This is a genomic window from Sphingomonas astragali, assembly GCF_051400615.1.
Classification (GTDB): Bacteria; Pseudomonadota; Alphaproteobacteria; order Sphingomonadales; family Sphingomonadaceae; genus Sphingomonas.
Map to the genome: position 1 here is coordinate 732,950 of NZ_JBLFFH010000002.1, position 48,008 is coordinate 780,957.

50 protein-coding genes, 1 tRNA gene and 1 pseudogene (1 of these 52 cut by a window edge) are annotated in these 48,008 nt (G+C 67.1%); 26 read left to right on the forward strand and 26 right to left on the reverse strand.

What is annotated here, in order from left to right; all coding sequences use genetic code 11:
- From ACMGER_RS11805 to ACMGER_RS11815, 3 genes are all read right to left on the reverse strand, one after another.
- Positions 1-1,372, reverse strand: the 5' portion of a protein-coding gene (locus ACMGER_RS11805) for a S9 family peptidase (protein ID WP_436812334.1). It extends 860 nt beyond the left edge of the window; only the first 1,372 of its 2,232 coding nucleotides appear in the window; the start codon lies at positions 1,370-1,372; its stop codon lies beyond the left edge, outside the window.
- A gap of 42 nt (positions 1,373-1,414) precedes the next feature.
- The gene (locus ACMGER_RS11810) at positions 1,415-2,782 is read right to left on the reverse strand and encodes a DUF418 domain-containing protein (protein ID WP_436812335.1); all 1,368 of its coding nucleotides are present in this window, start codon (positions 2,780-2,782) and stop codon (positions 1,415-1,417) included.
- Positions 2,783-2,852: 70 nt separating this feature from the next.
- Positions 2,853-3,350 (reverse strand): CGNR zinc finger domain-containing protein, encoded by a 498-nt coding sequence (locus ACMGER_RS11815; protein ID WP_436812336.1) that lies wholly within the window; start codon positions 3,348-3,350, stop codon positions 2,853-2,855.
- Between the two features lie 138 nt (positions 3,351-3,488).
- On the opposite strand from ACMGER_RS11815, the gene ACMGER_RS11820 reads away from it, so the two are divergent.
- Positions 3,489-3,968, forward strand: a complete 480-nt coding sequence (locus tag ACMGER_RS11820; protein ID WP_436812337.1) for a lipocalin-like domain-containing protein — start codon at positions 3,489-3,491, stop codon at positions 3,966-3,968.
- A gap of 63 nt (positions 3,969-4,031) precedes the next feature.
- Here the strand turns inward: ACMGER_RS11820 and rplS are convergent, their stop codons facing one another.
- Both rplS and trmD read right to left on the reverse strand, forming a co-directional pair.
- The gene (rplS, locus tag ACMGER_RS11825) at positions 4,032-4,424 is read right to left on the reverse strand and encodes a 50S ribosomal protein L19 (RefSeq protein WP_233782924.1); all 393 of its coding nucleotides are present in this window, start codon (positions 4,422-4,424) and stop codon (positions 4,032-4,034) included.
- Positions 4,421-5,158 carry a tRNA (guanosine(37)-N1)-methyltransferase TrmD gene (gene trmD, locus ACMGER_RS11830; RefSeq protein WP_436812338.1) on the reverse strand — a complete coding sequence of 246 codons (738 nt, stop codon included), beginning with the start codon at positions 5,156-5,158 and terminating at the stop codon, positions 4,421-4,423. The genes rplS and trmD overlap by 4 nt, the downstream gene beginning before the upstream one ends.
- Before the next feature lie 45 nt (positions 5,159-5,203).
- On the opposite strand from trmD, the gene ACMGER_RS11835 reads away from it, so the two are divergent.
- The gene (locus ACMGER_RS11835) at positions 5,204-6,121 is read left to right on the forward strand and encodes an NAD(P)/FAD-dependent oxidoreductase (RefSeq protein ID WP_436812339.1); all 918 of its coding nucleotides are present in this window, start codon (positions 5,204-5,206) and stop codon (positions 6,119-6,121) included.
- Here ACMGER_RS11835 and ACMGER_RS11840 read toward each other — a convergent pair.
- The 4 genes from ACMGER_RS11840 to ffh all read right to left on the reverse strand — a co-directional run bounded on the left by ACMGER_RS11840 (position 6,118) and on the right by ffh (position 9,542).
- Positions 6,118-6,855, reverse strand: a complete 738-nt coding sequence (locus ACMGER_RS11840; RefSeq protein ID WP_436812340.1) for a metallophosphoesterase family protein — start codon at positions 6,853-6,855, stop codon at positions 6,118-6,120. The genes ACMGER_RS11835 and ACMGER_RS11840 overlap by 4 nt on opposite strands.
- Positions 6,852-7,328 carry a ribosome maturation factor RimM gene (gene rimM, locus ACMGER_RS11845; protein ID WP_436812341.1) on the reverse strand — a complete coding sequence of 159 codons (477 nt, stop codon included), beginning with the start codon at positions 7,326-7,328 and terminating at the stop codon, positions 6,852-6,854. Before rimM ends, ACMGER_RS11840 begins: the two co-directional genes overlap by 4 nt.
- A gap of 6 nt (positions 7,329-7,334) precedes the next feature.
- The gene (rpsP, locus tag ACMGER_RS11850) at positions 7,335-7,949 is read right to left on the reverse strand and encodes a 30S ribosomal protein S16 (protein WP_436812342.1); all 615 of its coding nucleotides are present in this window, start codon (positions 7,947-7,949) and stop codon (positions 7,335-7,337) included.
- Positions 7,950-8,057: 108 nt separating this feature from the next.
- Positions 8,058-9,542: a signal recognition particle protein gene (gene ffh, locus ACMGER_RS11855; protein WP_436812343.1), complete on the reverse strand. Its 1,485-nt coding sequence runs from the start codon at positions 9,540-9,542 to the stop codon at positions 8,058-8,060.
- A gap of 319 nt (positions 9,543-9,861) precedes the next feature.
- Here ffh and ACMGER_RS11860 point away from each other — a divergent pair, with 319 nt between their 5' ends.
- The gene (locus tag ACMGER_RS11860) at positions 9,862-11,481 is read left to right on the forward strand and encodes a putative bifunctional diguanylate cyclase/phosphodiesterase (protein ID WP_436812344.1); all 1,620 of its coding nucleotides are present in this window, start codon (positions 9,862-9,864) and stop codon (positions 11,479-11,481) included.
- Here ACMGER_RS11860 and ACMGER_RS11865 read toward each other — a convergent pair.
- Positions 11,456-12,031, reverse strand: a complete 576-nt coding sequence (locus tag ACMGER_RS11865) for a DUF924 family protein (RefSeq protein ID WP_436812345.1) — start codon at positions 12,029-12,031, stop codon at positions 11,456-11,458. The genes ACMGER_RS11860 and ACMGER_RS11865 overlap by 26 nt on opposite strands.
- Here ACMGER_RS11865 and ACMGER_RS11870 point away from each other — a divergent pair.
- Genes ACMGER_RS11870 through ACMGER_RS11880 form a run of 3 tightly spaced genes read left to right on the forward strand, consistent with a single transcriptional unit; the run spans position 12,030 to position 14,868 of the window.
- Positions 12,030-13,319: a MiaB/RimO family radical SAM methylthiotransferase gene (locus ACMGER_RS11870; protein WP_436812346.1), complete on the forward strand. Its 1,290-nt coding sequence runs from the start codon at positions 12,030-12,032 to the stop codon at positions 13,317-13,319. The genes ACMGER_RS11865 and ACMGER_RS11870 overlap by 2 nt on opposite strands.
- Positions 13,316-14,248, forward strand: coding sequence for a signal recognition particle-docking protein FtsY (gene ftsY / locus ACMGER_RS11875; protein WP_436812347.1), 933 nt, complete (start codon positions 13,316-13,318; stop codon positions 14,246-14,248). The genes ACMGER_RS11870 and ftsY overlap by 4 nt, the downstream gene beginning before the upstream one ends.
- Positions 14,249-14,250: 2 nt before the next feature.
- Entirely contained in the window at positions 14,251-14,868 is a 618-nt protein-coding gene (locus tag ACMGER_RS11880; protein ID WP_436812348.1) for a septation protein A, read from the forward strand.
- A gap of 116 nt (positions 14,869-14,984) precedes the next feature.
- Here the strand turns inward: ACMGER_RS11880 and ACMGER_RS11885 are convergent, their stop codons facing one another.
- Entirely contained in the window at positions 14,985-15,599 is a 615-nt protein-coding gene (locus ACMGER_RS11885) for a superoxide dismutase (protein ID WP_436812349.1), read from the reverse strand.
- An 84-nt stretch (positions 15,600-15,683) separates the two neighbouring features.
- Complete coding sequence (pspF, locus tag ACMGER_RS11890; RefSeq protein WP_436812870.1) at positions 15,684-16,712, reverse strand: phage shock protein operon transcriptional activator; 1,029 nt, start codon at positions 16,710-16,712, stop codon at positions 15,684-15,686.
- A 179-nt stretch (positions 16,713-16,891) separates the two neighbouring features.
- Between pspF and ACMGER_RS11895 the strand changes: the two genes are divergently transcribed.
- From ACMGER_RS11895 to ACMGER_RS11940, 10 genes are all read left to right on the forward strand, one after another.
- Positions 16,892-17,020, forward strand: coding sequence for a hypothetical protein (locus tag ACMGER_RS11895; RefSeq protein WP_436812350.1), 129 nt, complete (start codon positions 16,892-16,894; stop codon positions 17,018-17,020).
- An 80-nt stretch (positions 17,021-17,100) separates the two neighbouring features.
- The gene (gene pspA, locus ACMGER_RS11900; protein ID WP_436812351.1) at positions 17,101-17,772 is read left to right on the forward strand and encodes a phage shock protein PspA; all 672 of its coding nucleotides are present in this window, start codon (positions 17,101-17,103) and stop codon (positions 17,770-17,772) included.
- Between the two features lie 4 nt (positions 17,773-17,776).
- Positions 17,777-18,052, forward strand: a complete 276-nt coding sequence (gene pspB, locus ACMGER_RS11905; RefSeq protein WP_436812352.1) for an envelope stress response membrane protein PspB — start codon at positions 17,777-17,779, stop codon at positions 18,050-18,052.
- 1 nt (position 18,053) lies between these two features.
- On the forward strand, positions 18,054-18,434 hold the full coding sequence (pspC, locus tag ACMGER_RS11910; RefSeq protein ID WP_436812353.1) for an envelope stress response membrane protein PspC: 381 nt from the start codon (positions 18,054-18,056) through the stop codon (positions 18,432-18,434).
- Between the two features lie 40 nt (positions 18,435-18,474).
- Entirely contained in the window at positions 18,475-18,765 is a 291-nt protein-coding gene (locus tag ACMGER_RS11915; RefSeq protein WP_436812354.1) for a hypothetical protein, read from the forward strand.
- 11 nt (positions 18,766-18,776) lie between these two features.
- Positions 18,777-19,103, forward strand: coding sequence for a hypothetical protein (locus ACMGER_RS11920; RefSeq protein WP_436812355.1), 327 nt, complete (start codon positions 18,777-18,779; stop codon positions 19,101-19,103).
- Positions 19,104-19,174: 71 nt separating this feature from the next.
- Entirely contained in the window at positions 19,175-19,372 is a 198-nt protein-coding gene (locus ACMGER_RS11925; RefSeq protein ID WP_436812871.1) for a hypothetical protein, read from the forward strand.
- Positions 19,373-19,626: 254 nt separating this feature from the next.
- A complete protein-coding gene (locus tag ACMGER_RS11930) occupies positions 19,627-19,902 on the forward strand; it encodes a hypothetical protein (RefSeq protein ID WP_436812356.1) in 276 nt (91 codons plus the stop codon).
- A gap of 14 nt (positions 19,903-19,916) precedes the next feature.
- The gene (locus ACMGER_RS11935; protein ID WP_436812872.1) at positions 19,917-20,156 is read left to right on the forward strand and encodes a hypothetical protein; all 240 of its coding nucleotides are present in this window, start codon (positions 19,917-19,919) and stop codon (positions 20,154-20,156) included.
- 138 nt (positions 20,157-20,294) lie between these two features.
- A complete protein-coding gene (locus ACMGER_RS11940; protein ID WP_436812357.1) occupies positions 20,295-20,702 on the forward strand; it encodes a SufE family protein in 408 nt (135 codons plus the stop codon).
- Here ACMGER_RS11940 and ACMGER_RS11945 read toward each other — a convergent pair.
- Genes ACMGER_RS11945 through mutL form a run of 3 tightly spaced genes read right to left on the reverse strand, consistent with a single transcriptional unit; the run spans position 20,690 to position 23,391 of the window.
- Positions 20,690-21,013: a (2Fe-2S) ferredoxin domain-containing protein gene (locus tag ACMGER_RS11945; protein WP_436812358.1), complete on the reverse strand. Its 324-nt coding sequence runs from the start codon at positions 21,011-21,013 to the stop codon at positions 20,690-20,692. The genes ACMGER_RS11940 and ACMGER_RS11945 overlap by 13 nt on opposite strands.
- Positions 20,998-21,534, reverse strand: coding sequence for a J domain-containing protein (locus ACMGER_RS11950; protein WP_436812359.1), 537 nt, complete (start codon positions 21,532-21,534; stop codon positions 20,998-21,000). Before ACMGER_RS11950 ends, ACMGER_RS11945 begins: the two co-directional genes overlap by 16 nt.
- Before the next feature lie 48 nt (positions 21,535-21,582).
- Positions 21,583-23,391, reverse strand: coding sequence for a DNA mismatch repair endonuclease MutL (gene mutL / locus ACMGER_RS11955; protein ID WP_436812360.1), 1,809 nt, complete (start codon positions 23,389-23,391; stop codon positions 21,583-21,585).
- A 146-nt stretch (positions 23,392-23,537) separates the two neighbouring features.
- On the opposite strand from mutL, the gene ACMGER_RS11960 reads away from it, so the two are divergent.
- From ACMGER_RS11960 to phnF, 7 genes are all read left to right on the forward strand, one after another.
- Complete coding sequence (locus ACMGER_RS11960; protein WP_436812361.1) at positions 23,538-24,584, forward strand: rod shape-determining protein; 1,047 nt, start codon at positions 23,538-23,540, stop codon at positions 24,582-24,584.
- 23 nt (positions 24,585-24,607) lie between these two features.
- Positions 24,608-25,519 carry a rod shape-determining protein MreC gene (gene mreC / locus ACMGER_RS11965; RefSeq protein WP_436812362.1) on the forward strand — a complete coding sequence of 304 codons (912 nt, stop codon included), beginning with the start codon at positions 24,608-24,610 and terminating at the stop codon, positions 25,517-25,519.
- On the forward strand, positions 25,516-26,034 hold the full coding sequence (locus tag ACMGER_RS11970; RefSeq protein WP_436812363.1) for a rod shape-determining protein MreD: 519 nt from the start codon (positions 25,516-25,518) through the stop codon (positions 26,032-26,034). Before mreC ends, ACMGER_RS11970 begins: the two co-directional genes overlap by 4 nt.
- Positions 26,031-28,082 (forward strand): penicillin-binding protein 2, encoded by a 2,052-nt coding sequence (gene mrdA / locus ACMGER_RS11975; RefSeq protein WP_436812364.1) that lies wholly within the window; start codon positions 26,031-26,033, stop codon positions 28,080-28,082. The genes ACMGER_RS11970 and mrdA overlap by 4 nt, the downstream gene beginning before the upstream one ends.
- Positions 28,079-29,197, forward strand: coding sequence for a rod shape-determining protein RodA (gene rodA, locus ACMGER_RS11980; protein ID WP_436812365.1), 1,119 nt, complete (start codon positions 28,079-28,081; stop codon positions 29,195-29,197). The genes mrdA and rodA overlap by 4 nt, the downstream gene beginning before the upstream one ends.
- Before the next feature lie 101 nt (positions 29,198-29,298).
- Positions 29,299-29,374: transfer RNA gene (locus ACMGER_RS11985), tRNA-Lys, on the forward strand.
- 156 nt (positions 29,375-29,530) lie between these two features.
- Positions 29,531-30,241: a phosphonate metabolism transcriptional regulator PhnF gene (phnF, locus tag ACMGER_RS11990; protein WP_436812366.1), complete on the forward strand. Its 711-nt coding sequence runs from the start codon at positions 29,531-29,533 to the stop codon at positions 30,239-30,241.
- Between the two features lie 16 nt (positions 30,242-30,257).
- Here phnF and rraA read toward each other — a convergent pair whose 3' ends face one another.
- A complete protein-coding gene (gene rraA, locus ACMGER_RS11995) occupies positions 30,258-30,752 on the reverse strand; it encodes a ribonuclease E activity regulator RraA (RefSeq protein ID WP_436812367.1) in 495 nt (164 codons plus the stop codon).
- Complete coding sequence (locus tag ACMGER_RS12000; RefSeq protein ID WP_436812368.1) at positions 30,752-31,690, reverse strand: TauD/TfdA dioxygenase family protein; 939 nt, start codon at positions 31,688-31,690, stop codon at positions 30,752-30,754. Before ACMGER_RS12000 ends, rraA begins: the two co-directional genes overlap by 1 nt.
- Before the next feature lie 176 nt (positions 31,691-31,866).
- On the opposite strand from ACMGER_RS12000, the gene ACMGER_RS12005 reads away from it, so the two are divergent.
- Positions 31,867-34,131 carry a TonB-dependent receptor gene (locus ACMGER_RS12005; protein ID WP_436812369.1) on the forward strand — a complete coding sequence of 755 codons (2,265 nt, stop codon included), beginning with the start codon at positions 31,867-31,869 and terminating at the stop codon, positions 34,129-34,131.
- Between the two features lie 50 nt (positions 34,132-34,181).
- Positions 34,182-35,531, forward strand: coding sequence for a spinster family MFS transporter (locus ACMGER_RS12010; RefSeq protein WP_436812370.1), 1,350 nt, complete (start codon positions 34,182-34,184; stop codon positions 35,529-35,531).
- Between the two features lie 41 nt (positions 35,532-35,572).
- On the opposite strand, the gene ACMGER_RS12015 is transcribed toward ACMGER_RS12010, so the two are convergent.
- A complete protein-coding gene (locus ACMGER_RS12015; protein ID WP_436812371.1) occupies positions 35,573-36,445 on the reverse strand; it encodes a phosphonopyruvate hydrolase in 873 nt (290 codons plus the stop codon).
- A gap of 181 nt (positions 36,446-36,626) precedes the next feature.
- Between ACMGER_RS12015 and ACMGER_RS12020 the strand changes: the two genes are divergently transcribed.
- Positions 36,627-37,538 carry a 2-hydroxy-3-oxopropionate reductase gene (locus ACMGER_RS12020; RefSeq protein ID WP_436812372.1) on the forward strand — a complete coding sequence of 304 codons (912 nt, stop codon included), beginning with the start codon at positions 36,627-36,629 and terminating at the stop codon, positions 37,536-37,538.
- A 19-nt stretch (positions 37,539-37,557) separates the two neighbouring features.
- Here ACMGER_RS12020 and ACMGER_RS12025 read toward each other — a convergent pair whose 3' ends face one another.
- The 8 genes and pseudogenes from ACMGER_RS12025 to ACMGER_RS12060 all read right to left on the reverse strand — a co-directional run.
- A complete protein-coding gene (locus ACMGER_RS12025; protein ID WP_436812373.1) occupies positions 37,558-37,803 on the reverse strand; it encodes a hypothetical protein in 246 nt (81 codons plus the stop codon).
- Between the two features lie 431 nt (positions 37,804-38,234).
- On the reverse strand, positions 38,235-39,596 hold the full coding sequence (locus ACMGER_RS12030; RefSeq protein ID WP_436812374.1) for a heavy metal sensor histidine kinase: 1,362 nt from the start codon (positions 39,594-39,596) through the stop codon (positions 38,235-38,237).
- Positions 39,593-40,279 (reverse strand): heavy metal response regulator transcription factor, encoded by a 687-nt coding sequence (locus tag ACMGER_RS12035; RefSeq protein WP_436812375.1) that lies wholly within the window; start codon positions 40,277-40,279, stop codon positions 39,593-39,595. Before ACMGER_RS12035 ends, ACMGER_RS12030 begins: the two co-directional genes overlap by 4 nt.
- Positions 40,276-41,688, reverse strand: coding sequence for an efflux transporter outer membrane subunit (locus ACMGER_RS12040; protein ID WP_436812376.1), 1,413 nt, complete (start codon positions 41,686-41,688; stop codon positions 40,276-40,278). The genes ACMGER_RS12035 and ACMGER_RS12040 overlap by 4 nt, the downstream gene beginning before the upstream one ends.
- Positions 41,685-44,846 carry an efflux RND transporter permease subunit gene (locus ACMGER_RS12045; RefSeq protein ID WP_436812377.1) on the reverse strand — a complete coding sequence of 1,054 codons (3,162 nt, stop codon included), beginning with the start codon at positions 44,844-44,846 and terminating at the stop codon, positions 41,685-41,687. The genes ACMGER_RS12040 and ACMGER_RS12045 overlap by 4 nt, the downstream gene beginning before the upstream one ends.
- The gene (locus ACMGER_RS12050) at positions 44,843-46,009 is read right to left on the reverse strand and encodes an efflux RND transporter periplasmic adaptor subunit (RefSeq protein WP_436812378.1); all 1,167 of its coding nucleotides are present in this window, start codon (positions 46,007-46,009) and stop codon (positions 44,843-44,845) included. The genes ACMGER_RS12045 and ACMGER_RS12050 overlap by 4 nt, the downstream gene beginning before the upstream one ends.
- Positions 46,010-46,420: 411 nt before the next feature.
- Positions 46,421-46,546, reverse strand: a pseudogene (locus ACMGER_RS12055) (IS110 family transposase); the annotation flags it as partial.
- 208 nt (positions 46,547-46,754) lie between these two features.
- The coding region (locus ACMGER_RS12060) for an autotransporter outer membrane beta-barrel domain-containing protein (RefSeq protein WP_436812379.1) at positions 46,755-48,008 on the reverse strand (1,254 nt) is incomplete at its 5' end.

A 48,008-nucleotide genomic window follows, 5' to 3' on the forward strand; every position in this document is an offset into this window, starting at 1 on the left:
TCGGCTGATCGGGATTGGAGCGGGTGACGATGAAACGGGTCGCGCTGCCGTCCGCAACCGCGCTGTTCCACCAGCCGACGCCGGTCAGGCGTGTGATCGTGCCCGCCTTGCCGAGATCGAGGCTGTAGAGGTGGCGCTCCAGCACGTCGTCCTTGTTGCCGAGGAAGTAGAGCTTGTTGTTCACCTCGTCGACCGCGACGATCGTGGCGACCTCCCAGTCGCCCCTGGTGAGCTGCTTCCAGCGCCGCTTGACGTCGAGGCGGTAGAGATGGCCGTGGCCATCGCGTTCCGACCACCAGATGAAGCTGCCGTCCTTCATCGGGGTAAGGATCGAGCTGCCGTCCTTCGCGGGACTGTCGGGAAGATTGACCCAGCTCCTGGGCTTGGCCTTCTCGCTGAACAGCAAGGTGGAGGTGCCGGTCGCGGGATCGACCTTGAGCACATCGAGCTGGGTCTGGGCGCGGTTGAGGCGCTGGACCAGCAGCGCCGATCCGTCGGGCATCCACTGCACGCGGGCGAGATAGATGTCCCTGTCCTTGCCGAGGTCGACGCGGACCTTGCCCGATCCGTCCGGACGCATGACGTAGAGTTCGACCAACACGTTGGGCGTGCCGGCGGCGGGATAGCGCTGCTCGAATACCTTGGCGCCGTCCGCGCCGATCGCGGTGCGGGTGACGATGCCGACCGGCGCCTCGTCGAAGCGCTCGACGGCGATGTATTGCTCGTCGGGCGACCACCAATAGCCGGTCGAGCGGTCCATCTCCTCCTGCGCGACGAACTCGGCCTCGCCCCAATGGACGGTGCCGGCGCCGTCGGGGGTGATCTTCGCATCCTTGCCGGTGGCGAAGTCGAGGACGTGGAGGTTCTGGTCGCGCACGAAGCTGACGAACTTGCCGCCAGGGCTGACCGCCGGGTTGAGCTCGCCGTCGGGGGTGTTGGTCAGGCGATGGACGTTGCCATCGAGCGTTGCGAGGTAGAGGTCGCCGTCGAGCGGGACCAGGATCGAGCGGCCGTCGGCCGACCATTGATAGGCGACGATGCCACGCTGGTTGCCGATGCGCTCGCGCTCGCGCTGCATCTTCTCGGCCTCGCTGAGCTCGGCGCCGGTCCCGACCTTCTTGCTGTCGACCAGCATCCGCCATTCGCCGGTAGCGGTGTCCATCGCCCAGAGGTCATAGCGGTCCTTCTCGTCGGCGCGGGGACGCAGCGACGTCACCAGCTTGCCGTCCGGCGACATGCGCAGCGCCCGCGGCTGCTCGCCGGCGAGGTCGGGACTGGCGAAGACGCGCTGGAGGGTAAGGTCTTCGGCCTGGGCGGGAAGGGTCATGACGGCGACGGTGGCGGCGGCAGCCGCGGCGAGGAGGCGATGCATGAGCGGGTGTGTAACGACCCGCCCGCTCCTCGCCAACCCGGCTCAGGCCGGTTGCGCGGCCGGGGTCCGCGGAGTTTTCCGGATCGGCAGCGACCGCCCGGCGACAATCGAGCGCCATGCCCATTCGATCGGCGCGATCCTGTAGTGTCGGAGATAGACGTTCGCCGCCCACAGCAGCAGCGCGTTCACCGCCACCGCGGTCGACATCCAGACCGCCCAGCTGTGCCTGCCGTAGAGGCCGAGGGCGAAGGGCGGATAGAGTATCCACAGGCAGAGGATCGTCTGCGCGATGTAGAGCGTGAGCGCGGTGCGGCCAGCGGCCTCGAACGGCCTCAGCAGGCCGGCGCCGGTGGCCGTGCGCAGCAGCAGGTGGACGAGGCCGACATGGCCGAGCGTGGTCGCGAGCCGCGCCAGCTCCTGCGTCGCCCAGGTGACCGAGGGGCCGTCATAGTCGGCAAGGTCGTCGAGCGCGCCGATCGCGCGGGTGGTGAGGCCAAAGGCGTAGCAGGCGAGCGTCAGGAGCAGGTAGAAGCGCGTCGAGCGGCTTCCCTGGATCACGCCCCATTTGAACAGCGCCGCCCCGATCAGCATCGTCGCCGCGGCCTCCCAGATCCAGAGCGGCTCGAGGACCATGCCCTCCAGGTAGAGGAACATGTCCCATTGCGCCCTGGCCCAGCTCATGAAGGTGCCGGTATCGGCGGCGCGGGCCTTGTCCTCCGCGGCCATGCGGGCGTCCATTTCCCGGTGCCGCTTGTCTCGCTCGGCCTTGCTCTTGTTCGCGTCCGCGAGGACCTTCGCATCCTCTTTGCTCGTCGGCTGGCCGGCCTTCTGCCTGGCCTCGATCGCGGCGACGCGCTGATCCTGGATGCGCGTCATCACATAGCCGGTGCCGCCGCCGCCGAGCTGCAGCAGCGCGAAGACCAGGCCGACGCCGAGCAGCCATCTGGCGCTCAGGCGCCGGAACAGGACGGCGATCAGCGCGGCGATGCCGTAGGTGTGGAGAATGTCCCCCGGCCACAGCAGGATGAAGACATGGACCAGGCCGAACAGGAACAGCACGATGTTGCGCCAGTAATAGCCGCGCAGCACCGCCCACCGGCTCTCCGCCGCCTTTTCCGCCCGTTCGGTGAGGATCACCATGCCGGCGCCGAACAGCATCTCCAGGAGGCAGCGCGCTGTACCGTCGGCGAGGGTGTTGCGCAGGAAGAAGGCGATCCGGTCGGCGTCGCTCATGCCGTAGCGGCCGATGTCCACCCACCCCGCGAACAGCGCGCCGCCCATGTCGTTGATGTTCATGAACAATATGCCGAGGATCGCGACACCGCGCAGGATGTCGAGGCTGGCGAGACGCGGCGCGCCGTCCGGCTCCGCGGCGGTGGTCATCGGACCAGCGACGATCGTCTCGCTCATTCCCTAGCCCCTGTGTATTACCAAGCTATAACACGTCAGGAGCGTTTCGCAATGCCGTGAAAAAATAAGGTCATCCGCCCCGCCGCCGGCGGCGGAATTCGGCGATCTTTGCCTTGTTGCCGCACGCGCGCATCGAGCACCAGCGCCGGTCGCCCTTGCGCGACTGATCGAGGAACAGGATCGCGCAACCCTGCGCCTCGCAACCCTTGATCCGATCGCGTTGCGGGCCGCCGAACAGCAGCACCGTCTCGCGCGCCAGCATCGCGAGCATCATCTCGGTCGTTCCCTCCAGCCGATAGCCGCCCGCCTCATCCAGCAGCAGCGGCACCGCCGCCGGCCCCGCGGCGAGTCGGTTGACCGTTTCGCGCGCCGTGGGCGTGGATGCGGTTGCGAGCCGATGGATCGCCTCGCGCAGCTCCCGCGCGGTGTCGAGATCGTCCGGCCCGGCGGCACCGTCGCCGCCGAAACCGGCCGCGGCGAGCCAGCGATCGAGATCGGCGGGCGTCGCCAGCAGCTCGCGTGGCTCGCTCTTCAGGCGGCCGGCGAGCGTCGCAACGAGGTCGAGCACTGGATGCCCTCCGCGGAAGCGGAAACCGTCGCGTTCCTCCGAAACGTCGGCCTGGGCCATAAACCCTATTGACAGGTTACTCGACACGATGCAATCCGCCTCGTAACCTGTCTATAAGGTTACATGAGGAGTCGAACCATGCCGATGTCTCTCGCCATCCTTGCCGCCGCGGCGATCTCCGGCACCGACCAGCCGCTCCAGCTCGCCGGCACCTGGGAGATGGTTTCGGCCTATGAGATCCTCGCCGACGGGCGCCGCATCACCACCTATGGTGAACATCCCAACGGGCTGCTCATGATCGATCGCGCGGGACGCTATTCGCTGCAGATCTTCCGCCCCACCCGCGCGCGCTTCGCGACCGGCGACAAGACCCGCGGCAGCGCCGATGAATATCGCGAGGCGGTGCTGGGATCGAGCACGCACTTCGGACGCGTCGCGGTCGACGTCGCGCATCACCAGCTCGTCTTCGATGTCGAGGCCGCCTCGTTCCCCAATTGGGAGGAGCGGCGCCAGGTGCGCGACTACAGCTATCGCGACGGGCTGCTGCGCTATGCGGTGCCGGCGAGCGCGTCGGGCAACGGCACGATCGCCTGGTCGATCTGGCGCAAGGTCAAGTGACGTGAAAAGGGGCACGACAGCCGAAGCCCTCGTGCCCCCTTCGATCTGCCGGCGAGGAGCCGCTTATTCGGCCGCCACCGCCTCCTCGGCCTGGCGGTTGTCGCGGCGCTCGGCGATGCGGGCCGATTTGCCGGTGCGGCCGCGCAGATAATAGAGCTTGGCGCGGCGGACGGCGCCCTTGCGCACCACCTCGATCGAATCGACGTTGGGCGAATAGAGCGGGAAGACGCGCTCGACACCCTCGCCGAAGCTGATCTTGCGCACGGTGAACGAGCTGCCCATGCCCTTGTTGGCGCGGGCGATGCACACGCCTTCGAAGTTCTGGACGCGGGTGCGCTCACCCTCGACCACCTTCACGCCGACCTTGAGCGTGTCGCCCGGGCGGAATTCCGGAATCTTCTTCGCCTCGTTGAACTTGGCGATCTGCTCGGCTTCGAGCGTCTGGATCAGGTTCATGACTTGTCCGTCCTGGTTCTCTGCCGCGCGCCAGAGGGAGAACCGACCCGAGCGCCCTCGTGGCGCTCCCAAAGGTCCGGCCTCCTTAGCCGTGTATCGGTCTCGGCCATCTGCTTGCGCCAGGCCGCGATCCTCGCATGATCCCCCGATCGCAGCACTTCGGGGATCGTGCGCCCTTCCCATTCGACAGGTCGGGTATAATGCGGATATTCGAGGAGGCCGCTTTCGAAGCTTTCCTCGTCCCCGCTGGAAGGCGCGCCCATTACGCCGGGAATGAGCCGAATGCAAGCGTCGAGCACCACCAGCGCCGCCATCTCGCCGCCGGAGAGGATATAGTCGCCGATCGAGACCGGTTCGATCGCGCGCGCCTCGAACAGGCGCTCGTCGATCCCCTCGAAGCGGCCGCAGAGGAGGACGACGCCGGGACCGGCGGCGAGCGCGCGGACGCGGGCCTGGGTGAGCGGATGGCCGCGCGGGGTCATCGCCAGGATCGGCCGCCCCTCCCCCGCGCTGTCAACCGCCGCGGCCAGCACGTCGGCGCGCATCACCATGCCGGCGCCGCCGCCCGCCGGCGTGTCGTCGACCGAGCGGTGCCTGTCGGTGGCGAAGTCGCGGATCTGGACGGTGTCCAGGCTCCAGCGCCCCTCACGCAGCGCCCGACCGGCAAGCGACGTACCGAGCGGGCCAGGAAACATTTCCGGATAGAGCGTTAGGACAGTTGCGGCAAACGGCATCATGCGGCTCTCGCGCGACGGACCGCGCTTGGCAAGGGATGACAGATGAACGACGAACCCGACGACTGCATCATCATCGGCGCGGGGCCGGCGGGGCTGACGGCGGCCATCTATCTCGCCCGCTTCCGTCTTTCGATCCGGCTGTTCGACAACGGGTCGAGTCGCGCCGCGCTGATCCCGCGGACGATGAACCACGCCGGCTTTCCGGACGGTATCGCGGGCGCCGACCTGCTGACGCTGATGCTGCGTCAGGCGGAGAATTTCGGGGCGGTGCGCGAGACGGTGGAGGCGACGGCGGTGGTGCCGGAGGATCACGGCTTTCGCATCAAGGCCGGCAGCCGCGATTATCGTGCGCGCACCGTGCTGCTGGCGACCGGCGTGGTCAACAACCGGCCCGAGATGGATGCGGAGGAGCATGACCGCGCGCTGGCGCGGGGCCTCATCCGCTACTGCCCGATCTGCGACGGCTATGAAGTGACGGACAGGCGGGTCGGCGTGATCGGCACCGGCGAACACGGAATGCGCGAGGCGCTGTTCCTGCGCGGCTACACCCGTGAGGTGACGCTGATCGCGCATCAGGGACCGCACGAGCTGGACAAGGCGTGCCGGCTCGCTCTCGACGAAGCGGGAGTGGAGCGGATCGACGGCCCCTGCTCCCCGATCCGTATCGACGGGGAACGGATCGCCGTCGGCACCGCGGTCGGCGATCGGCGGCTCGACAGCATCTATCCGGCGCTGGGATCGGTGATCCGCTCGGAGCTGGCGATCGGCGCAGGCGCACGGGCGAGCGCCGACGGATGCCTGGAGGTCGACGATCACCAACGCACCTCGGTGCCTGGACTGTTCGCGGCGGGCGACGTGGTAAAGGGGCTCGATCAGATCAGCCATGCGATGGGTGAGGCCGGCGTCGCCGCGACGACGATTCGCAATGCGCTGAACGAGACGCGGCCGATCCGGCGCTAGCGCCCCGCTCGTACTCGACCGCTGCGCAGCGCCACTGCCCAGTCGGAGCGCCCCTCTCGCTCCGCCTTCGCCGCCGCGGCGATGCGGTCATAGGCGACGGCACGCAGATCGATGTCGCCGCCGGGATCAAGGATCGCATAGCGCGCCGCGGGGTCGCCGTTCTCGACGCGATAAGGAAAGGGCCGGTCGTCGACGAATGCCTGTAGGCCGACGCTGCCCGGATTGGCGGCCATACGCCCGTCGGGCAGCGCAACGATCGCCGGCAGGTGGGTGTGACCGCACAGGATCAGCCGCTCGGACACGCCGTCGAGGCGGGCGGCGATCTCCCCGGACGCGGCCCGGCGAATGCCCGCGGGCTCGATCGTCTCGATCAGCGGCCAGACGTCGCTCGACGGGGTGCCGTGGCAGAGGAGGATGCCGTCGATCGTCAGCGTTGCCGGCAGGGCCGCAAGCCAGGCGAGGTGGGTGTCGGTCAGCACCGCGCGCGCATGGCCGTCGCTCGCGTTCATCCGGTCGGGCGGCACCGTCAGCAGCTGGCGTTCGTGGTTGCCGGCGATCGTCGGCCAGTCGAGCGACATCAGCAGGTCGGCGGTCTCGGCCGGCCAGAGCGGGCCCGACAGCAGGTCACCGAGGTTGAGCCAGCGCGTACAGCCCTGGGCCTCGGCATCCGCGATCACGGCTTCGAGCGCCGGCAGGTTGCCGTGGATGTCGGAGAGGATCGCCGTCCGTGTCATTCGGCGAAGGCGGCGGTCACCACCAGCCGCTCGCCGTCCCATTCGGGCACCGCGGCAGGAGTCATCGGGACCATGAAGCGCCTGCCGTCGGGCCGCTCGATCTCGACAACGTCGCCGGCGCCGTAATTGTCGACCGCGACGACCGTGCCGAGCGGCGCGCCGTCGGTCGAGACCGCGGGGAGGCCGATCAGGTCGACGTGGTAATACTCACCCTCCCCCAGCGGCGGCAGCGCCGAGCGAGGGACGGTGAGCTCGGCGCCGCGCAGCTTCTCCGCAGCGGTGCGGTCGGGCACTTCGGCGAAGCGGGCGATCGCACCGTTCGGGCCGTCACGCAGCGACTTGAGCGTCAGCGTGCCGGCATTGAAGCTGCGGTGCGCCGACAGATCATCGGCGAATACCTTGAGCCGGACCTCGCCCGCCACGCCGTGCGCGCCGATAACGACGGCGAGCGTGACGGGCGTGTCCTTTGCCATCGCGGATCAGGCCTTGGCCTCTTCCTCGGCGGCGGGCGCTTCGTCGACAGCCGCAGCTTCCTCAGCGGGGGCCTCCTCGGCGGCGGGCGCCTCTTCGACGGCAACTTCCTCGGCCGCCGCCTCGACCGGCGGGGTCTCCTCGGCCACCGCCTCGGCGACGGCCTCTGCCGCCGGCGTCGGCTCCTCGGTCGCGACCTCGACCTCGGCGGCGATCACCGCCTCGGCTTCCTCGTTCGAGCCCTCCGCCGGAGCCGCGGACGCGGCGGCAGCGACCTCGGCCGCCTCTGCGGCCTTGGCGGCACGCTCCTCGGCGCGCTCCTTGGCCTTCTCGCCCGGCTCGGCCTTCTTGGGGTTGCTGCGCGCTGCGCGCTCGCGGACGCCGGCGGCGTCGAGGAAGCGGGCGACGCGGTCGGTCGGCTGCGCGCCGACGCCGAGCCAATGCTTGGCGCGGTCGGCGTCGAGCTGGACGCGGCCCGCGTCGTCCTTGGCGAGCAGAGGGTTGTAGTTGCCGATCTTCTCGATGAAGCGGCCGTCGCGGGGCGCGCGCGCGTCGGCGACGACGATGCGGTAATAGGGCCGCTTCTTCGAGCCGCCGCGCGACAGGCGAATGCTGAGTGCCATTTAAGTTCCTTCTCTCTTCAATTCGTCGCCCCGGCGGAGGCCGGGGCCGGTCAGTTGGTGACGGTCCGCCTTGCCAGTTGGCGGCCCCGGCCTCCGCCGGGGCGACGGCTATTTCTTCTTCAAAAAATTCTCGAAGCCGGGCGGCAGGTTGGGCATCCCCGCTCCGCCGAGGCCGGGAAGACCGCCGGCCGGGCCGTCCATCTTCCCCATCATGTCGCCAAGCGGCTGGCCGCCGAGCGCCTTGCCGACGCCGCCCATGCCGCCGCGCCCGAGCAGCGCCGCCATGCCCTTGATCCCGCCCATCTTGCGGATCTTCTTCATCGCGGTCGACATTTCCTGGTGCATCTTCAGGAGCTTGTTGACGTCCTGCACGGTGGTGCCCGAGCCCTTGGCGACGCGGATCTTGCGCTTGGCGTTGATCAGCTCGGGCTTGGCGCGCTCCCTGGGCGTCATCGAGGTGATGATCGCGTCCATGCGCAGCAGCACCTTGTCGCCGCCGGCCTGGTCGACCGCGGCCTGCGCCTTCTTCATCCCCGGCATCATGCCGGCGAGCGCGCCGATGCCGCCCATCCGGCGCATCTGCGAGAGCTGGGCGCGCAGATCGTTCAGGTCGAACTGGCCCTTGGCGAGCTTGGCCGCCATGCGCTCGGCGTCTTCCTGCTCGATCGTCGCCGCGGCCTTCTCGACCAGCGACACCACGTCGCCCATGCCGAGGATGCGGCCGGCGACGCGGCTCGGGTGGAACGGCTCGAGCGCGTCGAGCTTCTCGCCCATGCCGGCGAACTTGATCGGCTTGCCGGTGACCGCGCGCATCGACAGCGCCGCGCCGCCGCGGGCGTCGCCGTCCATGCGGGTCAGGATCACGCCGGTGAGCGGCACCTGCTCCGAGAAGGCCTTGGCGACGTTGACCGCGTCCTGGCCGGTCAGGCTGTCGACGACGAGCAGGATCTCGTTGGGGGTCGCGATGTCGGCGACCGCCTTCATCTCGTCCATCAGCGCCTGGTCGACGTGCAAGCGTCCGGCGGTGTCGAGCATCAGGACGTCATGGCCCTGGAGCTTGGCCGCCTGCAGCGCGCGGCGGGCGATGTCGACCGGCTGCTGGCCGGCGACGATCGGCAGCGTCGCCACCTCGGCCTGGGTGCCGAGCACCGCCAGCTGCTCCTGCGCGGCCGGGCGGTTGACGTCGAGCGACGCCATGATGAGCTTCTTGCCCTGCTTCTTGAGCAGCTTGGCGAGCTTGGCGGTGGTGGTGGTCTTGCCCGAGCCCTGGAGGCCGACCAGCATCACGACCGCAGGCGGCGTCACGTCGATGTCGAGCCCGGTGTTCTCCGAGCCCAGCATCTCGACCAGCGCGTCGTTGACGACCTTGACGACCTGCTGGCCCGGCGTGACCGAGCGCAGCACCTGCTGGCCGACCGCCTGCTCGGTCACCTTGTCGACGAACTCGCGGGCGACCGGCAGCGCGACGTCGGCCTCGAGCAGCGCGACGCGCACCTCGCGCATCGCGGCGCGGACATCGGCCTCGGTCAGCGCGCCACGGCCGCGCAGGCGGTCGAACACCCCTCCCAGCCGGTCGCTCAAGCTCTCGAACATCTGCGTCTCCAAATACCTCCAGCCATGTAACGCGAAAAACGCCGGCGGACGAAACCTCGTCGGCCGGCGTCGCCCGTAGGCGGCGAATGCGTCACGTGCCCGAAGGAACGATCGGACGGGCACTTAGGCGAAGGCGGCGGAATTCGCAAGCCTCTCCCAGGCCTATCGTCCTCCCGGCGAAAGCCGGGATCTCCGGCGGCAAGCGCGCGGCTTGTGGCACGAGATCCCGGCTTTCGCCGGGATGACGGGAGCTTAACCCGATCTACACCTTCGACATGCCAAGCCCCGCCGTTGATCGGGACAGGGGCGGTTCGGGGGCATGGCACTGGATTTCGACGAGGATCGTCGCACGGCCCGCATCCCGCGCGACGTAGTCACCGGTGCGATCAGCATCGCCGCGATCCTGATGTTCGTCGGCATCGGCAGCCAGGTGCTCGCCGCCACGGTTCGCCATTATTTCATGGGCGGCACGCCGGTCGACCAGCCGCTCGTGGTGGCGTTGCTGCTCAACATCGCGCTGATCCTGCTCGGCTGGCGGCGCAACCAGGCGCTCGCCCGCGAGGTCGCCGAGCGCTCCGCCGCGGAGGAACGCGCGCGGATGCTCGCTGCGCGCGATCCGCTGACCGGCTTCCTCAACCGCCGCAGCCTGGTCCAGGATGGCGCGGCGCTGTTCGCCCGCACCGGGAAGCGCCGCAAGGCGATGGCGCTGCTGATCCTCGACCTCGACCATTTCAAGACGGTCAACGACATGCACGGCCACCCCGTCGGCGATTCGCTGCTGCGTGCCGTGGCGGCGGAGATCGAGCGGGTGCTGCCGTCTAGCGCATTGATGGCCCGGCTCGGCGGCGACGAGTTCGCCTGTGCCTTCCTGTTCGATGCGGCCAATCCCGACGTGGTCGAGCGCATCGCCGAGCGGCTGGTGAGCCGGATGGCGCAGCCCTTCGACGCGGAGGGCCTGCGCTGCCACATCTCGGCATCGATCGGGATGGCTCGTTCCGACTTCGACTGCCCGAGCATCGATGCGCTGATGCGGGCGGCCGACATCGCCATGTATGCCGCCAAGAAATCGGGCCGCAACCGCTTCGCCTGGTTCGACATGTCGATGGAGCGCGAGCTCCAGGCGCGCAACGAGCTCGAGAGCGGCCTGCGCCTCGCCATCCCGCGGCAGGAGATCGTCCCCTATTTCGAGCAGCAGATCGATCTCGCCACCGGCGAGCTCAACGGCTTCGAGGTGCTGGCGCGCTGGGAGCATCCGAGCCGCGGGCTGATCAGCCCTGACCAGTTCATCCCGATCGCCGAGGAGACCGGCACGATCGCCGAGCTGTCGCTGTCGATCATGCGCCAGGCGTTCGCCGCGGCGCGCGACTGGGACCCGTCGCTGACCGTCGCGATCAACATCTCGCCCTGGCAGCTGCGCGATCCGTGGCTCGCGCAGAAGATCATCAAAGTGCTGACCGAGACCGGCTTCCCCGCCAGCCGCTGCGAGATCGAGATCACCGAGAGCGCGCTGTTCGACAACCTGTCACTCGCCCAGTCGATCGCCGGCTCCCTCAAGAACCAGGGGATGCGGCTAGCGCTCGACGATTTCGGCACCGGCTATTCGTCGCTGGCGCATTTGAGGATGCTGCCGTTCGACCGGATCAAGATCGACAAGAGCTTCGTCATCTCGATGACGGAAAGCCCGGATTCCGCCGCGATCGTCCACGCGATCGCACGGCTCGGCGAGAGCCTCAACCTGCCGGTCACCGCCGAGGGGATCGAGGACGGCGAGATCGCGCGGCGGCTGATCGCGACCGGCGTCGCGCGCGGCCAGGGGTGGCATTACGGCAAGCCGCTGTCGACCGCGGGCGTGCGGCGGATGCTCGCCGAGCGGCGAATGCTGCACGTCGCGCAGGCGGAACCGCTTCGTAAGGCTACCAGCCGGCGCCGGGCTGGCTGAGGTATTCGAGCTCCTCGGGCGTGGAGTTGCGGCCGAGCGCGGCGTTGCGGGAGGGAAAACGGCCGAAACGTTCGATCACCGCGGCGTGGTCGCGGGCATAGGCGAGCGCCTCTTCCTCTCCCAGCGCCTCGAACTGGGCGAGGCTGAGCCGCTGCGTGTCGATATTCTCGGCGTGCTCGAGCGGCAGCAGCAGGAACTGCGCGTGTTTCTTCGGGAAGAGGCGGACCCAGTCGCGTGCGATCGCCTCGCGCGTGAGGCTCTCGGCGAGCGGATCGGCCTCATAGGCGCGCGGTGAGCCGCGGTGGATGTTGCGGCTGATCTGGTCGAGCAGGATGACCGCGGCGAGCAGCGTCTCGGGCTCGTCCCGCCAGCCACCGGCGCCGCTGGCGAGCACCGCGTCGCGCATGGGGCCGAAGCGCGCGCAGGCATGATCGACCGCTGCGTCCTTGGCGAACCATTGCTCTGGTCCGAGCTCGCCGAACCAGAAGTCGAGGACCTGCCTCGCCGCGTCGTGGACTTCGCCCGATCCGGGGCCTAGATGCGTTTCCATGTTCGCTCCCTCCGCCGGCCCCGAGGTGATCACTCTCGGCTGCCGCCTCAACATCGCCGAAAGCGAAAGCATACGCGCCATGCTCGGTTCCCGCGACGTCGTCGTGGTGAACAGCTGCGCGGTGACCAATGAGGCGGTCAAGGCAACGCGAGCGGCGATCCGGCGCGCACGGCGGGTGCGGCCTCATGCCGAGCTGGTGGTGACCGGCTGCGCGGCGACGATCGATCCTGACGGCTTCGCGACGATGGCGGAGGTCGACCGGGTGGTCGGGAACATGACCAAGCTCGATCCGGCAAGCTGGGGCGGGCTGGAGATGGCACCGACGCGCTTCACCGGCCACGCTCGCGCATTCGTCGAGGTGCAGAACGGGTGCGACCATCGCTGCACCTTCTGCGCGATCCCCTATGGCCGGGGACCGAGCCGGTCGGTGCCGGCGGGCGCGGTGGTGGAGCGGATAGCGACGCTGGTCTCGGTCGGACATCGCGAGGTGGTGCTGACGGGGGTCGACATCACCAGCTACGGCGCCGATCTGCCGGGGATGCCCTCGTTCGGGTCACTGGTCGAGCGTATCCTTCGCCACACGTCGGTCGAGCGGTTGCGGCTGTCCTCGCTCGATTCGATCGAGATCGACGACCGGCTGTTCGAGCTGCTGACCGGCGAGGCGCGGGTGATGCCGCATGTCCATCTCTCGCTCCAGGCGGGGGACGACATGATCCTCAAGCGGATGAAGCGGCGGCATTCGCGGGCCGAGGCGGTGGCGACCGTCGAGCGGCTCAAGGCCAGGCGGCGGGAGATCGCGGTCGGCGCGGACCTGATCGCCGGCTTCCCGACAGAGGAGGAGGGGATGTTCGCCAACACGCTGGCGATCCTCGACGATTGCGATGTGGTGCATCCGCACATCTTCCCCTTCTCCCCGCGCGAGGGCACGCCGGCGGCACGGATGCCGCAGGTGGCGCGCGAAGTGGTGAAGGAACGCGCCGGGCGGCTGCGCGAAGCCGGCGAAGCTAGGCGGCGGCAGTGGCTGGCGACGCTGGTCGGCACCGAGCAGCGCGTGCTGGTCGAACGGCCGGGCGATCGCGGACATGCGGAGAATTTCGCGGAGGTGAGGCTGGATCGGCGATGCGAGCCAGGGACGGTGGTGCGTGTCGCGATTCATGGTTCGGACGACACGGCCCTGCTCTCCTCCGTCATCCCGGCGAAGGCCGGGATCCACGCATCCACCAGTGCTGCGGGCACGGTGGACCCCGGCCTTCGCCGGGGTGACGAACAGATTTTAGCAAGAGCATGAGCACCAACCTCTCCTGGCACCAGCGCCTGCTCGGCGGGTTCAAGCGGACCTCCGACCGGCTGGTCGGCAACCTCGCCGGGCTCGGCACCGCGCGGCTCGACGACGCGGTGCTCGACGAGATCGAGGAGGCGCTGATCGCCTCCGACCTCGGCCCCCAGACCGCGGCACGGGTGCGAGCGCGGCTGGCCGAGGGGCAGTATGAGCGCAACATGGAGGAGCTCGGCATCCGCCTGGTCGTCGCCGAGGAGGTGGCGAAGGCGCTCGCGCCGGTCGCGCAGCCGCTCGACGTCGACGCCTTCCCACGTCCGCAGGTGATCCTCGTCATCGGCGTCAACGGATCGGGCAAGACCACCACCATCGCCAAGCTCGCCAACCTGCTCCTCGAGCAGGACTATTCGGTGATGCTGGCGGCCGGCGACACCTTCCGCGCCGCCGCGATCGGGCAGCTGCGCACCTGGGCCGAGCGGATCGGCGTGCCGATCGTCTCCGGCGCCGAGGGCGGCGACGCGGCGGGGATCGTCTACGAGGCGGTCAAGCAGGCGACCGCCGACGGCACCGACGTGCTGATCGTCGACACCGCCGGCCGCCTCCAGAACAAGCGCGAGCTGATGGACGAGCTCGCCAAGATCCGCCGCGTGTTAGGCCGCCTCAATCCCGAGGCGCCGCACGACGTGGTGCTGGTGCTCGACGCCACCACCGGCCAGAACGCCCTCAGCCAGATCGAGGTGTTCAAGGAGGTCGCCGGCGTCACCGGCTTGGTCATGACCAAGCTCGACGGCACCGCGCGCGGCGGCGTGCTGGTGGCGGCGGCGGAGAAATACGGCCTGCCCATCCACGCGATCGGGGTCGGCGAGAAGGTCGACGACCTGCGCCCGTTCGACGCGAACGAGGTCGCGCGGATCATCGCCGGCGTCGAGGAGTTGCTGTGATCATGACCGAAGCCCGCCCCGCCACCTCCCCCGGCTTCCGCCTCGCGCTCGACTATGGGCCGCTGATCGCCTTCTTCGGGGTCAATTTTCTGGCCCCCGGCCCGGCGCTGGCGCGGATCATGGCGGCGACGATCGCCTTCATGATCGCGATGATGATCGCGGTAGGTCTGTCGTGGATCAAAACCCGCCAAGTCTCGCCGATGCTGTGGGTGTCGGCGGTGCTGGTGCTCGTGTTCGGCGGGCTTACCCTCTATTTCCACGACGAGCGCTTCATCAAGATGAAGCCGACCTTCGTCTACGCGACCTTCGCTGCGGTGCTGGGCTTCGGGCTCGCGACCGGACGCCCGCTGCTGCAGGGGCTGCTCGGCAGCGCCTACCCGGGCCTCACCGAACGCGGGTGGCGCAAGCTGACGGTCAACTGGACGCTGTTCTTCATCGGCATGGCGGTGCTGAACGAGGCCGTGTGGCGCTCGACCAGCACCGATTTCTGGGTGAGCTTCAAGATTTGGGGAGCGATCCCCCTCACCTTCCTGTTCGCGATCGCGAACATCCCGATGCTGCTGCGCAACGGGCTCAGCACCGGCGAGGCGAAGGACGTACCGGTGCCGCCGGAGGGATAAAGCCCTCTCCCCTTTGGGGAGAGGGTTGGGGAGAGGGGCAGTGCCGCGGGCGACAGTCTCGGTGAGACCCTGCCCCCTCTCCCCGGCCCTCTCCCCACGGGGAAAGGGAGCTTCGCTTATTTCTTCGCCGCTTCGAACCGCTCGGCGACGACGTCCCAGTTCACCACGTTCCACCACGCCTTGAGATAGGCGGCGCGATCGTTGCGGTAGGTGATGTAATAGGCGTGCTCCCACACGTCGTTGCCCAGGATCGGCGTGCCCTTGACCGCCGCGACGTCCATCAGCGGATTGTCCTGGTTCGGCGTCGAGGTGATGGCGAGATTGCCGTCCTCGCCGACGATCAGCCACGCCCAGCCCGAGCCGAACTGGCCGACGCCGGCGGCGTTGAACTTCTCCTTGAACTGGTCGAACGAGCCGAAGGTCTCGTCGATCGCGGCCGCAAGCTCGCCGGTCGGCGCGCCGCCCGCGTTCGGGGCCATCGTCTTCCAGAAGAAGTCATGGTTCCAATAGCCGCCGCCGTTGTTGCGCAGGATCGGCGGCTTGCCCTGCATGTTCGCGAGCAACTCCTCGATCGTCTTGCCCTCGAGGCTGGAATCGGCGGCGACCGCCTCGTTGAGCTTGTCGGTATAGGCCTTGTGATGCTTGTCGTGGTGGAGCGTCATCGTCTCCTTGTCGATCGTCGGCTCGAGCGCATCATAGGCGTAGGGCAGCGGCGGCAGTTCGAAAGCCATGGGATTTCCTCCTTGTTCGGGCTCGTGCGACGAACGCGGACGGCGCCGGATGGCTCCGCCCTCGTTGCGCGGCCGATATGGGATTCACCCGGCGTTGAGCAAGCCGTGCCGGCGCAGCGCGTGACGAAGCTGATCGTAGGTGAGACCGAGCGCCTCGGCGGTGGTGCGCTGATTGAAGCGGTGCTCGGCAAGCGCGCGGCTCAGCAGCTCGCGCTCGAAGCGGGCGACGCGGTCCTTGAAGCTGGCCGACCCGCTCTCGTCGCGCGACGTTGCCATGAGCGGCGCGTCCGACGGGACGGGAGACGGCGAGGAAAGAGAAACGGCCGCCGCACCGCGGGGGCGGTGCGGCGAGGAAAAGGGGTCGATCTCGATCGCGTCGACCGGCCCTTCCCGCTCCCAGCGATAAACCGCGCGCTCGACCACGTTCCTGAGCTCGCGGACGTTGCCGGGCCAGCTATGGTCGCTGAGCGCATCGACCGCATTGGGCCCGAAGCCGGGCCATTCGCTCCACCCGATCTCCGATGCCATGCGCCGGCCGAAGAAATCGGCGAGCACCATGATGTCGCCCGGCCGCGCCCTGAGCGGCGGCAGCGTCACCACCTCGAAGCTCAACCGGTCGAGCAGGTCGGCGCGGAAGCCGCCGGCGGCGACGCGGTCGGGAAGATGCTCGTTTGTGGCCGCGACGATGCGCACGTCGACCTCGATCGGACGCGAGGCGCCGATCCGCGTCACCTCGCCATATTCGACCGCGCGCAGCAGCCGCTCCTGCGCCGCCATCGACAACGTACCCAGTTCGTCGAGGAACAGCGTGCCGCCGTCGGCCTCCTCGAACCGGCCGGCGCGGGCGCGCGTGGCGCCGGTGAAGGCGCCCGCCTCATGCCCGAACAGCTCGGCCTCGATCAGCGTCTCGGGCAACGCGGCGCAGTTCATCACCACCAGGGGCTGGTCCCAGCGCGGACTCAGGCGATGGAGGCGCTCGGCGACCAGCTCCTTGCCGGTACCGCGCTCGCCGATCACCAGCACCGGCCGGTCGAGCGCCGCCGCGCGGCTGGCGCGCTCCAGGGCATCGAGGAACGCGCCCGATTGCCCGATGACCTGTGTCGTCCGCTCGATCATTGGCGGACCATTGGCGTAAATTCCCAACATTTGGCAAGATAAAATCCGGCCACCTGCCTGCCCGGTGCAGCGAAATGCCCGGATTTCCGTCATTTTCGAAATTGGCACGCCCCGTGCACTGCAGTTGGCATCCCGCCAATCGCGGCGGACAGGATGAAGGTTCAAGGAGCATTCCGATGCAGACTGTTTCCGCCAACTTCGCCCGGGTCGTCTCGACCGTGGTCGCGGCCTTGATGCTGAGCGCCGTATGCGTGGGCGGCGCGGTCGCCCCGGCCCAGAGCTTCGCCGTCACCCATCAGGCGTGACGGCCAGGCCGGGGCGGGAATCCCTCGCGCCGCCCCGGCCTCCCCATTAGTATCGCGTACGCACGAAGGAGTTCGAACACATGGGTATCTTCTCGCGAACCCGGGATATCATCGCCGCCAACGTCACCGATCTGCTCGATCGAGCGGAAGATCCGGCGAAGATGGTCCGGATGATCATTCTCGAGATGGAGGAGACGCTGGTCGAGGTGCGCGCGAGCGCCGCCCGCACCATCGCCGACCAGAAGGAAATGCGCCGCCACATCGCCAAGCTCGAAGGGCTCCAGACGAGCTGGACCGAGAAGGCCGAGCTGGCGCTGTCCAAGGATCGCGAGGACCTGGCCAAGGCCGCGCTGGTCGAGCGCCAGAAGGCCGCCGACATGTGCGAGCAGCTCAAGGGCGAGATCGCGGTGCTGGATGAGTCGCTGAAGGCCTCCGAAGCCGACATCGCCAAGCTGCAGACCAAGCTGCGCGAGGCGCGGAGCCGCCAGAGCTCGATCGAGACGCGGCTGGAGACGGCGAACAACCGTTTCCGCCTGCGCGAGATGTACGGCGGCAGCAAGACCGCCGAGGCCTTCTCGCGCTTCGATGTGCTCGAGCGCCGGGTCGACCTGGCCGAGGGCCGCGCCGAGGCGGCGGGCCTGATGGCGGTCAAGACCCTCGACGAGGAGATCGCTGAATTGAAGGCCAACGAGAAGGTCGATGCGGAGCTCGAGGCGCTCAAGAAGCGCCTGAGCGGCGGCAAGGAGGGCTGATCCGATGGAAGTGTTCCTGCTCCCCGTCTTCATCTGCGGCATCCTCTTCATCGGGCTGCCGTGGCTGGTCTTCCACTACATCACCAAGTGGAAGCAGGCGCCGCGGATCACCGAGGAGGACGAGAAGCTGCTCGACGAGATGTTCCTGACGGCGCGCCGGCTCGAGGAGCGGCTGCAGACCGTCGAGCGCATCCTCGCCGCTGACAACCCCGATTTCCGCCCCGGCCCGGGCGCCAGCTCGGCCGCGGATACCGACTACGACTATATCCGGAGGAACTGAGATGTCCGCCAGCCGCACCAAATTCTATCTGGACAAGCAGAACGCCAAATGGCTGGGCGTCTGTTCGGGGATCGCGGATTACACCGGGGTCGACGCGACCTGGGTCCGCGTCGGCACGGTGGTCCTGACGCTCGCCGGGGGTTTTCCCTGGACGCTGATCGCCTATTGGCTGGTCGCGTGGATGGCGGAGCCCAAGCCGCTCGGCCTCTACGAGAGCCCGGAGGATGCGAAGTTCTGGCAGGGCGTCCGGTCGAACCCGAAGCGTTCGGCGCATGAGGTCCGTTCGAAGTTCCGCGACATCGACCGCCGGCTCGCCGACATCGAGATGTACTACACCAGCCGCAACACGCGCTTGGCCGACGAGATCGACGCGCTGCGCTGAGGCTCGGGCCCGAGCGCTCCGTCAACAGGGAGAAACAGAAATGGGCTGGCATGGACCCTGGTTCGTACTCGGGATCATCATGATCAGTACGGCGGGTTGGCTGATCAACAACTGGATCCGCGCGCGGCACGGCTATCCGGTGGAGAATGAATGGAAGGGCGTGAGCCACCGCTCGAACCCCGACGCCGAGCGCGGGATCGCGCTGCTGGCGAACGAGAACGAGCGGCTGGTGGGCCAGATCGCCCGGCTGGAGGAGCGGATCGCGGTGCTGGAGCGGATCGCCACCGATCCCGCCGAGCGCACCGCCCGCGACATCGACAACCTGCGCTGAGGGAGGAAAGCATGGACCAAGGTTTGATCATGCAGCTCGCGGTTCCGGTGACGATCGTCACCCTGGTGGGGACCGGCGCCTGGATCCTGGTGACCTGGCTCAAGATCCGCCACGGCTATCCGCTGCTCGATGTCTGGGGCAAGGCGGTCTACCCCAAGAAGAGCGGGGACGAGATGGTCGAGCGTATCCGCCTGCTGAGCCAGGAGAACGCACAGCTCCGGGCGGAGATCGGGTCGGTCAAGGACCGGCTGGAGACGCTGGAGCGGATCGCCACCGATCCTGCCGAGCGCACCGCCCGGGCCATCGAGGACCTGCGCCGGACGGGAGGTATGCAATGAACGGTTTCACGATCTTCATGCTGGCGCTGGTCGTGGTCGGCCTGCCGGTGATCATGGGGGTCGGCAGCGAAATGCTGAAGACCTGGGTCAGGCACAAGGAGAAGATGGCCGACGTGCTGACCGCCCAGACCGCGGAGAAGGCGGCGCAATATGCGGCCCATACCGAGCGGCTCGAGGCCAGGGTGCGGGTGCTGGAGCGGATCATCACCGACCGCGGCATCGCCGTCGCCGAGGAGATCGAGGCGCTGCGGGATAAGCCGCTGAACTGAGCGGGACAGCCCAAAAGGTCCAACGATAGTCCGGCCGCCGAGGCGGCCAAGCAAGAACCCCGGATGCCGGCCCGGTCGGCACCGAATGGAGGAGTAGTGCCATGTTGATCCTGTTTGCCGTGATGGCCGTGACCACGGGGATCGGCGTCTTCCTGACCGAGCGCGTCGACCGTCCCCGCCGCCGCGCAATGCAACTGGCGGCCGAGACGCCGGCCGAGTAAATCCACCTCCACGGATTTCAGGAGCGAGCACCAATGAACCCGTTCGAAATGGTAGTGGCGATCGTGATCATCGTGACGATCGTCAGCGTGGTTCGAGCGAAGCTGGGCATCCGCCGCGAGCGGCACGGCCACGCATACAGCGTGCGCGACGATGCCGGGCTCGCCGCCGAGAACCATCGCCTCAAGAGCGAGATCGCCGACCTCAAGGAGCGCGTCCAGGTGCTGGAGCGCGTGGTCACCGACAACGAGGGCAGCCTGCGGCTCGATCGCGAGATCGAGAAGCTCCGCGACGGCCTCAAGAGCAAATGATGGGAGACGCGGTCATGACCGATCCCAATTTCTACATCACCGCCGCCGTCGCGGGCCTCGCCGGACTCGGCATGGTGACGATGGCTGGCCTCTCGGGCTGGCGCGGCTGGCTGGCGCTCAAGGCGCAGGAGCTGAGCCTCGCCCGCGACGTGGGTCAGCCGGCAGCCCCGAGCGCGAGCGCCCGCATCGAGATCGCCGACCTCAAGGAGCGCATCCGCAAGCTCGAGGCGATCGCCTCGGGAGTGGAGCTGTAGGAAGCGTCATGCCGGCCTTGTGCCGGCATCCACCGGGCCGAAAGTACCGCTGCGTCTGTAAGCGCGGCTCGATGGACCCCTGCACAGGGCCCGGGTGACGGTTGTATGCGGCGCGACGGCAGGATAACCGCACCAGCCATGTCCACGCTTGCCGACCTTCACGAGGAATATGCGTTCCTCGATGCCGACGACCGTTACCGGATGCTGATCGACCTCGGCCGCGCGCTCGAGCCGATGCCCGATGCGCTCAAGACCGATGCGACGCTGGTACGCGGCTGCTCGGCGGCGGTGTGGGTCTATCCGACCCAGCTGGAGGACGGACGGCTGCATTTCCTCGCCGATTCGAACGCGGCGATCACCAAGGGCATCATCGCCCTGATACTGGCCGCCGTGCAGGACCGTTCTCCCGCCGAGATCCTGGCGACCGGCATCGAAGGCGAGCTCGCCCCGTTCGACCTCAGGAACCAGCTCAGCTCCAACCGCACCCAAGGCATTCCGAACATGATCGCCCTGATCCGCGCGACCGCGGCGCGTTACGCTGCCTGATCGGCAAGGCCGAGCTCATCCACGAGCCGGTCGAGATCGGCGCCCGGCCGCACCAGCAGCCATTTGCCCGTCGCAGCACCATTGATCACCGTCACCGCATTGGTCGGACACACGCCGAGGCACTCCACCTCGACGACTCCCGCCGCGGCCTTGCGGTCCTTCTTCAGCCTCAGATGCTTTCTCAGCGCCTTGGCGAGCGGAGTGCGGCCCTTGCGGCCGAAGCCGCCGTCGATCCGCTTCGAGCATTTGGAGCAGACCAGCACCGCCCGCCTCCAGTTCGAGCGGACGCGCCGCTTCACTCCGGCCGCCACTGCCGCCGCTCCTCGGCGACGCGCAGCACGTCATAGGCGGCCTGCACCGCCTGGAAACGCTTCGCCGCCTCGGCGTCGCCGGGGCGGACGTCGGGATGGCTTTCCTTGGCGAGCCGGCGCCAGGCGGCACGCACCGCCTCGAAATCGGCGTCGGCCTCCAGCTCCAGCACGTCGAGCGCGCGCATCTCTTCGCGCGAGCGCGTGCCGTCGCCGGGGCCGGCCCAGGCGTTGTGGCGCGCGCTGGTGAAGCCGGAGGCGTCGCGACGCTCATTGGCCTCGCGCTGCGCCGCCTCCTCGTCGCTGAGGCCGGCGAAATAATTCCAGCCGCGGTTGTATTCGGCGGCGTGCTCCTGGCAGAACCACCAGCGCTCCGGGCTGTTGGGCGCCTTGGGCGCGGGGCAGTTGCCGGGCTCCTCGCAGCCCTCGCGGTCGCACAGCCGCACGCGCGTCGCCTCACGCGCCGCGCCATAGCTGCGCCAGCGGGGAAAGCCCCAGTCGTTGGATCGTGAAGTTCGCGCCATCGCGCCCGAAATAGACCGAAGCGCCGTTCAGGCAAGCGGCGCGGGCGACTATCTTCGCCCGAACAGCTTCTCGATGTCGGCATGGGCGAGCTTCACCCAGGTCGGGCGGCCGTGGTTGCACTGGCCGGAATGCGGCGTGACCTCCATCTCGCGGAGCAGCGCGTTCATCTCCGCGACCGAGAGGATGCGGCCGGCGCGGACCGAGCCGTGGCAGGCCATGGTCGCGGCGACATGGTCGAGCCGCTCCTTGAGGCTCAGCGCCTCGTCATAGGCGGCGAGCTCGTCGGCGAGGTCGGTGACGAGGCCGTGGACATCACCCTGCCCCAGTAGCGCCGGAGTGGCGCGGACCAGCATCGCGCGCGGGCCGAAGCGCTCGAGCTCCAATCCGAACTCGGCGAGCTCGGCGGCGCGCGCCTCCAGCCGGTCGCAGCCGGGCTCGTCGAGCTCGACCACCTCGGGAAGCAGCAGCGCCTGGCTGGCGATGCCGCCGTCGCCGAGCGCGCGACGCATCCGCTCCAGCACCAGCCGCTCATGCGCGGCGTGCTGGTCGACGATGACCAGGCCGTCCTCCGCCTCGGCGACGATGTAGGTCTTGGCGATCTGGCCGCGGGCGACGCCGAGAGGGAAGCTGGTGGTTTCCGGCGGCGGGGAATAGGCCGGTTCGGCGCGGGCCTGGGGCGCGATGAAGGTCGGGCGGCGGTCGTGGAGATGCCTGAGCCCCTCCCCTTCAGGGGAGGGGTTGGGGTGGGGACTGGCCACATGCCAAAGGCTCGGTGAGACATCCCCCACCCCCAACCCCTCCCCTGAAGGGGAGGGGCTAAAGCCCGGCTGCCACGCCCCCAGCGCCGCCTCGCTCGGCCGCTGGACCACGCGGAACCCCGCCTCGTCCAGCGCCCGCCGCAAGCCGCTGACGATCAGCCCCCGCACCAGCGCCGGGTCGCGGAACCGCACCTCCGTCTTCGCCGGATGGACGTTCACGTCGACCGCGTCGGTCGGAACCTCCAGGAACAGCGCCACCACCGGATGGCGGTCGCGCGCCAGCATCTCGGCATAGGCCCCGCGCACCGCACCGGCGAGCAGGCGGTCCTTCACCGGCCGGCCGTTGACGAACAGATACTGATGATCCGCGACCCCGCGGTTGAAGGTCGGCAGCCCCGCGACGCCCCCGAGCACCAGCCCTTCCCGTTCCAGATCGATCGCGACGCTGTTCGGCCCGAGATCGCGGTCGGTCAGCGCCGCCACCCGTTCCGGCCGCGTCTCGTCGCCCTGCACGACGAGGCTCCGCCGCCCGTCGTGCTCCAGGCTGAAGGCGATGTCGGGCCGCGCCATCGCCAGCCGCCGCACCGCATCGAGGCAGGCGGCATATTCCGCCTTGGCCGATCGCAGGAACTTGCGCCGCGCCGGCACCTTCTCGAACAGCCCCTCGACCCGCACCCGCGTGCCCGGCGGCAGCGCCGCCGGCCCCTCGCGCACCAGCGCGCCGTTGTCGACCTGCCGCGTCCAGCCCTCCTCGCCGCGCACCCGGCTCTCCAGCGTCAGCCGCGCGACGCTGGCGATCGACGGCAGCGCCTCGCCGCGGAAGCCGAGCGTGGTCACTGCCTCGATCGCATCATCGGGCAGCTTGGACGTCGCATGACGCTCCAGCGCCAGCGCCATCTCGGCCGGGCTCATGCCGCAGCCGTCGTCGACCACCTCGATCAGGTCGACCCCGCCGGCCGCAAGTTTCACGGCGATCCGCGTGGCGCCGGCGTCGATCGCGTTCTCGACCAGCTCCTTCAGCGCGCTGGACGGTCGTTCCACCACTTCGCCGGCCGCGATTCGGTTGACGAGATGCTCTGGCAGACGGCGTATTGACATGGGGTGCGCTCTAGCCCAAGCGGCGCCATCCCGCGACCCGTATCCGCCAGAATCGGAGCCGGATTTCCTGGCTCCGCCGGATAAGGGTATCGGTAGTGCGAACCGCCGCGCGGGCTCGTCCGGCGCGGCCTGACACGGATGCTTCGATGGCCGTTTTTTCCCGCCTGTTCAGATTCATGTCTCACGACATGGCGATCGACCTCGGCACCGCCAATACGGTGGTCTACGTCCGGGGACGCGGCGTCGTGCTCAACGAGCCCTCGGTGGTCGCGATCGAGACCATCAACGGCGTCAAGAAGGTCCGCGCCGTCGGCGACGACGCCAAGCTGATGATGGGCAAGACCCCCGGCACGATCGAGGCGATCCGGCCGCTGCGCGACGGCGTGATCGCCGACATCGACGTGGCGGAGGAGATGATCAAGCACTTCATCCGCAAGGTCCATGGCGGCCGCAAGTCGCTGATGCGCTGGCCGCAGATCGTGATCTGCGTGCCGTCGGGCTCCACCAGCGTCGAGCGCCGCGCGATCCGCGACGCCGCCTCCAACGCCGGCGCCAGCCAGGTGTGGCTGATCGAGGAGCCGATGGCCGCCGCGATCGGCGCCGACATGCCGGTGACCGAGCCGATCGGCTCGATGGTGGTCGACATCGGCGGCGGCACCACCGAGGTCGCCGTCCTTTCGCTGCGCGGCCTCGCCTACTCGACCTCGGTCCGCGTCGGCGGCGACAAGATGGACGAGGCGATCGTCTCCTACGTCCGCCGCAACCACAATCTCCTGATCGGCGAGGCCACCGCCGAGCGCATCAAGCAGGACGTCGGCATCGCCAAGGCGCCGCCCGACGGCATCGGCCTCACGCTCCACATCAAGGGCCGCGACCTCGTCAACGGCGTGCCCAAGGAGATCCAGATCAACCAGGGCCAGATCGCCGAGGCGCTGTCGGAGCCGGTCGGCACGATCGTCGAGGGCGTGCGCATCGCACTGGAGAACACCGCGCCCGAGCTCGCCGCCGACATCGTCGACCAGGGTATCGTGCTGACCGGCGGCGGCGCGCTGCTGCAGGGCATCGACGACGTGCTGCGCGACGAGACCGGCCTGCCGGTGACGGTCGCCGAGGACCCGCTGACCTGCGTCGCGCTCGGCACCGGCCGCGCGCTCGAGGATCCGGTGTTCCGCGGCGTGCTGCTCGCGGTTTAAGTTCCAAAGGGGGCGCGGGGACCATGGCGCCGCCACTCAACCGGCGCACCGGCTTTTCGCGGCGCGCCCAGTATGGCCTGTTCCTGAGCTATGTCGTGGCCGGCGCTCTGGTGGTCGTCGGCCTCGTCCTGCTGCTGCTCGCGCGCTTCGATCCGCCGGCCTTCACGGCGCTGCGGATGGGATTGGCGGAGCTGACCACGCCGATCTCGTCGGGCCTCAACGGCCTGCGCCGGGCCGCGACCATTCCCGCGAGCGTCACCGACTATTTCGGCGGCGCCAGCAAGATCCGGGCGCTGCGCAAGCAGATCGAGGAGGAGCGCGCGATCGTCATGCGCGCGCGCACGCTCAACGCCGAGAACCGGCGGCTGCGCGCGCTGCTCAAGGTTCGCGACGCCGAGCCGACGCCGGTGGTGGCGGCGCGACTGGTCGCCTCGACCGCGTCGAGCACGCGCCGTTACGCGATCCTCAACGCCGGGTGGCGCCAGGGCGTCAAGCCGGGCCAGTCGGTGCGGGGGCCCGAGGGGCTGATCGGACGGGTGCTCGAAGCCGGGCCGAACAGCGCCCGCGTGCTGCTGATCGTCGATGCCGAGAGCATCGTCCCGGTTCGTCGCGCGCGCGACGGGCTGCCGGCGATCGTTGCCGGGCGCGGCGACGGGCTGCTCGAGGTGCGCTCGGCCGCTTCGGTCAACGCGCCGTTCCGCGCGGGCGACATCTTCATGACATCGGGGACCGGCGGGCTCTATCCGCCCAATATCCCGGTCGCGCGCGTGATCAGGGATTCGCGCGACGCCGCGGATGCGCGCGGCTTCGCCAATCCGGATTCGCTCGATTTCGCGCTGGTGCAGCAGGTGTTCCTGCCCGAGCCCTCCGTTCCGAAGCCCACGCCCACGCCCACGCCGACGCCCGCGCCGCGACCGAGCGGAGCAGGCGAATGAAGCTGACGAGCGCCCCGCCGCTGAGGCCGGAGCCCGCATCGCGCTGGGACGTCACGATCGCCGCGATGACGGTGATCGCCGGCTCGCTCGTCACCCTGATACCCGTCGTCACGACGGTGCCGTTCCTGCCGCCGTGCGGGCTGCTGATGCTGCTCGCCTGGCGGCTCAGGCGGCCCGAGCTGTTCGCGAGCTGGGCGGCGGCCCCGCTCGGCCTGTTCGACGATCTCGTCAGCGGCCAGCCGATCGGCGCCGCCATGGCGTTCTGGACGCTGTGCGTCCTCGCCGTCGACGTGCTAGATACGCGCCTGGTATGGCGCGACTTCTGGCAGGATTGGCTGATCGCCAGCGGCGCGGTCGGCTTCTGCCTGATCGCTTCGCGGCTGGTCGCCTCGCCGATCGCGGCCCAGGTCGATACGGTGCTGCTTCTCCAGATCGCGATGTCCTGCGCGCTCTACCCGCTCGCCGCCTTCCTGTGCGCGCGGATCGAGCAGCGTAGGCGCCGGCAGTTCCAATGAGCGGCCCCGCGCGCATCGTCACCGAAGCCAGCCAGGCCTTCACCTTCTCGCGCCGGGCGATGGTGATCTCGGGCCTGCAGATCGGCATGGGCGTATTGCTGGCCGGGCGCATGACCTGGCTCGCCGTCGCCGAGAACGAGCATTACTCGCTCTTGTCGGAGAGCAACCGTGTCAACCTGACGCTGGTGCCGCCGCGCCGCGGCTGGATCGTCGACCGGCATGGCGTCGCGATCGCCAACAACCGCACCGACTTCCGCGTCGACATCATCCCCGACCGGCTCGAGGACAAGGACCGGGTGATCGGCGAGCTCACCACGCTGCTCGGCCTGCCGCCCGAGGAGGTCGCCCGCATCCAGGCCGAGCTCAAGCGCGCCGCCGGCTTCCAGCCGGTGCAGGTCGCCGAGAATCTCGACTGGGAACGCTTCGCCGCGGTCAGCGTGCGCATCCCCGAGCTGCCCGGCGTGGCGCCGACGCGCGGCTTCTCGCGCAATTACCCGTTGGGCGCCGCGGTCGGCCATCTCATTGGCTATGTCGGCGCCGCCACCGCCGAGCAGTATAAGGAGACCAAGGACCCGTTGCTGGTGACGCCGGGCTTCAAGCTCGGCAAGGACGGCCTCGAAAAGACCCTCGACGCGCAGCTGCGCGGCAAGCCCGGCGCCAAACGGGTCGAGGTCACCGCGCGCGGCAAGCTGGTGCGCGAGCTCGCGACGCGCGGCGACACGCCCGGCCACACGATCCGCCTCACGATCGACGTGGGCCTGCAGGAATATGCCGCACGCCGGCTCGGCACCAATTCGGGCTCGGCGGTGGTGTTCGACTGCCAGACCGGCGAGATCCTGGCGATGGTCTCCATGCCGGCCTACGATCCCAACAGCTTCTCCGACGGAATCAGCCACAGCGAATGGCAGATGCTGTCGCAGGACGACCACATCCCACTGATGAACAAGGTGACGCAGGGGCTCTATCCGCCGGGATCGACCGTCAAGCCGATGAACGGTCTCGCCCTGCTGGCGGCGGGCGTGGACCCCAACGACCGCGTGTTCTGCTCGGGCGCGATGCGGGTCGGCACCGGCGTGTTCCACTGCCACAAGCGCCGCGGCCACGGTCCGCTCGACCTCAAGCACGCGATCATGCAGAGCTGCGACATCTATTTCTACGAGATGGTGCGGCGGCTGGGCTATGACCGCGTCGCGCCGATTGCGAAAATGGTCGGGCTGGGCGAGAGGTTCGACCTGCCCTTCGCCAGCCAGCGCTACGGCACCGTCCCCGACAGCGCCTGGAAGCTCAGGAAATACAAGCAGGAATGGGCGGTCTCGGACTCGCTCAACGCCTCGATCGGCCAGGGCTATGTGCTCGCCAATCCGCTCCAGCTCGCGGTGATGGCGTCGCGGATCGCCTCGGGCAAGCAGATCGAGCCGCACCTGCTGGCGGGCAGGGACAGCCGCAGCGCCCCTCCCCTCCAGGTCGCGCCCGACCACCTCGCGATCATCCGCGACGCCATGTCGGGCGTGATCAACGGCGGCGGCACCGGCGGCGCGGCGCGGATGCAGGTCCCCGGCATCCTGATGGGCGGCAAGACCGGCACCGCCCAGGTCCGCCGCATCACCATGGCCGAGCGCCGATCGGGCGTGCTCAGCAACGCCGCCCTGCCCTTCAAGCTGCGCGATCACGCGCTGCTCGTCTGCTTCGCGCCGGTTGACAATCCGCGCTATGCCGCGGCGATCGTGCTCGAGCACAACGCCCACCTCATCCGCAATCTCGACACGCCGATGACCGGCCGCGACATCCTGACCTATCTGTTCGACCGCGAGCGCGCGCTGAAGACATTGGCGGAGATCGAGCCGACCTGGGGCGGCGACATCAGGACGCGCATGGAGGCGCAGGCGCGCGCGTTCGAGGCAGCACAGAACGCTCCTCCGGCCGCGCTGCCGCCGGAGGACGCGGCGGCGGCGGCGAGCAACGTCGTCGACGCCGCCGCCAACGCCGCCAACGCCGCCGCGCCGGTCACCGGCGTCGCCGAGACGCGCGGCGGCGGAGACCCCGAATGAGGGCCCCCGTCTCCGGCTTCGTCCCCGCGCCGCTCGCGCAGCTCCCCTGGGGCATATTGCTGCTGGTCCTGGCGATCGGCGGCTTCGGACTGGTCGTGCTGTTCTCCGCCGCCGGCGGCAGCATCTATCCCTGGGCCTTTCCCCAGGCGGTGCGCTTCGGCATGTTCCTGTGCCTGGCGATCGTGATGTCGCGGGTAAGGCCGTCGACCTATGCGGCGGCCGCCTTTCCCACCTATGGTGTGCTGGTGGTGCTGCTGGTGCTGGTCGAGCTGCTCGGCGCCGTGCGCGGCGGCAGCCAGCGCTGGCTCGACCTCGGCTTCATCCGCCTCCAGCCGTCCGAACTGATGAAGCCCGCGATCGTGCTGACGATGGCGCGTTTCTACGCGATGCTGCCGCCGTCGGAGACGCGCAAGCTGTTCTCGCTGATTCCTGCGGGCATCCTGATCGGCGTGCCCTTCCTGCTGGTGCTGGTCCAGCCCGACCTCGGCACCGGTCTGATGATCGCGTTCAGCGGGGTGACGGTGATGTTCCTCGCCGGCGTGCGGCTGCGCCTGTTCATCGGCGGCGCGCTGCTGGTCGCCGTCGCGGCGCCCCTCGCGATCAACTATGGCCTCCACGATTACCAGCGCAACCGCATCCTGGTGATGCTGGACCCGGAAAGCGACCCGCTCGGCACCGGCTATCACATCAGCCAGTCCAAGATCGCGATCGGTTCGGGCGGGATCACCGGCAAGGGCTTCCTCAACGGCACCCAGAGCCATCTCGACTATCTGCCCGAGGGCCATACCGATTTTGCCTTCGCGACGATGGCGGAGGAATGGGGGCTACTCGGCGGCTTCTTCCTGATCGCCGCCTTCATGGTGCTGATCCGCTGGGGCATCAACGTCGGCCTGCGCGCCGGCGACCGCTTCTCGCGCCTGACGGCGGCGGGGCTGGCGACGACGATCTTCTTCTATGTCGGCATCAACATGGCGATGGTGATGGGCATGGCGCCGGTGGTCGGCATTCCCCTGCCGCTGGTGAGTTTCGGCGGATCGGCGCAGATGACGGTGCTGATCTGCCTCGGCATCCTCATGTCGATCGACCGCGAAAACCGCCGCATCCAGCGCTGGTGAAGCCTTTGCCAGGAGACCATCGCAAAACCACTTGCAATCCACCGGAGCCACGCTAAATCGCCCCCTCCGATCGCAGCCGCTCGCGGCTTTCCGCCGATCATGGACGCATAGCTCAGTTGGTAGAGCAGCTGACTCTTAATCAGCGGGTCCTAGGTTCGAGCCCTAGTGCGTCCACCAAAACTTCCAAGAAAAAACAATGGTTTAGTAGGTACTCAAGCCCTGAAACCAGTTCGCCTGATGCGAAATCGCCTCGTCGCGCACCACTCTTGAGGAGCTGGAGTTGACGCCATTCAAATCTAGATGTTTAGGAGATGTTTCCGGGAGGGGTGGCAAGTGTCTCTTTGGCGTGAAATCGCGGATGCGCTGGTGCGGGACATCGATAACGGGATTCTGCAACCTGGAGCGCAGCTTACTTCAGACGCGGATCTGGGACGTCGTTTTGGCGTCAATCGCCACACGATTCGGAGAGCGTTGAGCTTTCTTGGAGATGAGGGACTGATCCGATCCCAGCGCGGCAAAGGGACTTTCGTAGTTGAATCGGCGCTGTCCTACCGGCTTGGTGCAAAGACCAAATTCGAGGAAAACCTGCTGGAAATGTCCAAGGTACCTCACCGTACCATGCTGCATGTATCGAAAATTGCACCTACGGATGATATAGCGAAAAAGTTAAACATAACGACTGCGCAATCGACGATTTCGTTTGCGTTACTTGGATCGGCCGGAGATGTTCCGATTCAAATCATGGAAATGTATCTTCAGGAAGAGCGCTTCCCTCATGCCCTGGAGAGATTGAACGAAATCGACAGTGACAACGTGCTGCTCTCGCATATTTTTGTAAGCATAGAAATGCCAGAATACAGACGAGCTGAGATGGTATTGCGGTCCAGAATGCCTACAGAAATTGAATCAAACCAACTCAAGATGGCCAAGACCGATCCCGTGACCGAGACACGCGTTGTTGCAGTCGATGCTCTGGGGCGCCCGGTTTATTTTTGCGTGACCACGTTTTGCTCGAGTAGAGTTGATTTTATTCTAGATGTTTGATCCGCTGGCTAGGGACTTAAAGACGAGATTCCCGGCGAACCGCCACCACCCCGTCTTCGTCAGCTGCGATCCAATCGCCGGGCATGATCTGGATCCCGGCAATCACCACGGGAACGTCGACGACGCCATTCTGCTGCTTGAAGGGGCGGCGCGGACTTGTCGATAGGGCACGGACGCCCACCGGCAGGGCATTGATTTCCGCCGCGTCGCGGATAGTGCCGTTGATGATCACGCCGGCCCATCCATTGTCGTGTGCGAGACGGGCAAAGTTTCCACCGAACACGGCACGAGTGCCCTTGCCGCCATTGTCGATCACCAGCACCCGGCCCTGGCCTTCCTTCTCGAGAATGGGACGGATGACGCTCGTGTCGTCGGACGAGCGGCATGTGGCCGCAGGACCGCGGAAGGTCATCCGCGTGCCGAACATGCGCCAATCCAGAGCGACGACTTGCGCGCGATCATCCAGAAGATCGCAGATGTCGGCCGTCGTTTCAGGAAGCGCGGCGTCCATCAGGCGGCCTCCGCATAGGGAATATATTCCGCGCCCCCAGTGGTCGTGTGCCACAGCAAGCGCTCTTCGTCGTGGGCGAAGGCTTCGCGCATATGCAGCGTGAAGCGGTTGTCCCAGATCAGCAGATCGCCAGGGAGGATCGCCTCGCCCCATGTGCAATCCAAGCCGCGAAGGAAGTCCCAGATCGCTCCCGCGAGTTCCAGGCTCTCGCCTTCGGTCAGGCCGCAGATCACGCAGTCAACCTGCCGGGGCGGCATCAGGCATGGCTCACCGCTGAGCGGATGGCGAATGACCAGGGGACGGACGCGCCCGATCCTTTTCCGATCCGACAGGGCCGTCAGTGAAGCGATCGCGTCCGCGTCGCCGGGGTCGTGGTTGTATTCCGAATAGTGGATCGCGGACCGGTCAGCGATTCCGCGCTTGAGGTCGTCCGGAAGGCGTCGGTACGCTTCGATCAGGTTTAGAAACAGCGTCCGCGGCGGATTGTTGGGTGCCTTGCGGCCATAGAGGAATGTGAGTGCCGTCGCATCGACCAGATAGCTGCCGTCATTGTGCCAACCGTTTTCCGCCGCATCGCCATCGCCGAGCTTGACGCCGGCTGCATCTCGGGCGTTCGAGACGATCTTGATTTCGGGATGATCGGGGAAGTGGACGCCGCCCGGACCGGCACGTCGAAGCGAAATGGGGCGCCCAAACAGGCCGGCGATGCCGATGAATTGATCAGGCTCCAGATCGAGCCCCCGTATCCTCATCACCAAATTTGTCGCAAGCGTATCCCGCATGAGCCCGAGCGCGCGTTGGCCGTTGCTTCCGGTCAGCTCCGACAGATCAAATTCCCGGACCTCCGCGGCAAAGCCGGGCCTCAGTGTTGCTATGTGCACCAACTTTCCTTTCGCAAAAAATGAGGTGGCGACTGCGAAGAGTCGCATTTTTGTCATGGACTGAGCCTAATTGGGCTGTGTCTAGCTGTCTAGGTTTGAATCGCGAATTTGATGCTCGACGGCGCTGTCCCGCACCGCAAGGGGACTGCCCGAGCGCGACTATGACCTGATGGCCGGAGCCGTATCCATCCAGCCGACCGGAACCGGCGGCTTCAGTTCGGGGGAAGTTCGCAATGAAGGAACTGATGGCCGCTTGCTGTCTCGTTGTCTCGTTCGGCGGTCCCGGCGAGGCGCAGGCCGCAGCTGCGGGCGCTGCGTCCGACCGGTCCGATCCGGCAAATCCGCCTCAGGACGAAGCCGCTGAATCGGAGGGCGGCCTGACCGACATCGTGGTTACGGCCGAGCGGCGGGAAACGCCGCTTCAGAAGACGCCGGTCGCCGTGACCGGTCTCGACCAGGCGGCGATCGAAGCAAGGAACATCAGCGATCTCAACGGGCTGTCCGGGATGGCGCCCAGCCTGATATCGCCGGGGCTGTCGTCGCAGCGAACGGTCAACGTCTTCTACATCCGCGGTATCGGCGAGCAGGACACGACCCAGAACCCGTCGGTCGGGATCTATATCGACGATGTCTATATTCCGCGGGCAATCGGAGCGATCTACACGATCCCCGATCTTTCGTCGGTCGAGATATTGCGAGGGCCCCAGGGCACGCTGTTCGGGCGAAACACGTCAGCGGGCTTGATCAATATCAAGACGATGGCGCCGTCGGATACGCCGAAGGGCACGTTCGAGCTGAAATATGGCTCCTACAACGACATCTGGCTGCGCGGCGTCGTTGCCGGCCCTGTCTCCAATACCGTGACTGCGGAACTGGGGTTCATCCATCGCACGCGCGATGGATATGTGCACAGCGTTACGCTCGACCGCGACTTGAACACGATCGATACCGATGCGCTGCGGGCCAAGCTGCGCTGGGCACCGTCCGACGCATTCTCCGCCGAACTGCGCGTCGACGGCGTCCAGGATAACAGCACCTCATCGGTCTATGCGCCGCGTTTCCAACCGAACGGCGCGGGTTCCGCCCCCTATGATCCGGACAAGACCTGGGTATCCGTTTATCCAGGCCAGTATCTTGCAGGCGGCGGTGTGTCCCTGGTCAACACCTACAAGGTCGACGATCACCTCACAGTCAAATCCATATCGTCATTCCGGAAATTCTATAACAGATTTACGAACGTCAATGACGGCGGGACGTCATATATATTCAACGAAAGCTTCACTAAGGTGAAGAATCGAACCATTCAGCAGGAAGTGCAGGCGATATATTCGACGGACCGCCTGAATCTTGTCGGCGGACTCTTCTACATCAACGAGCATAATGACATGAATCGTGTCCCGTGGAGCGGTGGAAGCACCGTCAACGTCGGGACAACCACGTACATCATGACGACCACCCGCACGGACAGCTATGCCGCTTATGCGCAGGCCGATTATCGGCTGCTCGACCGCCTGTTCCTGACGCTCGGCGCGCGATACAGCCGCGATCACACCGACTACACCAACCTGGGCTTCAGGGTCCCGACGACCTTCGACAATTCGGGGCCACAGGACGTCCCTGCGACCGTACCCGCCAACGCCACCGGCAAGTACGACATTTCCGCCAGCCGAACCTGGGAGGCCTTTACGCCGAAGGTCCAGGCCCGGGTCCAGTGGACGCCCGACATCATGACCTACGCCTCCTACTCCAACGGCTACAAGGCGGGCGGATTCGATCCGAGAGCGACCACCGCGCTCAGTGCCGCGCAGCCATTCGATCCCGAGCACGTCGACAATTTCGAACTGGGATTCAAAGGCACGTTCCTGCGGAATCGCATCCGCGCCAACCTAGCGCTTTTCAGGAACGACTTCCGGGATCTCCAGATCACGTCATATGACGCCGCGAACTTCATCTTTCGACGCATCAATGCCGCAAATGCAAGGACGCAGGGTGCGGAGTTCGAGCTGACCGCGCTTCCGGCCCCTCGTCTCGAGATCACCGGAATGATTGCATTCCTCGATACGGAATACACGGAGTTCGATTCGAAGCTGCCGTCCAATACCGCCGGGGTCACGACGCTGAAGGGGTTGGATCTACCCTTCGCGCCGCGATGGACTCAGAATGTCACGATCAACTATGAGGCGCCGCTCGCCGGCGGCAGGCTCGACGTCTCGGCCAATGTCAATCACCGGTCCTCGATCTCCACCGACATCTACAACACCGAGCAGCTTCGCTCGCCCGCACAATACATCGTCAATGGCAACATCTTCTGGACGAACGGCGCAGGAAACTGGTCCATCGGCGCTGAGTTCGACAATCTGTTCAACAACCGGGGGAATCAGGGGGGCTCCTATTCTCCGACCAGCGGTCCGGCCGTGCTGGTCGCGACCGGAGGGCAGCAAGTCTTCGCGAACAATCCACCTCGGTTCATTCGAGGCGTAGTCCGGTACAAGTTCTAAGGACCGAGCTTTCCGCTCCCCAGCCTTCTCAAATTCGTCGTAGGATGCGTATGTCGGATCGCGGCAATCGGCAAAATCTTCTCGGGGTGAGCGGAACTCGTCGGCGCGTGACGCTCCTGCTTCTGTGCGGGCTGTTCACGCTGAGCTATATGGACCGGCGCCTCGTCAGCACGTTCATCGAACCGATCCGGCAAAGCCTGAACATTTCCGACACCGAAGTCAGCCTCCTGGTCGGGACGGCGTTCGCGCTGTGCTACGCGACCGCGGGAATCCCGATGGGACGGCTTGCCGACAGATGGCATCGTGGCCGCCTCATAGCGATCGGGGTGGTAAGCTGGTCATTGATGACCGGTCTTTGCGGCCTGTCGGGAAGTTTCTGGACTTTGTTCGTGGCGCGACTTGGCGTCGGGATCGGCGAGGCGGCGCTGTCGCCCGCCTCGTTCTCGCTGCTCAGCGATCTGTATCCGCGCGAACGTCTCGCCAGGGTGCTGTCTATATACGGACTGGGGATCCCTCTCGGAACCGGCTTGGCGTTGCTGAGCGGCACGCTCGTGTCTCACGAGGGCGGCGCTCAGCTGATCGAGCGCTACATCCCCTTTCCAGGCGGGCTCGAGCCGTGGCAGCTGGTATTCGTCATCCTCGGCTTTCCCGGAATCCTTCTCGGTGCGTTGGCGCTGGTCATCATCAAGGATGTGGTCAGGGAACGTGCCGGAGAGGCTGACGAAAGCGATCGAAGCGGATTCGTGCCGGTCGGCCTGGTAAGACACCTCTGGGATCATCGAGCCCTGTACATGCCGATCGTGATCGGCAACGGATGCATTCACGTTTTCACGATCGGCGCCACCCAATGGTTCCCAGTCGTTCTACAGCGGGTCCACGGGCTCACGATCCAGCAAAGCGGGCTCATTCTGGGATCGGCGGCGGTTCTACTTGGGATTCCCGGGATGCTCTTCGCAGGCTGGTGCGCGGATCGCCTCGTTTCCAGGGAGCGGCTCGACGGCGCGCTGCTGGTATCGATCGGCTACGCGATCGGCATGGGGCTATGTGGAGTCATCGGACCAATCGTACCGGATCGATATCTCTCGATCGCGCTGATCGCTTCGGGAGCGTTCTTCACGAACGTCACCGTCGGCGTGATTTTCTCGCTGGTGCAGATGGTTGCCCCAAGACACATGCGCGCGCAGGTGTCGGCGAGCATCATCCTTCTGACGACACTGTTCGATTATGTCCTTGGTCCCTCCAGTGTGGCGCTGGTGACGGATTTCGTGTTCGGCGATCCCAAGGCCGTCGGAAAGTCAGTCGCGTACGTAGGCGCTTTTGCGCTGACGGTTGGCGTCATTCTCCAGAACAGCGCGCGCAAGGCGGTTCGGGAGCATCTCGGCGGGTTTTCGCCACGTTGACGGTCGCCAGGATGGGCGATTGAAGGGGAGAGCCTGGACCCTTACCTGAGGTATCTCTCCTCGACTGCCTTCACATGCTCCATGTTCTGCAGGCGGAAAATCTCCGAGACGGGAACGATCGCGTCCGCCAGATTCTGGATGCCACCGTCCTTGCGTATCTGCGCAAAAACCGCCTTCATGCCGGTCACCGCCGCGCGGATGGCGTGATTGCCATAGATGCATATCGCGACTTTGCCGAGGCGTTCCATCATCGCGCCGGTAAGTTCGGGATAGGCGGTCGGTATCAGGACGACGGGGATCGATCCGCTCCAGGCCTCGACGAACTCCAGCACCTCGGCGGGGGTCGTGGCCTTCGAATGCACGACCAGCAACTCCGCTCCCGCTTCCTCATACGCCCGCCCACGTCTCAGGGCCTCGCCGATTCCCAGACCCGCGATCAGGGCTTCGGTCCGGGCAATGACGACGATCCCCTCACGCGATCGCGCGGCGCAGGCGGCCTCGATCTTTCCTTGAAACTCGGAGACCGGGAGAAGTTCCTGGCGACCACCCGCGACCAGGCTGGTGACCTTGGGGAAGGTCTTGTCCTCGATTACGACGGCGGCCGCCCCGGCGCGTTCATAGTGCCTTACTGCATGGTCGACATTGACCGCGTTACCGAAGCCCGTGTCGATATCCGCGATGATGGGGATGGTCGTGTGCTCGGCCATGGCGCGAACCATCGAGAGATGGTCGCTCATGCTGATCAGCGAGACATCCGGCAATCCGAACAACGCCGAGAGTTCGAAACCCGACGCCCAGAGCCCGTCGAACCCCGCCTCCTCAGCCAGCTTGGCCGACAAAGGGCTATGGGCTGCCATGACGTGAAGCAATTTCGCTTGGCCCAGCTTCATCCTCAGGCGAGACGCGCCACTCATATCATTCTCCCGCTCGTCAGCAGCAACGCAGCGTTTCACCGCTCCGCGCCCAGGCGACGCCTTTCCGAATATAGCCGCCGACAAATCGGCAATGACGCCCTCAGGCCTGCCAATTTATATAGTTGTCTATGTTTAATGGCAATGCGATGATCGTAGCTCCTGGACATTGGAGAAGCCTCCCTTGAAGATCGCTTTTGTGGGATTGGGCGTGATGGGGCGGCCGATGGCCGGTCATCTCCTCGATGCCGGTTATGAACTATACGTGTTTCAGCATCGCTCCCCGATCCCTGGCGAGCTGCTCGATCGTGGTGCGATGCGATGTCGTTCGAAGGTCGAATTGGCATCGATGGCCGACATCGTCATCCTGATGCTGCCGAGCACGGCGGATGTCGAATACGTGCTCTTCGGCGATGATGGCCTTGCCGATGGACTGTTCCCAGGCAAGACTGTCATCGACATGAGCTCGATCGGGCCGGCCGAGACCAGACAATTCGCGGCGATGGTCGAACAGCGCGGGTGCGACTATCTCGACGCCCCTGTTTCGGGTGGCGAGGTAGGGGCGAAGACCGCGAGCCTCAGCATCATGGTCGGCGGAAAGGCCGAGGTGTTCGCCCGGATGCGACCGGTGCTGACGGCAATGGGAAAGGACATCTCGTTGATCGGGCCGATCGGTTCGGGTCAGATCGCGAAGATCGCGAATCAGATCATCGTTGCCTTGACGATCGAAGCGGTCGCGGAGGGCCTCCTCTTTGCCGCCAAGGCGGGCGCCGATCCCGCCAAGGTCCGGGCTGCCATCATGGGCGGCTTTGCCTCCTCACGAGTACTCGAGTTCCACGGAGAGAGGATGCTGTCGCGAAACTTCGATCCGGGCGCTCGCATCGAACTTCACCGGAAAGACCTGAACATGGCGCTCGACATCGCACAAGCCGTCGGCTTGCTCCTGCCCAACACTGAACGGACGGAAGCGCTATTCGGCACCTGCGTCGCGAAGGGGAAAAAGGATTGGGACCATTCCGCGATCATGACGGCATTGGAGATAGATGCTCATAAGGGTTCGGAAAACGCCGATCCCCCGGTTGGCGCGTCTGCATAGGCAGACCAGAGGGTGCCAGCTATTGCTCGCTGAAGCCGCCGAGCAGACAGTCCAAGCTGCAGAGCTGTCCGAACGACCAGTTGGTCGGGGCGACGGGTTCGCGACCGTCGGGAAGATGGAGCGTCAGCCGCTCGGGCTCGTCGCTGCGCGCCTCGACGCGCACCGCGCGGCTTTCGACGATGCGGGTGGTCGCGCTGTCGGCACGCGCGCGAACGCGATCGTAAAGGTCGTCGAGCGAGTGGAAGCGCTCGTCGTCCGGGCGCAAGAACCATTCGAGGAGATGCGGCTGACATTGCGGCCGCGGCTGATGTCGACCTTATAGGGGCCGGCGACCGGGCGCGCGGCTGGGGCCATCATGTTCATGGGAACTGCTCCTGACGTGGTGGAACGGCGACGCCAATCGGCCGCCACGCTTCCCTCCCCCCCGCTCCCCTTTTTCGCCGTCTACGTGGGGGCGGCCGTGTGCAGCTGGCCACGGAGCGCAGCGGTTTGCCGGCCCCGTGATAATTGGGCCGCGTCCGCCGCCTGCCCATGCAAGCAGCTATCGCGCCACCGGGATGTACTGGAGCGTCGAGAGCAACGTTCTAGAAGCCGACCATCTGCTTCTGGGCCCGTAGGCGGACTGTCAGTTCCTGGGCCGTTTGCTGCCTGTCCGCTTAAAGGGCGATAACCGGAGGAGCCGCCGTCCGCCGTCGGTCAACGGCAGTGCGCGATCGTGAAGCCGATACAAACCCCCGCGGCCTCGTTGTGCGCGAACACCGATCCGCCATGCATATGGGCGACTGCCTTGACGATGGCGAGGCCGAAGCCATGGCTGTCATGGCTGTTGGAACGAGCCGGATCGATCCGGTAGAAGCGATCGAAAATCCGGTCGAGATGCTCGATCCCGATCTGGCTGCCGGGATTGAACACGCCGATCGAGACGGCCTCCGCTTCTTCAGCGATCCTGACGGTTATCCGGCCCGGTGTCATGCCGTGCCGCACGGCATTATCCAGCAGGTTGGTGATCGCACGGCCGTAAAGGGCACGCTCGACCTGCGCCTCGGCGTCGCCTTTGATCTCGACGGATACCCCAGCTTCATCGAGCACCACCTCCATGAAGTCGACATTCTTGCGCGTTTCCGCCGCCAGCCCGACACGCACCAGGTTCGACGCCACCGCGCCCTGATCCGCGCGCGCAAGGAACAGCATGTCGTTGATGATACGGCGCAGCCGCTCGAGCTCCTCGAGATTGGATTGAAGCACGTCTTCGAGATCGCGCGGACTGCGAGGGCGCGACAGCGCCACCTGGGTTTCCCCGATCAGGTTCGCGAGCGGCGTCCTGAGCTCGTGCGCGACATCGGCGTTGAAGGTGGAGAGGCGTTGATAGGAATCCTGAAGCCGATCCAGCGCGTCGTTGAGCGACAGGACCATTCCCGCGAGCTCCGTCGGGAGCATGCCGGTCGGAAGCCGCAGCGACAGATTGTCCGAACCGAGCAGGCGCGCATGCTCGGACAAGCTGTCGACAGGGGCAAGCGCCCGGCGCGCGATCCACCAGCCGAGCGCGGAGGCCGCGCCGATGCCGAGCAGCGAGAAGATGAGGATGCCCGCCGCGAGACCGGCGGCGGTGCTCTCGACATATTTTGTGCTCGACGCGAGGATGAGCCGGAGCTGAGGCAAGTCGCCCCTTGCCGGGAAGCTGCGGGCGAGGGTGAGATATTTGCGGCCGTCGGTCCGCGCCCGGCCAAATCCCTCCCTTGGGCCTGTCCACTGCGCCCCGTCCAGGAACCGGCTGCCGATCCGGTAGCGCTGATCGGGGCTCTCGACGAGGAAGACCAGGGCGCCGTCGGCCGCGCTGAAATCGACGAGCTTGCGCGACAGCATCGGCCATTTGGCAGGCGTCGTGTCCTGTACCATCTTGGCCGGCATGGCGAAGCGCGCCTCGATCTCCTCGCGTTTGTGACGGCGCAGCTCGGCTGCCTGGAAGGCGTAGAGCGCGACCCCGCCGATCGCGGAGACGAGCGTCACCGCCAGCCCGAACATGAGCGCAAGCCGCCCCGCGATCGATCGCGTGCTCATGCGGCCTCTCCGTCGCGCGGCTCGAGAACATAGCCCATGCCGCGCACCGTATGGAGCAGCCTCTTCTCGCCAGGCGCTTCCAACTTCGCGCGCAGCCGCTTGATCGCGACTTCCACCACATTGGTGTTGGTATCGAAATTGATGTCCCAGACCAGTTCGGAGATGACCGTCTTCGACAGAATCTGCGAGTGGCGGCGCGCTAGCAGGGCGAGCAGCGCGAACTCTTTGGCGGTGAGATTGAGCCGGCGGCTACCGCGCATGGCGCGCCGCGCGATCAGATCGATGTGAAGATCGGCGATCTGGACATGCGCCGCCTCGCGCCCTCGCCCTCGGCGCACGATCGCCTGGAGCCGGGCGAGCAGCTCGAGGAAGGAGAAGGGCTTGACGAGATAGTCGTCGGCACCGGCACCAAGCCCGCGAAGCCGGTCCTCGACCGCGTCGCGCGCAGTGAGCATGATCGTCGGCGTGTCGTTCGCCGCCCCCCGCAACGCGCTGAGCAGCGCGATACCGTCCATCCCCGGCAGCATCAGATCGAGCACGATCGCGTCATATTCGCCGGTCAACGCAAGATGCAGCCCGTCCACGCCATCGGCCGCATGATCGACCGTGTAGCCCTGTTCGGCGAGGCCGCGCCGAAGATAATGGATGGTCTTGCTCTCGTCCTCGACGATCAGGATCTTCACCGCCCCGCGCCACTGCCTCCCATTGCCAGCCCTGGCGCTTCGGGCGCGACGCCCATCTGCCGATAGAGCGCCGCCAGCCGCGTCGAGACGTCCGCCACCGCCTGGGCATGATCCCGTTCCGCCTGATAGACGGTTCGTGCGGCGTCGAGAACCTCCAGCTGGGACAATGTGCCCTCGCGGTACTGGAGCTGCGAGAGGTCCGCGGCGCGGCGCGCGGCCGCGGCGGCACGGGCAAGCTCGCGCTCGCGCACCTGGCCCTGCAGATAGGAGACGATGCCGGTCTGCGTCTCCTGGAGCGCCAGACGCACGGTGCGCTCATAGTCGAGCGCGGCTTCGCGCAGGCGTGCATCGGCGGCGTCGACTTCGGCCGCGCGGCGGCCGAAGTCGAGCACCGGCAATATGAGGCCAGCGGCGACGGATGCGATGCTGGCACCGCCGTCGAGGAGGCTGCCGATGCCGCCCGCATCTAGCCCCACCAGCCCGGACAGGCTCAGCACTGGCAGACGCAACGCCGCCGCGCCGTCGCGCCGCGCGGCCACCGCCGCATAGCGTGCCGAGGCCGCGCCGATGTCGGGACGGGCGATCAGGATATCGGCCGGCGAGCGAAGAACGGTCAGCGGATCGGCAGCCGGCATCCGGGCCTCCGCCGGTCCCAGCCTCGCCGTCATCGCTTCCGGCGTCGTGGACAGGAGATAGGCAAGACGGAAGCGAGCCGCGCCCGCCCCTTCTTCCGCGACGGCGGCTTCGGATCTGGTCTGCGCGACGAGTGCCGCGGCGCGCTCGACGTCCAGCGCACTCGCCATGCCGAATTCGAAGCGGTCACGCGTGATCCGGAGCGTTTCCTCCTGCGCCGTCACGGTTCGCGCGGCCAGCGCCGCCAGCGTGCGCTGCAGGCGATAGTCGATATAGGTGCGCGCGATCTCCTCGATCAACAGCAGCCGGACCGCCGCCGCGTCGGCCACCGTGGCGCCGGCATCCGCGCGTGCGGCCCGCACGGCCGCGGACAGGCGCCCGCTCACGTCCGGCTCCCAGGCAAGGCCGAGCCCCACGCTGGCGGAACTCCGCTGGGCGAGGCCGCTCGAACGGCTGGCCTCGCTGACGCCGGCCTCGGCGGTGGCTTCGGGAAAAAGCCCGGCAGTGGCGGCGCGACGCAGCGCTTGAGACGCAAGCACACGCTGCGCGGCGATGCGCAGATCGACATTGCGGTCGAGGCCGCCGTCGATCAGCGCGTCGAGCACCGGATCACCGAAGCTCGACCACCACATGCCGCGCATCTCGCCGGCCGTCGCGGCCGGGGCCGCCTCCCAGCGCAGGGGGAGATCGCTGGGAACAGGGGGACTGGCGGGGCTATGCGCGCAGCCGGCGAGAATGGCGAACGGGAGGAGCGGCAGGGCGAGGGCTGGCCTCATGCCATGCTCCCTTCCAGTATCGTCTGGACCCGCGACGGCCGGGGCGGACGCGTCCGGCGGAACAGGCGGTCGAGCGCGAGATAGACGACTGGCGTCGAGAATAGGGTCAGCACCTGGCTGATTACGAGACCGCCGACCACCGCCACGCCGAGCGGCTGTCGCAGCTCCGCGCCGGTGCCGAAGGCCAGCATCAGCGGTATCGCGGCGAGCAGCGCGGCGATCGTCGTCATGACGATCGGGCGGAAGCGGGTGACGGCCGCCTCGCGGATCGCCTGCTCGGGCGAAAGGCCGCGCGTGCGCTGGGCGTCGAGCGCGAAGTCCACCATCAGGATGCCGTTCTTCTTGACGATGCCGATGAGCAGGATGACGCCGATCAGCGCCATGATCGAGAAGTCGAGCCCGGCGAGCCAGAGCGCCAGCACCGCGCCCAACCCGGCCGAAGGCAGGGTCGAGAGGATGGTGAGCGGGGTGGTGAAACTCTCGTAGAGAATGCCGAGGATGATGTAGACCGCGACCAGCGCTGCGAGGATCAACAGCGGCTGGGTCGCCAGCGATTGCTGGAACGCCTGGGCCGAGCCTTGCGCCGTTCCGGTGACGGAGGCGGGCACGCCGAGCTGCCCGCGCAGGCGCTCGATCTCCGCCATCGCATCGCCGAGCGCCACGCCTTCGGGCAAGTTGAAGCTGATCGTGGCGGCCGGCAGCAGGCCCTGCCGCGCGATCGTCAGCGGCCCGGCCGATTGCGGCTCGAGCCGTGCCACCGCCGACAGCGGCACCATCGCGTTGGTGACGGGCGAGCGGAGGAACATGGTGTCGAGGCTGGAGACCCGCGCATAGCGGGCGGGATCGGCTTCCAGCACCACGCGATACTGGTTGGCCTGGGTCTGGAACTCGCTGATCTGGCGCTGGCCGAAGCTGTCGTAGAAGGCCTGGTCGATCGCCTCGACGCTGAGGCCGTAGCGCGCGGCTGCGGCGCGATCGATGACGATGCCCTGCATGCGCGCGCCGAGCTGCACGTCATTGCGCACGTCGCGCAGCAGCGGGGATTGCGCCATGGCCTGGGTGAGCTGCGTCGCCCATTGCGCCATCTCGTCGGTGGTCGGTGCGCGCAGGACGTAGGAATATTGACCCGCGCCGCCGCCCACGCCGATATTGATGTCCTGCGCCGAACGCAGCACGACCGTGACGCCGGGGATCTGCGCGAACTGCGGCCGCAACCGGGCGATCAGTCCTTCGGAGGAGACGTCACGTTCGCCCCGGTCCTTGAGCACGATCCAGATGCGTCCATTGGCGAGCGACTGGCTGCCGCCGGTGGTGCCGATCGCATGGTTGAACTGCTGCACGGCCGGATCGCGCGCGACGATCGCGGCCAGCGCCTCGTGCTTGGCGCGCATGTCCTCGTAGGAGATGTCCTCGGCGGCGACGGTCTGGCCCATGATGAAGGCCGTGTCCTGCAGCGGGAAGAAGCCCTTGGGGACCAGCACATAGCTTCCCACCGCGGCGGCGACGGTGGCGAGGAAGACGCCGAGCATCAGGCGCTGGCGCGCCAGCGTCCATTCGAGCGCGCGCCGATAGGCCGTGATCAGCCGGTCGGTGAAGCGTGGCTTGGCCGGCTCGGCGTCATGCGCGGGCGTCTTGAGATACCGCGCGCACAGCATCGGCGCGAGCGTGAGCGCGGCGAGGACCGAGATCAGCAGCGAGACGGTCACGGTGAGCGAGAATTCGCGGAACAGCCGGCCGATGATGCCGCCCATGAACAGCAGTGGGATGAAGGCCGCGATCAGCGAGAAGGTGATCGAGACCACTGTGAAGCCGATCTCCCGCGTGCCGTCGATCGCCGCTTCCACCGGCCCTTTGCCCATCTCGATATGGCGGTGGATGTTCTCGACCACCACGATCGCGTCGTCGACGACGAAGCCGACCGCGATCACGAGCGCGACCAGGGTGAGATTGTTGAGGCTGAAGCCGAGCAGATACATCGCGGCGAACGTCGCCACCACCGAGACGCCGAGCACGGCGGCAACGATCAGCGTCGCGGAGACCTGCCGCAGGAACAGGCCCATCACCGCGACCACCAACACGAGCGTGATGATCAGCGTCAGCTGCACCTCGTGCAGGGAGGATCGGATGGTGCGCGTGAGATCGTTGAGCACCGAGACCTCGACGCTGGGCGGAAGCGAGGCGGTGAGACGCGGCAGCTCCGCCCGAACCGCGTCGGCGATGCGCACGATGTTCGCGCCGGGCTGGCGCATGATGATGATGCCGAGCCCCGGCCGTCCGTTGGGGAAGGCGCCGACATAACTGTTCTCGCCGCCCACGCTGACCTCGGCGACGTCGCGGACATGCACCGGGGCGCCGTCGCGCCACGCGACGACGATGTCACCATAGCCGGCCGGCGTCGAGAGCTGGTCGTTCGCTTCGAAGGTCGAAACCGCGTCCCGACCGAACACGGCGCCCTTGGCCCGGTTGACGCTCGCGCGCTGCACCGCGTCGCGCACATCGGCCATGCTGACGCCGTAGGCGGCGAGCCGATCGGGCTGCGCGCGCACGCGGATCGAGGGCTTGTGCTGGCCGGCGATGTTGACCTGAGCGACGCCGTCGATCTGGCTCAAGCGGCGGGCGAGCTGGTTCTCGATCAGATCGCTGAGTTCGGTCAGCGGCATTTCGTCGGAAACGGCGCTGAGCACCAGCACGGGCCGGTCGGTCGGGTTCACCTTTCGCCAGGTCGGCAGGTTCGGCATGTCGCTCGGCAAGCGCCCGGTAACGCTGTTGATCGCCGCCTGCACCTCCTGTGCGGCCGCATCGACGTCGCGCGACAGGTTGAACTGGATGGTGATGCTCGTCTGCCCAAGCGCATTGCTCGAAGTCATCTCAGTGATGCCGGGAATGCCGGTGAAGGCAACCTCGAGCGGGGTCGCGACCGACGAGGCCATCGTTTCGGGACTCGCGCCGGGCAGGCTCGCGCTCACTTGGATCGACGGAAAATCCGCTTCGGGAAGCGGCGCCACCGGCAGGAGAGGAAAGGCGACGATGCCGAGCAGCCCTGCCGCCACCGCGAGCAGGGCAGTAGCGACGGGCCGGCGGATGAACCAGGCGGAGAAGCCCTGCTTCAGAGAGGGCGCGGGCGGCGCTTCTCCGGTGATCGCGAGGTGCTGGTTCATTGGCCGGCCTGCGCGACCTGCCGGACGACGGTGATGCGGGCGCCGTCCTGAAGCCGCGAGAAGCCGTCGGTGACGATCGCGTCGCCCGGTGCGACCCCGCGCGCGATCACGGCGATCTCGTCATCGGAATAGCCGGGCGTGATCAGCACGCGCTGCGCGATTCCGTTGCTGACCCGGTACACGAAATGCCCGCGAATGCCGGGGCGCACAGCGGCGGCGGGCAGCACGACGGCATCGGGCGTGAAGCCGGTGCGCATCCGGACCGAGACGAAGGCGCCCGGCGCGAGCCGCTCGGCGTGGTTCTCGAACAGGGCCCGCACACGCGCCGTGCCGGTTCGCGCGTCGAGCGCATTGTCGAAGGCGGCGATCTTGCCATTGCCGAGTCGCGTGTTGCCGTCGCGGTCATAGGCCTCGACCATGGCTCCCTCTGCCTCGCGCGCGCTGGCCCGCACGCCGTCAAGCTGCGCCTGCGGCACCGGAAAGACGATCGAGATGGGATTGACCTGCGCGACCGAGACGATGCCCTCGGCGTCGCCCGCTCGCACGAGATTGCCCTGATCGACGCGCCGGATACCGACCCGGCCGCTCGCCGGCGAGACGATGCGCGTGAAGGAGAGATTGACGCGCGCCGTGTCGACATTGGCCCGCGCGAGCTGGACGGCGGCGCGCAGCTGGTCCGTCTGCGCGCGCTGCTGGTCGAGCTGCTGCTGCGAAATGGCGTTGCGCTGGACGAGCGCCTGGTAGCGCGACAGGTCAAGCTCGGCGGCGCGCAATTGTGCGCTGTCCCGTGCGAGTTGGGCTTGGGCTGCGGCGAGGGCAGCGCGCTGCGCGCGATCGTCGATCGTCGCCAGCAGCTGGCCCCGGCGGACGAAATCGCCCTCGGCGAAATGAAGGCGCGTCAGAATGCCATCGACCTGGCTGCGCACCACCACATCCTGGAGCGATTCGACCGTGCCCACCGCCTCGATCATGTGCGCCACGTCGCGCCGTTCCGCCGTGGCAATATGGACCGGCACCGGCGGCGGAGCGGCTGCCTGCTGCTGGGTCTGCCCCGTTCCCGAATAAAAGAACCCGGCCAGTGCGAAGATGCCAATGCCGCCGGCGGCGAGCATCAGCCCGCGCCGCTGGCGGACGATATCGATGAAGCGAGCGGTCAGAGCCATGGGTTGGCGATAGCGCCGCACCGGGGTCCGGACGCTGACTTCAGAATGACAATTTCGTCAGCAAGCTGGGAAGGTGGTGGCGGACGGTGGCCATGAAGCAGGCAGCGACCTTGCGAACGCCAGAGTGGCTGGATCTGGGCCGTGTGTGGACGGCCTTCCGTTGGCAAGGGTTTTCTGGAGGATGTGCATTCCGCTGGTTGAGGCGGCCATGTGTCCGGCCTTTCGATGCGGCTTCGTCATGCGCCACTGGCCATGATGCTTTCGCGCGAACCGGGTCCCGACCTATAGCTCGCGCTCAAAGCGCCACGGCCCAAAATGGGTTTTCCCGATCCGGCGGTTTCAACCGGCTTTGTGCATCAACTCCTCTTTGCCCTTTCCAACCTCGTTCGCGCGAAGGCTCGCGCTAAGCTGTTACGCAGCCATCGGCATCGGCTCGCGGTACCGCTCTCCGCTGGTCATCAGCGCCCAGACCATCCGTGCGTTCTTGTTCGCTAGTGCTACTGCGGCGACCTTGGCAGGCCGGCGGGCGAGCAGCTGAACCAGCCGCGGTACGGACTGATTGCCGCCGTCTTGCTGCTGGTCGCCACCGCTTCGACGCGCGGCGGCAACGCATAGGCTGACCGTGAATGTGCCGGTGCTCGCCCTAATTCGATCCATTTCGTTGGACGAGGCTGCTGACGATCAACCTCCATGACAGGCTTTCAAGGCGGCGGCCGGTGGACGGACCGCCGCCCTGACTCACGATTTAGAAGGTAATCCTGAGACTTCCACTGACCCCATGCATCGTCGTGTCGGACCCGAAATCCCCGTTATAGGAAACCGCGATCGAGGCATTGTCCGTTGCGCGGAAATCCAGTCCGGCGCGGACGGTCGCCACGTCCTTGGCAATCGGTGCGCCGGCAATCAGGAACGAGCGCATGGTGTCGGGCAGGGTCATCGTCGCGAACGGAGTGGTGTCGCTGAAGGCATGGCGCCATCCCAGACCACCGAATGCAGCGACCCGCATGTTGCCCATGTCGAATTCGGCCGAGCCGCGCGTGCCCACAGTCGTGAAGACGGTGCTCATGCGATGGGTCTGCACCGTCAATGCGGCTACGCTGCCGGCTTCCATGCCTTTCTCGGCGAAATCGTCCACGTCCAGACGCACGAAGGCGATGTTGGCATAAGGCTCGAACATGACGCCGCCTGCGCCGTAGCGCCACGCAAGCTCGCCGAACGACTGGAAGCTGCTGCCCTTGTAATCGGCCCGCTCGCGATCGCTGAAGCCGGGGAAGGCCACGATCCTCTCGGTCGAGATATCGTGCCATGTATAGGACAGGCCAGCCCGCAGCGACAGAGCATCCCATCGCGCTCCGCTATAGAGGCCGAGGTGGATATTGTCGCTGTCACCGCTCGACTGCCGTCGGCGAACGGTGAAATCGTCACGGCTGTAGCCTGCAAACGCACCTATGCGTGCGTTTGAGTCGAGCGCGCCGTCGAGCCCGATCAACAGGCCGCCGGTTGAGTTGCGCAGACGGCCGGCATTGCCGCCGCCGCCGAGGCGGCTCCAGTTGCCCAGCCCCTGGCCCCATATGGCGAGTCCTGGCTCCGCTGCGGCTTCGCGCGCATGACCGCCGTAGCTGGAACTGAGCGCCCCCACTTCTGCAGGCTCGGTCGTTTCAAGCGTGTCGCGCAGCCGGCCCAGTGCTGCGTCGCGAAGGAATTGGCTTTGCGAAACCAACGCGGATTGAACCGAAAGGTGGATATCGCCTGATAAGCTGTCGAACGCGGCACGCGCCTCGGATGCGCTGAGCAGGAGCAGATCGTTGTACAACGCCAGCGACGGACCGCTCTGCTTGAGTGTGTCGAGCGCCACCGCTGTGTTGAACTGATTTGGCGTCTCCGCAACCTGCTCGAATACGGCGGGCGGCGTCGGCGTCGGGGTCGGCGTCGGGGTCGGCGTCGGGGTCGGCGTCGGGGTCGGCGTCGGGGTCGGCGTCGGGGTCGGCGTCGGGGTCGG

Coding starts and splice junctions, on each gene's coding strand:
- ACMGER_RS11810 (WP_436812335.1), bottom strand. CDS start 2,782: ATGAGCGAGACGATCGTCGCTGGTCCGATGACCACCGCCGCGGAGCCG.
- ACMGER_RS11820 (WP_436812337.1), top strand. CDS start 3,489: ATGCCGATGTCTCTCGCCATCCTTGCCGCCGCGGCGATCTCCGGCACC.
- rplS (WP_233782924.1), bottom strand. CDS start 4,424: ATGAACCTGATCCAGACGCTCGAAGCCGAGCAGATCGCCAAGTTCAAC.
- trmD (WP_436812338.1), bottom strand. CDS start 5,158: ATGCCGTTTGCCGCAACTGTCCTAACGCTCTATCCGGAAATGTTTCCT.
- ACMGER_RS11835 (WP_436812339.1), top strand. CDS start 5,204: ATGAACGACGAACCCGACGACTGCATCATCATCGGCGCGGGGCCGGCG.
- ACMGER_RS11840 (WP_436812340.1), bottom strand. CDS start 6,855: ATGACACGGACGGCGATCCTCTCCGACATCCACGGCAACCTGCCGGCG.
- rimM (WP_436812341.1), bottom strand. CDS start 7,328: ATGGCAAAGGACACGCCCGTCACGCTCGCCGTCGTTATCGGCGCGCAC.
- rpsP (WP_436812342.1), bottom strand. CDS start 7,949: ATGGCACTCAGCATTCGCCTGTCGCGCGGCGGCTCGAAGAAGCGGCCC.
- ffh (WP_436812343.1), bottom strand. CDS start 9,542: ATGTTCGAGAGCTTGAGCGACCGGCTGGGAGGGGTGTTCGACCGCCTG.
- ACMGER_RS11860 (WP_436812344.1), top strand. CDS start 9,862: ATGGCACTGGATTTCGACGAGGATCGTCGCACGGCCCGCATCCCGCGC.
- ACMGER_RS11870 (WP_436812346.1), top strand. CDS start 12,030: ATGTTCGCTCCCTCCGCCGGCCCCGAGGTGATCACTCTCGGCTGCCGC.
- ACMGER_RS11865 (WP_436812345.1), bottom strand. CDS start 12,031: ATGGAAACGCATCTAGGCCCCGGATCGGGCGAAGTCCACGACGCGGCG.
- ftsY (WP_436812347.1), top strand. CDS start 13,316: ATGAGCACCAACCTCTCCTGGCACCAGCGCCTGCTCGGCGGGTTCAAG.
- ACMGER_RS11880 (WP_436812348.1), top strand. CDS start 14,251: ATGACCGAAGCCCGCCCCGCCACCTCCCCCGGCTTCCGCCTCGCGCTC.
- ACMGER_RS11885 (WP_436812349.1), bottom strand. CDS start 15,599: ATGGCTTTCGAACTGCCGCCGCTGCCCTACGCCTATGATGCGCTCGAG.
- ACMGER_RS11895 (WP_436812350.1), top strand. CDS start 16,892: ATGCAGACTGTTTCCGCCAACTTCGCCCGGGTCGTCTCGACCGTGGTC.
- pspA (WP_436812351.1), top strand. CDS start 17,101: ATGGGTATCTTCTCGCGAACCCGGGATATCATCGCCGCCAACGTCACC.
- pspB (WP_436812352.1), top strand. CDS start 17,777: ATGGAAGTGTTCCTGCTCCCCGTCTTCATCTGCGGCATCCTCTTCATC.
- pspC (WP_436812353.1), top strand. CDS start 18,054: ATGTCCGCCAGCCGCACCAAATTCTATCTGGACAAGCAGAACGCCAAA.
- ACMGER_RS11915 (WP_436812354.1), top strand. CDS start 18,475: ATGGGCTGGCATGGACCCTGGTTCGTACTCGGGATCATCATGATCAGT.
- ACMGER_RS11920 (WP_436812355.1), top strand. CDS start 18,777: ATGGACCAAGGTTTGATCATGCAGCTCGCGGTTCCGGTGACGATCGTC.
- ACMGER_RS11925 (WP_436812871.1), top strand. CDS start 19,175: ATGCTGAAGACCTGGGTCAGGCACAAGGAGAAGATGGCCGACGTGCTG.
- ACMGER_RS11930 (WP_436812356.1), top strand. CDS start 19,627: ATGAACCCGTTCGAAATGGTAGTGGCGATCGTGATCATCGTGACGATC.
- ACMGER_RS11935 (WP_436812872.1), top strand. CDS start 19,917: ATGACCGATCCCAATTTCTACATCACCGCCGCCGTCGCGGGCCTCGCC.
- ACMGER_RS11940 (WP_436812357.1), top strand. CDS start 20,295: ATGTCCACGCTTGCCGACCTTCACGAGGAATATGCGTTCCTCGATGCC.
- ACMGER_RS11950 (WP_436812359.1), bottom strand. CDS start 21,534: ATGGCGCGAACTTCACGATCCAACGACTGGGGCTTTCCCCGCTGGCGC.
- mutL (WP_436812360.1), bottom strand. CDS start 23,391: ATGTCAATACGCCGTCTGCCAGAGCATCTCGTCAACCGAATCGCGGCC.
- ACMGER_RS11960 (WP_436812361.1), top strand. CDS start 23,538: ATGGCCGTTTTTTCCCGCCTGTTCAGATTCATGTCTCACGACATGGCG.
- mreC (WP_436812362.1), top strand. CDS start 24,608: ATGGCGCCGCCACTCAACCGGCGCACCGGCTTTTCGCGGCGCGCCCAG.
- ACMGER_RS11970 (WP_436812363.1), top strand. CDS start 25,516: ATGAAGCTGACGAGCGCCCCGCCGCTGAGGCCGGAGCCCGCATCGCGC.
- mrdA (WP_436812364.1), top strand. CDS start 26,031: ATGAGCGGCCCCGCGCGCATCGTCACCGAAGCCAGCCAGGCCTTCACC.
- rodA (WP_436812365.1), top strand. CDS start 28,079: ATGAGGGCCCCCGTCTCCGGCTTCGTCCCCGCGCCGCTCGCGCAGCTC.
- rraA (WP_436812367.1), bottom strand. CDS start 30,752: ATGGACGCCGCGCTTCCTGAAACGACGGCCGACATCTGCGATCTTCTG.
- ACMGER_RS12000 (WP_436812368.1), bottom strand. CDS start 31,690: ATGACAAAAATGCGACTCTTCGCAGTCGCCACCTCATTTTTTGCGAAA.
- ACMGER_RS12005 (WP_436812369.1), top strand. CDS start 31,867: ATGAAGGAACTGATGGCCGCTTGCTGTCTCGTTGTCTCGTTCGGCGGT.
- ACMGER_RS12010 (WP_436812370.1), top strand. CDS start 34,182: ATGTCGGATCGCGGCAATCGGCAAAATCTTCTCGGGGTGAGCGGAACT.
- ACMGER_RS12015 (WP_436812371.1), bottom strand. CDS start 36,445: ATGAGTGGCGCGTCTCGCCTGAGGATGAAGCTGGGCCAAGCGAAATTG.
- ACMGER_RS12030 (WP_436812374.1), bottom strand. CDS start 39,596: ATGAGCACGCGATCGATCGCGGGGCGGCTTGCGCTCATGTTCGGGCTG.
- ACMGER_RS12040 (WP_436812376.1), bottom strand. CDS start 41,688: ATGAGGCCAGCCCTCGCCCTGCCGCTCCTCCCGTTCGCCATTCTCGCC.
- ACMGER_RS12045 (WP_436812377.1), bottom strand. CDS start 44,846: ATGAACCAGCACCTCGCGATCACCGGAGAAGCGCCGCCCGCGCCCTCT.
- ACMGER_RS12050 (WP_436812378.1), bottom strand. CDS start 46,009: ATGGCTCTGACCGCTCGCTTCATCGATATCGTCCGCCAGCGGCGCGGG.